At 65.0% G+C, this 49,600-nt stretch carries 43 protein-coding genes; 29 read left to right on the forward strand and 14 right to left on the reverse strand.

The features are described from left to right. Positions 1–464 precede the first annotated feature (464 nt). From PF66_RS23545 to bglX, 4 genes are all read right to left on the reverse strand, one after another. Complete coding sequence (locus PF66_RS23545; protein ID WP_054063969.1) at positions 465–1,787, reverse strand: MFS transporter; 1,323 nt, start codon at positions 1,785–1,787, stop codon at positions 465–467. A 289-nt stretch (positions 1,788–2,076) separates the two neighbouring features. Continuing rightward, positions 2,077–3,402, reverse strand: a complete 1,326-nt coding sequence (locus PF66_RS23550; RefSeq protein WP_054060842.1) for a sigma-54-dependent transcriptional regulator — start codon at positions 3,400–3,402, stop codon at positions 2,077–2,079. After that, the gene (locus tag PF66_RS23555) at positions 3,396–5,162 is read right to left on the reverse strand and encodes a sensor histidine kinase (RefSeq protein WP_054063970.1); all 1,767 of its coding nucleotides are present in this window, start codon (positions 5,160–5,162) and stop codon (positions 3,396–3,398) included. Before PF66_RS23555 ends, PF66_RS23550 begins: the two co-directional genes overlap by 7 nt. Before the next feature lie 152 nt (positions 5,163–5,314). Continuing rightward, on the reverse strand, positions 5,315–7,606 hold the full coding sequence (gene bglX / locus PF66_RS23560) for a beta-glucosidase BglX (RefSeq protein WP_054058282.1): 2,292 nt from the start codon (positions 7,604–7,606) through the stop codon (positions 5,315–5,317). A gap of 236 nt (positions 7,607–7,842) precedes the next feature. Here bglX and PF66_RS23565 point away from each other — a divergent pair, with 236 nt between their 5' ends. The 4 genes from PF66_RS23565 to PF66_RS23580 are packed head-to-tail and all read left to right on the forward strand — an operon-like array spanning position 7,843 to position 11,108. After that, the gene (locus tag PF66_RS23565) at positions 7,843–8,451 is read left to right on the forward strand and encodes a LemA family protein (RefSeq protein ID WP_054063971.1); all 609 of its coding nucleotides are present in this window, start codon (positions 7,843–7,845) and stop codon (positions 8,449–8,451) included. Positions 8,452–8,479: 28 nt separating this feature from the next. Then, on the forward strand, positions 8,480–9,190 hold the full coding sequence (locus tag PF66_RS23570) for a TPM domain-containing protein (RefSeq protein WP_054063972.1): 711 nt from the start codon (positions 8,480–8,482) through the stop codon (positions 9,188–9,190). A 28-nt stretch (positions 9,191–9,218) separates the two neighbouring features. Next, positions 9,219–9,836 (forward strand): TPM domain-containing protein, encoded by a 618-nt coding sequence (locus tag PF66_RS23575; protein ID WP_054058279.1) that lies wholly within the window; start codon positions 9,219–9,221, stop codon positions 9,834–9,836. A gap of 54 nt (positions 9,837–9,890) precedes the next feature. After that, complete coding sequence (locus PF66_RS23580) at positions 9,891–11,108, forward strand: class I SAM-dependent methyltransferase (protein ID WP_054063973.1); 1,218 nt, start codon at positions 9,891–9,893, stop codon at positions 11,106–11,108. Here PF66_RS23580 and PF66_RS23585 read toward each other — a convergent pair. Continuing rightward, the gene (locus PF66_RS23585; RefSeq protein ID WP_054058277.1) at positions 11,096–12,007 is read right to left on the reverse strand and encodes a DMT family transporter; all 912 of its coding nucleotides are present in this window, start codon (positions 12,005–12,007) and stop codon (positions 11,096–11,098) included. The genes PF66_RS23580 and PF66_RS23585 overlap by 13 nt on opposite strands. 204 nt (positions 12,008–12,211) lie before the next feature. Here PF66_RS23585 and PF66_RS23590 point away from each other — a divergent pair, with 204 nt between their 5' ends. Continuing rightward, positions 12,212–12,793: a DJ-1/PfpI family protein gene (locus PF66_RS23590; RefSeq protein ID WP_054058276.1), complete on the forward strand. Its 582-nt coding sequence runs from the start codon at positions 12,212–12,214 to the stop codon at positions 12,791–12,793. 14 nt (positions 12,794–12,807) lie between these two features. Next, a complete protein-coding gene (locus PF66_RS23595) occupies positions 12,808–13,113 on the forward strand; it encodes a ribbon-helix-helix domain-containing protein (protein WP_017905997.1) in 306 nt (101 codons plus the stop codon). Positions 13,114–13,262: 149 nt separating this feature from the next. Here the strand turns inward: PF66_RS23595 and PF66_RS23600 are convergent, their stop codons facing one another. The 5 genes from PF66_RS23600 to PF66_RS23620 all read right to left on the reverse strand — a co-directional run bounded on the left by PF66_RS23600 (position 13,263) and on the right by PF66_RS23620 (position 19,779). Continuing rightward, on the reverse strand, positions 13,263–15,827 hold the full coding sequence (locus PF66_RS23600) for a TonB-dependent receptor (RefSeq protein WP_054058275.1): 2,565 nt from the start codon (positions 15,825–15,827) through the stop codon (positions 13,263–13,265). Between the two features lie 117 nt (positions 15,828–15,944). Beyond that, positions 15,945–16,904, reverse strand: coding sequence for a FecR family protein (locus tag PF66_RS23605; protein ID WP_054063974.1), 960 nt, complete (start codon positions 16,902–16,904; stop codon positions 15,945–15,947). Next, positions 16,901–17,440 carry an RNA polymerase sigma factor gene (locus PF66_RS23610; protein ID WP_054058273.1) on the reverse strand — a complete coding sequence of 180 codons (540 nt, stop codon included), beginning with the start codon at positions 17,438–17,440 and terminating at the stop codon, positions 16,901–16,903. The genes PF66_RS23605 and PF66_RS23610 overlap by 4 nt, the downstream gene beginning before the upstream one ends. Positions 17,441–17,563: 123 nt before the next feature. Beyond that, the gene (locus PF66_RS23615) at positions 17,564–19,147 is read right to left on the reverse strand and encodes a rhodanese-related sulfurtransferase (RefSeq protein ID WP_054063975.1); all 1,584 of its coding nucleotides are present in this window, start codon (positions 19,145–19,147) and stop codon (positions 17,564–17,566) included. Then, positions 19,144–19,779, reverse strand: coding sequence for a cysteine dioxygenase (locus PF66_RS23620; protein WP_054061349.1), 636 nt, complete (start codon positions 19,777–19,779; stop codon positions 19,144–19,146). Before PF66_RS23620 ends, PF66_RS23615 begins: the two co-directional genes overlap by 4 nt. Positions 19,780–19,885: 106 nt before the next feature. On the opposite strand from PF66_RS23620, the gene PF66_RS23625 reads away from it, so the two are divergent. The 16 genes from PF66_RS23625 to PF66_RS23700 all read left to right on the forward strand — a co-directional run bounded on the left by PF66_RS23625 (position 19,886) and on the right by PF66_RS23700 (position 38,075). Then, positions 19,886–20,779 (forward strand): LysR family transcriptional regulator, encoded by an 894-nt coding sequence (locus PF66_RS23625; RefSeq protein ID WP_054061348.1) that lies wholly within the window; start codon positions 19,886–19,888, stop codon positions 20,777–20,779. 184 nt (positions 20,780–20,963) lie between these two features. After that, the gene (locus PF66_RS23630; RefSeq protein WP_054061347.1) at positions 20,964–21,785 is read left to right on the forward strand and encodes an ABC transporter permease; all 822 of its coding nucleotides are present in this window, start codon (positions 20,964–20,966) and stop codon (positions 21,783–21,785) included. Between the two features lie 2 nt (positions 21,786–21,787). Continuing rightward, entirely contained in the window at positions 21,788–22,564 is a 777-nt protein-coding gene (locus PF66_RS23635; RefSeq protein WP_054063976.1) for an ABC transporter ATP-binding protein, read from the forward strand. Next, complete coding sequence (locus PF66_RS23640; protein WP_054063977.1) at positions 22,561–23,766, forward strand: acyl-CoA dehydrogenase family protein; 1,206 nt, start codon at positions 22,561–22,563, stop codon at positions 23,764–23,766. Before PF66_RS23635 ends, PF66_RS23640 begins: the two co-directional genes overlap by 4 nt. Beyond that, entirely contained in the window at positions 23,763–24,701 is a 939-nt protein-coding gene (locus PF66_RS23645) for a D-isomer specific 2-hydroxyacid dehydrogenase family protein (protein WP_054063978.1), read from the forward strand. The genes PF66_RS23640 and PF66_RS23645 overlap by 4 nt, the downstream gene beginning before the upstream one ends. Next, complete coding sequence (locus PF66_RS23650) at positions 24,691–25,509, forward strand: class II aldolase/adducin family protein (protein WP_241494427.1); 819 nt, start codon at positions 24,691–24,693, stop codon at positions 25,507–25,509. The genes PF66_RS23645 and PF66_RS23650 overlap by 11 nt, the downstream gene beginning before the upstream one ends. Before the next feature lie 14 nt (positions 25,510–25,523). Continuing rightward, positions 25,524–26,486: an ABC transporter substrate-binding protein gene (locus PF66_RS23655; RefSeq protein ID WP_054061364.1), complete on the forward strand. Its 963-nt coding sequence runs from the start codon at positions 25,524–25,526 to the stop codon at positions 26,484–26,486. Positions 26,487–26,620: 134 nt separating this feature from the next. Then, positions 26,621–27,802, forward strand: coding sequence for a dipeptidase (locus PF66_RS23660; RefSeq protein ID WP_054061365.1), 1,182 nt, complete (start codon positions 26,621–26,623; stop codon positions 27,800–27,802). A gap of 198 nt (positions 27,803–28,000) precedes the next feature. Next, positions 28,001–29,578 carry a flavin monoamine oxidase family protein gene (locus PF66_RS23665; protein WP_054063979.1) on the forward strand — a complete coding sequence of 526 codons (1,578 nt, stop codon included), beginning with the start codon at positions 28,001–28,003 and terminating at the stop codon, positions 29,576–29,578. Positions 29,579–29,667: 89 nt separating this feature from the next. Continuing rightward, on the forward strand, positions 29,668–30,165 hold the full coding sequence (locus PF66_RS23670; protein WP_054063980.1) for a RidA family protein: 498 nt from the start codon (positions 29,668–29,670) through the stop codon (positions 30,163–30,165). A 28-nt stretch (positions 30,166–30,193) separates the two neighbouring features. Further along, the gene (locus tag PF66_RS23675) at positions 30,194–32,659 is read left to right on the forward strand and encodes a TonB-dependent receptor plug domain-containing protein (protein WP_054063981.1); all 2,466 of its coding nucleotides are present in this window, start codon (positions 30,194–30,196) and stop codon (positions 32,657–32,659) included. Next, complete coding sequence (locus PF66_RS23680; protein WP_239688158.1) at positions 32,659–33,627, forward strand: aliphatic sulfonate ABC transporter substrate-binding protein; 969 nt, start codon at positions 32,659–32,661, stop codon at positions 33,625–33,627. The genes PF66_RS23675 and PF66_RS23680 overlap by 1 nt, the downstream gene beginning before the upstream one ends. A gap of 10 nt (positions 33,628–33,637) precedes the next feature. Further along, positions 33,638–34,408, forward strand: coding sequence for a 2OG-Fe(II) oxygenase (locus PF66_RS23685; RefSeq protein WP_054061370.1), 771 nt, complete (start codon positions 33,638–33,640; stop codon positions 34,406–34,408). A 4-nt stretch (positions 34,409–34,412) separates the two neighbouring features. Then, positions 34,413–35,162 carry a tRNA-dependent cyclodipeptide synthase gene (locus PF66_RS23690; RefSeq protein ID WP_054061371.1) on the forward strand — a complete coding sequence of 250 codons (750 nt, stop codon included), beginning with the start codon at positions 34,413–34,415 and terminating at the stop codon, positions 35,160–35,162. Between the two features lie 164 nt (positions 35,163–35,326). After that, positions 35,327–36,748, forward strand: coding sequence for an MFS transporter (locus tag PF66_RS23695; RefSeq protein WP_054063982.1), 1,422 nt, complete (start codon positions 35,327–35,329; stop codon positions 36,746–36,748). Beyond that, the gene (locus PF66_RS23700; RefSeq protein WP_054063983.1) at positions 36,741–38,075 is read left to right on the forward strand and encodes an LLM class flavin-dependent oxidoreductase; all 1,335 of its coding nucleotides are present in this window, start codon (positions 36,741–36,743) and stop codon (positions 38,073–38,075) included. Before PF66_RS23695 ends, PF66_RS23700 begins: the two co-directional genes overlap by 8 nt. 42 nt (positions 38,076–38,117) lie before the next feature. Here the strand turns inward: PF66_RS23700 and PF66_RS23705 are convergent, their stop codons facing one another. After that, the gene (locus PF66_RS23705) at positions 38,118–39,122 is read right to left on the reverse strand and encodes a DUF4917 family protein (protein WP_054063984.1); all 1,005 of its coding nucleotides are present in this window, start codon (positions 39,120–39,122) and stop codon (positions 38,118–38,120) included. 154 nt (positions 39,123–39,276) lie between these two features. Here PF66_RS23705 and yiaY point away from each other — a divergent pair, with 154 nt between their 5' ends. Beyond that, positions 39,277–40,425, forward strand: a complete 1,149-nt coding sequence (gene yiaY / locus PF66_RS23710) for an L-threonine dehydrogenase (protein ID WP_054063985.1) — start codon at positions 39,277–39,279, stop codon at positions 40,423–40,425. An 85-nt stretch (positions 40,426–40,510) separates the two neighbouring features. On the opposite strand, the gene PF66_RS23715 is transcribed toward yiaY, so the two are convergent. Then, on the reverse strand, positions 40,511–41,005 hold the full coding sequence (locus PF66_RS23715) for a DMT family transporter (protein ID WP_054063986.1): 495 nt from the start codon (positions 41,003–41,005) through the stop codon (positions 40,511–40,513). 103 nt (positions 41,006–41,108) lie between these two features. Between PF66_RS23715 and PF66_RS23720 the strand changes: the two genes are divergently transcribed. Then, positions 41,109–42,023 (forward strand): LysR substrate-binding domain-containing protein, encoded by a 915-nt coding sequence (locus PF66_RS23720; RefSeq protein WP_054063987.1) that lies wholly within the window; start codon positions 41,109–41,111, stop codon positions 42,021–42,023. A gap of 78 nt (positions 42,024–42,101) precedes the next feature. Here PF66_RS23720 and PF66_RS23725 read toward each other — a convergent pair whose 3' ends face one another. After that, on the reverse strand, positions 42,102–43,625 hold the full coding sequence (locus PF66_RS23725) for a fumarate hydratase (RefSeq protein ID WP_054057263.1): 1,524 nt from the start codon (positions 43,623–43,625) through the stop codon (positions 42,102–42,104). A gap of 330 nt (positions 43,626–43,955) precedes the next feature. Between PF66_RS23725 and PF66_RS23730 the strand changes: the two genes are divergently transcribed. The 3 genes from PF66_RS23730 to PF66_RS23740 are packed head-to-tail and all read left to right on the forward strand — an operon-like array spanning position 43,956 to position 46,802. After that, complete coding sequence (locus PF66_RS23730) at positions 43,956–45,062, forward strand: GGDEF domain-containing protein (RefSeq protein WP_054063988.1); 1,107 nt, start codon at positions 43,956–43,958, stop codon at positions 45,060–45,062. Next, positions 45,055–45,993 (forward strand): iron-sulfur-binding ferredoxin reductase, encoded by a 939-nt coding sequence (locus PF66_RS23735; protein WP_054057265.1) that lies wholly within the window; start codon positions 45,055–45,057, stop codon positions 45,991–45,993. The genes PF66_RS23730 and PF66_RS23735 overlap by 8 nt, the downstream gene beginning before the upstream one ends. 59 nt (positions 45,994–46,052) lie before the next feature. Then, positions 46,053–46,802 carry an enoyl-CoA hydratase-related protein gene (locus tag PF66_RS23740; RefSeq protein WP_054057266.1) on the forward strand — a complete coding sequence of 250 codons (750 nt, stop codon included), beginning with the start codon at positions 46,053–46,055 and terminating at the stop codon, positions 46,800–46,802. Positions 46,803–46,973: 171 nt separating this feature from the next. Here PF66_RS23740 and pyk read toward each other — a convergent pair whose 3' ends face one another. Further along, positions 46,974–48,425 carry a pyruvate kinase gene (pyk, locus tag PF66_RS23745; protein ID WP_054057267.1) on the reverse strand — a complete coding sequence of 484 codons (1,452 nt, stop codon included), beginning with the start codon at positions 48,423–48,425 and terminating at the stop codon, positions 46,974–46,976. A gap of 172 nt (positions 48,426–48,597) precedes the next feature. On the opposite strand from pyk, the gene PF66_RS23750 reads away from it, so the two are divergent. After that, positions 48,598–48,972: a tetratricopeptide repeat protein gene (locus PF66_RS23750; RefSeq protein WP_054057268.1), complete on the forward strand. Its 375-nt coding sequence runs from the start codon at positions 48,598–48,600 to the stop codon at positions 48,970–48,972. A gap of 225 nt (positions 48,973–49,197) precedes the next feature. Continuing rightward, positions 49,198–49,557 carry a PilZ domain-containing protein gene (locus PF66_RS23755; protein ID WP_054057269.1) on the forward strand — a complete coding sequence of 120 codons (360 nt, stop codon included), beginning with the start codon at positions 49,198–49,200 and terminating at the stop codon, positions 49,555–49,557. Positions 49,558–49,600: the final 43 nt, after the last annotated feature.

Below are 49,600 nucleotides of genomic sequence, written 5' to 3' on the forward strand. Positions count from 1 at the left end.
CGTTGGCACCTGGGGTCTTGTCATAACCGTCGGCAGCCACGCGATAGGCGGCTGGGGTGTGGCTGTAGCCATCGGCGGCGTAGGTATTGGCGGCCAGTACGGAAAGGGTCAGGGCGAGGATCAGTTTGGTGTTCATGGTGGTTGCTCCAGTTGGGTTTTGGTTTTGCTCAGTGGGTGTGGAAGTGATATTACGCTTGTTAATTTGATTAAAAAGCGCAAATTAGTGCTTAAACAAATCGAATTATTCGATGTTGTGGGCGGCGCGATCAGACGGCGGTCACTGGATGCCTGGGGGCGGGTGCGCAAGTCGATTCGGCGTAGGATCAGGATGAGGGGCGGGAATTAACGGGCTATTAATTGCCAAGAGTCTTGAGCATTGCACGGGGGGGCTGGGAGCCGGCAAACCGGCTCCCAGCCAAGAGCAGTGTCGGCCCGTCATGGGAGGCCCACACGAGGAAAGGTTATCAGTCGGTCTCGATCCGCGAATGCCGACGGGTGTCCTTCATGGTGACATACACCAGCAGCGACACCGCGATGCAGGCGGTCACGTACCAGTAGTAGCCGGTCTCCATGCCGATGCTCTTGAACCACAGCGCGATGTATTCGGCGGTGCCGCCGAAGATCGATACGGTCAGTGCGTAGGGCAGGCCCACGCCCAGGGCGCGGATCTCGGTGGGGAACAGCTCGGCCTTCACCACCGCGTTGATCGAGGTATAGCCGCTGACGATGATCAGCGCCGCCATGATCAGGAAGAATGCGCCCCACCAGGTCTGGATGGTGTGCAGGGTGCTCAGGATCGGTACGGTGCAGAGTGTCCCGAGAATCCCGAAGGCGATCAGGATCGGCCGCCGGCCCACCTTGTCCGAGAGCGCACCGACCACTGGCTGCAGGCACATGAACAGGAACAGCGTTGCCGCCGAGATCGTGGTGGAGTCGGAGATGCTCATGCCGACGGTGTTCACCAGGTACTTCTGCATGTAGGTGGTGTAGGTGTAGAACGCCAGGGTGCCACCCATGGTCAGGCCGACCACGGTCAGCAGTTCCTTGGGATGACGCAGCAGCGTGCGCATCAGGCTCTCTTTCGGCTTTTCCTTCTTCTTCACGAACGACTCGGTTTCTTCCATGCCGCGACGCAGGTAGAGCGCGACCACCGCGCTCAGGGCGCCGATACCGAAGGGAATCCGCCAGCCCCAGTCCTGCAGTTGTTCGACACTGAGAACCTGCTGCAGCACGATCAGCACCGCCAGGGCGATGAGCTGGCCGGAGATCAGGGTCACGTACTGGAAGCTGGAATAGAAACCACGGCTCTGCCTGGTGGCCATCTCGCTGAGGTAGGTGGCGGAAGTGCCGTATTCGCCGCCGACCGACAGCCCCTGCATCAGGCGGGCAACCACCAGCAGGATCGGCGCGCCGATGCCGATGGTTTCATAACCGGGGGTGAGGGCGATGATGAGCGAGCCTGCGCACATCAGCAGGACCGAGGCCATCAGGGCCGCCTTGCGGCCCTTGCGGTCGGCGTACAGGCCCATCAGCCAGCCGCCGATCGGGCGCATCAGGAAGCCCACGGCGAAGATCGCGGCGGTGTTGAGCAGTTGGGCGGTGGTGTCGCCCTTGGGGAAGAAGACCTTGGCGAAGTACAGCGAGAAGGCGGCGTAGACGTACCAGTCGTACCACTCGACCATGTTGCCGACCGATCCGCTGAAAATCGATTTCAGGCGGCTGGCGGTGGTTCTTTCTTGTGCCGGCGCGACCGCCGACCCCAGGGGAAGGGTAGTGGAGTTATCCATCTAGGGAACCTTACGAGTCATTGTTGTTGTAGAGCGCGCGGGAGCGCAGCCTGACCGCTCCATAGCAGGAGCCATGCCAGGGCTGTAAGGCCCGTTCCAGAGCGGTTGGCAGGATTGGGTGAGCGGAAATCCGCTTATGCCGGAGTGGGGCGTGAGCGGAAAACCGCCGATACGAACGACGCTATCTGTAGGAGCGTGGCTTGCCCGCGAAGAACGATGACGGGGTATGGCTGAGCGACCGCGCCATCTTTTTCGCGGGCAAGCCCGGCTCCTACAGGTTGCGTCGTTGCTACAGGAACATCTCGCGGGTCAGTCCGTGGCGTTGCAGCTTCTCGTTGAAGGTGCGCCTTGGCAGTTGCAGTTCTTCGAGCACCGCCTTGACGTCACCCTTGTGCCGGGTCAAGGCCGAGCGCAGGCACTGCGCCTCGAAGGCCTCCTGCTGGGCCGCGAGGGACTGGCCCGGATCGATATTGACCGGTTCCGGCTCGCCCAGGCCGAGCACCGAGCGTTCGGCGGCGTTGGCCAGTTCGCGGACGTTGCCCGGCCAGTCATGGCTCAGCAGCCGGACCAGTTGCGACCCGCTCAATGGCGTCGCACGGCGCCCCAGGCGCTCGGCCGCGTCCTGGGCAAAGTGTTCGAACAGCAGCGGGATGTCTTCGCGCCGCTCGCGCAAGGGTGGCAGGCGCAGTTCGGCCACCGTCAGCCGATACGCCAGGTCCTCGCGGAAACGTCCGGCCCGGGACTCTTCCAGCAGGTCGGGCTTGGTCGCGGCAACGATGCGCAGGTCGACCGGGATGCTCTGGTTGGAACCCAGGCGTTCGAGCTTCTGTTCCTGCAGCACCCGTAGCAGTTTCACCTGCTGGGCCAGTGGCATGCTCTCGATCTCGTCGAGAAACAGGGTGCCGCCATGGGCATATTCGAGCTTGCCGATCCGCTTGCCCTGGGCGCCGGTGAAGGCGCCGCTCTCATGGCCGAACAACTCGGCTTCGAACAATGGCTCGGGAATCGCCGCGCAGTTGAGCGCGACGAACGGTTTGCTCGAACGCGCCCCGAAGTCATGCAGGCAGCGGGCGACCCGTTCCTTGCCGCTGCCGGTCTCGCCGCGGATCAGCACGTTGACCGGCAGGGGCGCCAGTTCCAGCACTTGCCGGCGCAGGGTCTGCAGGCTGCGGGACACGCCCAGCAGGCAGGCGTCGAGGCGTGAGCGGCTGTCGGCCTGTTCGTGCAGGCGGCGGTTCTCCAGCACCAGTCGGCGTTTCTCCAGGGCACGGCCGAGGCTGCCGAGCAGGGCTTCGGGGCTGAAGGGCTTTTCCAGGAAGTCGTAGGCACCGTCACGCATCGCCTCGACCGCCATCGGCACGTCGCCGTGGCCGGTCAGCAGGATCACCGGCAGGTCGGCGTCGAGTGCCCGCACCCGCGCCAGCAGTTCCAGGCCGCTGAGGCCGGGCATGCGCACGTCGCTGATGATCACCCCGGGAAAGTGCGCCGGCAGTTGCGCCAGGCACTCCTCGGCGCGGCTGAACAACCGGACCGAGAAGCCCGACAGGCTCAGCCACTGTTCCACGGCCGTGCGAATGCTGGCTTCGTCATCGACCACGATTACCGAGTTCAACATGGTTCACGGACCTCCACGGCGATTGGCAGGGCCAGGGTGAAGCAGGCGCCGTCGTGCCGGTTGACGACGCTCAGGCGGCCGCCCTGTTCATGGACGATCGCATAGGAAACCGCCAGCCCCAGGCCGAGGCCTTCGCCGACCGGCTTGGTGGTGAAGAACGGATCGAAGACCTTGGCCAGATGTTCCTCGGCAATTCCACCGCCGCTGTCGGCCACCGTCAACAGCCACAGTTGCTGGTCGGCCTCGATGCGGATTTCCAGGCGCTTGAGCGGCTTGTCACGCATGGCGTCGAGGGCGTTGCGCAGCAGGTTGATCAGCACCTGTTCGAGGCGGATCGCATCGCCGCGGACCCTGGCCGGCCGGGTCAGGTGCAGGGCGATGCTGACGTTGTCCTCCCGCAGGCGCGGGTCGAGCAGGTGCAGCGCCTGGTCGACCACGCCGGCCAGGTCCAGCGGCTCGCGCAGGCCGCTGGGGCTTTGCCGGGCGTAGGTCTTGAGATGGCCGGTGAGGGCGGCCATCCGGGTCAGCATTTGCTCCAGGGGGGCCAGTGCTTCCCGGGCGGCGTCGAGCCGACCGTGGTCGAGCAGCAGGCGCAGGGTCGCCAGTTGCATGCGCTGGGCGGTCAGCGGCTGGTTGATCTCGTGGGCCAGGGCGGCGGACATCTGTCCCAGCGCCGCCAGCTTGGCCGACTGCACCAGGCCATCCTGGGCCGTGCGCAGGTCGCGGGTGCGCTCCTCCACCAGTCGTTCCAGCTCCGCGCGGCTGCGCTGGCGCAGGCGGGCCAGGCGCCAGCGCTGGCTGAGGAACAGGACGAGAAACACCAGGGTCAGCCACAGGCCGGCACCGGCGAGCCCGGCATTGCGCCGTTCCTCGGCGGCCAGTTGCGGCTTGCGCAGCAGGTGCAGGGTCCAGTTCTCGGTGTCCAGCGGCAGCGATTCCCAGAGCAGATCGGCGCTGCCATCGGGCGTGGCCACCCGGCTCAGGTAACTGTGGCTGTCGAACACCCGCAGGGTCTGATGCTCGATGGTGCTCAGTGGCTGCTTGTCGTACTGGCGGGTGCGGCCGATTTCGCTGCGGTCGTTGTCCGACAGTGGGCGCAGCAGGCGATAGCGCCAGGCCGGCTGGTTGGAGATGAACACGATGTCGCGGGCGTCGCTGACCAGCAGGATGTCGCTGCCCTTGCCCCATTCGCGTTCGATCTCGGGGAACTCCAGCTTGACCACCATGGCACCGATGAACTCGCCGTTGTCGTTGAGCACCGCGCTGGAGAGGAAGTAGCCGGGAATCCCGCTGGTCACCCCGACCGCGTAGAAATGCCCGCTGCCTTCGCTGCGGGTCTGGTTGAAGTAGGGGCGAAAGCCGTAGTAATGGCCGACGTAGCTGCTGGGCAGGCGCCAGTTGCTGGCGGCCACCGACAGGCCGTTGCGATCGAGCAGTTGCAGGGTCGAGGAACGTGCGGCGCCGTTCATGCGTTCCAGCTTGCGGTTGAGCGCATCCTGCTGTTGCGCGGTGAGCGGTCCGTTGAGGGCCTGGCGCAGTTCCGGGTCCAGGGCGATCACGGCCGGCATGGCGCGGTATCGTTCGATCAGGGTGTGCAGGGAGTTGGCGTACAGCGCCAGCTGCCCCCGTCCGCGGACGGCATCGTCCAGCAGTGCCTGCTGCGTGGCACGGTGCATTGCCCAGCCGGCGGCCAGCACGGTGCCCGCGAGAATCAGCAGGGTATGGAGCAGCAGGCGCAGGGAACGAGGGATCGGCGGCATGCGGGCAATGACAGGCTGGAGAGAGGGCGGGAAAGATAACACGCCATGGAGCGGGGGATGCAGAAGGGGCGGGTGGTGCGGTGGGCGCCGCAGCCCGCTCCCACAGAGTCAGGCTCCCACGGTGGGGAGCCCTCAGGGCACGGGTAACCCTGTTACAGCAATTCGAAGCTCTGTTGCGTCACGTCCCGGGAATCCAGGCCAATCTGCACGTTGAACTTGCCCGGCTCGGCCACGTACTTGAGCTGGGTGTTGTAGAACTTCAGGTCGTTCTCGTCGATGGTGAAGTGGATGACCTTCTCTTCCCCGGCCTTGAGCATCACCTTCTGGAAGTTCTTCAGTTCCTTGACCGGACGGATCATCGAGCCGGCCACGTCCTGGATGTACAACTGCACCACGGTCTCGCCATCACGCTTGCCGGTGTTGCGCACGGTGATGCTGGCGTCGAGCTTGCCGCTCTTGTTCAGCGTGGTCGAGGACAGCGCCATGTTGCTCAGGCTGAAGTCGGTGTAGCTCAGGCCGTAGCCGAACGGATACAGCGGAGTGTTTTCCTCGTCGAAGTACTGCGAGGTGTAGTTGCCCGGCTTGCCCGGCGTGAACGGCCGGCCGATGGTCAGGTGGTTGTAGTACATCGGCACCTGGCCGACCGAGCGCGGGAAGGTGATCGGCAGCTTGCCCGACGGGTTGTAGTCGCCGAACAGCACGTCGGCGATGGCGTTGCCGCCTTCGGTCCCGCTGAACCAGGTTTCCAGCACGGCGTCGGCCTGGTCCTGTTCCTGGCCGATGGTCAGCGGACGGCCGTTCATCAGCACCAGCACCAGCGGCTTGCCGGTGGCCTTGAGGGCGGTGATCAGCTTGCGCTGGGTCTCGGGGATGTTCAGGTCGGTACGGCTCGACGATTCGTGGGACATGCCGCGCGATTCGCCCACCGCGGCCACCACCACGTCGGCCTGCTGTGCGGCCTTGACCGCTTCGTCGATCAACTGCTGCTCGGGACGCGGGTCATCGACCACTTCCGGCGCATCGAAGTTGAGGAAGTTGAGGTAATCGACGATCTTCTTGTCGGTGGTGATATTCGAGCCGCGGGCATAGACCAGTTGACCCTTGTCACCCAGGGCGCGGCTCATGCCGTCGAACAGGGTGACCGATTGCGCGGGTTGGCCAGCGGCGGCCCAACTGCCCATCATGTCGATCGGGGCCTTGGCCAGCGGACCGACCACGGCGATCTTCGCCGACTTCGCCAGCGGCAGGGTCTGTTTCTCGTTCTTGAGCAGCACCAGGCTGCGCTTGGCCACGTCGCGGGCTTCGGCGCGGTGCAGGCGGCTCTCGGCATTGGTGTCGGCCGGATCGTCTTCGGCCTTGCCGATACGCAGGTACGGGTCCTTGAACAGGCCCATGTCGTACTTGGCACCGAGCACTTCACGCACGGCGTTGTCCAGCTCGCGCTGCGGCACTTCGCCGGACTTGATCAGCCCCGGCAGTTCCTTGCCGTACAGGGAGTCGTTCATGCTCATGTCGATGCCGGCCTTGATCGCCAGCTTGGCCGCTTCGCGACCGTCCTTGGCGACGCCATGCTTGAGCAATTCGAAAATCGCCCCGTGGTCGCTGACCGCCAGGCCCTTGAAGCCCCAGTCCTTGCGCAGCAGGTCCTGCATCAGCCAGGTGTTGGAGGTGGCGGGCACGCCGTTGACCGAGTTCAGCGCGACCATCACCCCGCCTGCGCCGGCGTCGATGGCGGCGCGGTAGGGCGGCAGGTAGGTCTGGTACATCTTCACCGGGCTCATGTCGACCACGTTGTAGTCGCGGCCGCCTTCCACCGCGCCGTACAGGGCGAAGTGCTTGACGCTGGCCATGATGCTGTCGGGCGCGCTCGGGCTCTTGCCCTGGTAGGCCTGGACCATCACCTTGGCGATGCGCGAGACCAGGTAGGTGTCTTCGCCGAAGCCTTCGGAGGTACGGCCCCAGCGCGGGTCGCGGGAGATGTCGACCATCGGCGCGAAGGTGATGTCGAGGCTGTCGGCACTGGCTTCCTGGGCGGCGATACGCCCGGAGCGGCCGATGGCGTCCATGTCCCAGCTGGAGGCCAGGCCCAGGCTGATCGGGAAGATGGTGCGGTGGCCGTGGATCACGTCATAGGCGAAGAACATCGGGATCTTCAGCCGGCTGCGCATGGCCGCGTCCTGCATCGGACGGTTTTCCGGGCGGGAAATGGAGTTGAAGGTGCCGCCGATGTTGCCCGCGGCGATTTCCTTGCGGATCAGTTCGCGGGGCATTTCCGGACCGATGCTGATCAGACGCAACTGGCCGATCTTTTCCTCGAGGGTCATCTGCTTCATCAGGTTGGCGATGAAGGCGTCCTTGTTTTCGATGGGAGCGGACTTCGTGTCCGCCGCAACCGGGAGACTGGCCAGGCCGACAGCAAGGCCCAGCAAACACAGCTTCTTCATGAATGATTATCTCGGGAGTCCGATCCAGCGACTGCTCGTTGGGCGCCGGCCGGGCTGTTTCGTTATTGGGAGCGGCTATTGTTGTGCCAATAAATCCAGCACACTGCTGAACTGTTTTTCGCGCTGGGCATCTTTTAGCTGATTGGCTTCATACATTCCAGTGGCGGGGGCGGATTATGCCCTACGCAGGGCCCTGGCCATTGTCCCTTTTTATCGTTTCAAGGAGCGTTTCGAGCATGCATGCATTCCAAGGTTTGCGTTCGAGCTGGAGAATCGCCGCCCTGGCCCTGCTGGCCAGCATGCTGGCGGGCTGCGGCATCAACAACATTCCCACCTACGACGAGCAGGTGAAGGCCAACTGGGCCCAGGTACAGAACCAGTACCAGCGGCGCGCGGACCTGATTCCGAACCTGGTGGAAACGGTCAAGGGCTACGCGAAGCAGGAGCAGGACACCCTGACTGCGGTGATCGAGGCCCGCTCGCGGGCGACCTCGGTGCAGGTCGATGCCAGTACCCTGGACAACCCGGAGAAGCTCAAGCAGTACCAGGATGCCCAGGGCCAACTGACCGGCGCGCTGAGCCGGCTGATGGTGGTGTCGGAGCGTTATCCGGACCTCAAGTCGAACCAGAACTTCCTCGCCCTGCAGTCCCAGCTCGAAGGCACCGAGAACCGCATCAGCGTGGCCCGGCGCGACTTCATCCTCAGCGTGGAGAAGTACAACACCGAGATCCGCACTTTTCCCGGCCGTCTCTGGCACAGCCTGATGTACAGCGACCTGCCGCTGCGGCCGAACTTCGAGGCGACCGCCCAGGATGCCGACAAGGCACCGCAAGTGAAGTTCTGACCGCTGTGTCATCACGGATGAGGTAGGCATGCGTATTTTCAAGAGCGCCCTGTGGCTGTTGCTCTGCACGCTGGCAATGGTGGCCAGGGCCGACTTGCAGTTTCCCGAACTGACCGGACGGGTGGTGGACAATGCCGGGATGATCGACGCCGCGGTGGCCGAGGACCTGAGCCGGGAGTTGCAGGCCCACGAAAAGGCCACCGGCGAGCAGATCGTGGTGGTCACCCTGCCGAACCTGCAGGGCGCCACCATCGAGGAATTCGGCTACCAGTTGGGCCGGCACTGGGGCATCGGCCAGAAGGATCGCAACAACGGTGCGCTGCTGATCGTCGCCCGTGACGAGCGCAAGGTGCGTATCGAGGTCGGTTACGGCCTTGAGGAACGCCTGACCGATGCCCGCGCTTCGCTGATCATCAACCAGTTGATCGTGCCGCAGTTCAAGCGTGGTCATGTTTCCAGCGGTATCCGCTCCGGGGTCGAGGCGATGCTTGATACCCTGGGCGGCAAGGTACAGGACGAACCCGAGCCGGAGGGAGACTTCGGTTCGCGACACCCGTTCCTGGTCGGCTTGCTCTGCGTGCTGTTCGTGCTGTTCTGCGCGATCATGCAACTGATGGGCTATGGGCCCAGGGGTGGCGGGTCCGGTGGCCTGGGCGGCGGCGGTGGCAGTCGTTCCGGCGGTGGCTTCAGCGGTGGCGGTGGCAGTTTTGGCGGCGGCGGATCGTCGGGCAGTTGGTAACCCATAATAATGAGAGAGCAGCACAACCATGGCCTTACTCAGTGAATACGAACAGCGCCAGGTCGCCGAGGCGATCGCGCGGGTGGAGCGCCAGACCGATGCGGAACTGGTGACGGTGCTGGCCAGCCGTGCCGACGACTACGCCTATATCCCGTTGCTCTGGGCCAGCCTGTTGGCGCTGCTGGTACCGGGCGTCATCAACTTCGTCTTCGGCTGGCTGAACGGACACGCCTTGCTGGCGGTGCAGTGGAGCAGCTTCATCGTGCTGTGCCTGCTGTTTCGCATCCCGTCGGTCACCAGCCGGCTGATTCCGCGCTCGGTGCGGCACTGGCGCGCCTCGGGGCTGGCGCGGCGGCAGTTTCTCGAACAGAACCTGCACCACACGGTTGGCGGCACCGGGGTGCTGATCTTCGTCAGCGAGGCCGAGCGCTATGTGGAGATCCTGGTGGACGAGGGCATTGCCCGACGCCTGGACAACAGCGTCTGGGAACCCATCGTCAAGGCGTTCACCGAGCAGGTCAGGCAGGGGCAGACGCTGCAGGGCTTTCTCTCCTGCATCGAGGACTGCGGCAAGCTGCTGATCACCCATGTACCCCTGACCCAGACGCGCAACGAGTTGCCGAACCGCCTGGTGGTGCTGGGCTGATACAATGCCCGGCATTCCCAGATCAGATTCCGCACGCCCGAGGCGTTTCCCTACATGTCAGTCACTGCAAAACCCGCCCAGTCCGTGCCGGACCATCACGCCCAGTTCATCGAACTGCTCGAAACCAGCCTGGCGCAGAATGCCTTCATCAAGCTGGTGCTGGCCAGGCATGTCGGCGCCGAGGCAGACCTGCAGCGGTTGATCATCAAGCAGTTGACGGTCAGGGACCAGCCCTGCCTGTCCTTCGTCTACCGCTACAAGACCCGCGACATCACCAAGAATTTCCCCCTGGCCGAAGGCGTGGCGAACGTCGCGGCGCTGCTGCCGGCGTCGTTCAGGAACGCCCACCTGCTGTCGCTGACCGACGAGATCCAGCTCGAATACGGCAAGAAGGGCAAGAGCACGCTGTTCAAGGGCAAGGCCCGGCAGGAGCGCGAGGTGCCCTCGGCCGAGCACAATCGCGAGAAGAACCGCTACCTGGAACTGAGCCGGCCGTTCCTGGCTGACCTGGGCGTGACCAACCGCCAGCATGAGCTGATCCCGGCGATGTCGCGCAAGTGGAAGCAGATCAACAAGTTCATCGAGGTGTTTTCACACGCCCTGGGCAGTTCACCGATCCCGCTCGACCGGCCGGTACGGGTGGCGGACTTCGGTTCGGGCAAGGGCTACCTGACCTTCGCCATCCACGATTACCTGTGCAACACCCGACAGGCGGTGGCCGAGGTGACCGGCGTCGAACTGCGCGAGGACATGGTCACCCTGTGCAACGCGGCCGCGGCCCGCCTGGAGCATCCCGGCCTGGTGTTCAAGTGCGGCGATGTGCGCAGCGTGGCGCCGAGCGAACTGGAGGTGATGATCGCCCTGCATGCGTGCGATATCGCCACCGACTACGCGATCCACACCGGTATCCGCTCCGGGGCTTCGATCATCATGTGCTCGCCATGCTGCCACAAGCAGATCCGCCAGCAGATCCAGAGCCCGGCGCTGCTCAAGCCGATGCTGCAATACGGCCTGCACCTGGGCCAGCAGGCCGAGATGGTCACCGACAGCCTGCGGGCGCTGTTCCTCGAGGCCTGTGGCTACGAGACCAAGGTCTTCGAGTTCATCTCCCTGGAACACACCAACAAGAACAAAATGATCCTCGCGGTCAAGCGGGCCGAGCCCCAGGACCCGGCCCGGCTGCTGGCGAAGATCGAGGAACTCAAGGCGTTCTATGCCATCCAGGAGCATTGCCTGGAAACCCTGCTGCGCGCCGATGGCTACTTGAGCTGAACCCCGGACGGCAGCTGGCCCGGTTGCGCCGGGCGTACCCCGGCCTTGCGCCCCAGCATCACCGTGACGATCACGCCGGCGGCGAACAGCCAGGTCACCGGCTCGACATGCTCACCGAAGAACAGCGCCGAGAAGGCGATGGTGAAGAAGATCTGCAGCAGTTGGATCTGGCTGACCCGGGCGATGCCGCCCAGCGCCAGCCCGGCGTACCAGGCGAAGAACCCGAGAAACTGCGAGAACATCGCCACGTAGCCGAAGGCCCACCAGGTCCTGGCGGAAACCGCGCCCTGGTGTTGCACCGCCAGGTACAGCACTGGCCCGATCAATACCGGCACCGACAGCACCAGTGCCCAGCAGATCACTTGCCAGCCGCCCATTTCCCGGGCCAGGCGCCCACCTTCGGCATAGCCGAGGCCGCCGACCGCGATGGCGCCGAGCATCAGCAGATCACCGGCCTGGATGCTGCCGGCGCCGCTGAGCAGGGCATAGCCGAGCACCAGCGCACTGCCCAGGGCCGCGCAGGCCCAGAAGGCTTTCGATGGCCGCTCATGGGACAGCCAGGCTGCATACAACGCCACGCACAAAGGTTGCAGGCCGTTGACCAGCGCACCGTGGGAGGCCGGCAGGCTCTGCATGGCCCACGCCGAAAGCACCGGGAAACCGAGGATCACCCCGGCGATCACCAGCCACAGGCCCTTGAACTGGCTCCAGGTCGGCCATTTCTCCCGTCGCCACAACAACAGTGCCGCCGCCGGAATCGCCGCCACCAGGGCTCGGCCGAGGCCATTGAGCAGCGGGTTGATTTCCTGCACCACGATGCGGGTGAAGGGCAGGGTCAGGCTGAAGATCACGACGCCCAGCAGGCCGAGCAGCATGCCGGTGTTTTCACGGGAAGACATAGGGAGAGAACCGAAAGTAGGCTGGAGAACGGGTGTTCATTCAGCCATAAACCCTGCGGCGGGGGCTGCTACAGCTGGGCACAGAGTTGTCCGTACAGTTCGGGGGCGGACAACCGTAGTAGCCGGCGATTACCCGCCCGGGTGCTCAGGGGCTACCTTGGCTACTCTTGTCTGCCCAAGCGTTCACCCAGAGGAGTTCACCCCATGGCCGCGAAAAAGATCCTGATGCTGGTTGGCGATTACGTCGAAGACTACGAAGTGATGGTGCCGTTCCAGGCGCTGCAGATGGTCGGTCACCAGGTGCATGCCGTGTGTCCGGACAAGACCGCCGGCCAGACCGTACGCACCGCGATTCATGATTTCGAGGGCGACCAGACCTACAGCGAGAAGCCCGGGCACCTGTTTGCGCTGAACTTCGACTTCGCCCAGGTCGATGCCGCCGATTACGACGGCCTGCTGATTCCCGGTGGTCGTGCCCCGGAATACCTGCGCCTGAACGACAGGGTGCTGCAACTGGTACAGGCCTTCGACCAGGCCGGCAAGCCGATCGCCGCAGTGTGCCACGGCGCGCAATTGCTGGCGGCGGCGGGTATCCTTGAAGGTCGCGAGTGCAGTGCCTACCCGGCCTGTGCCCCGGAAGTGCGCCTGGCCGGTGGCCGCTACATCGATATCGCGGTCAGCCAGGCCCATGTCCAGGGCAACCTCGCCACCGCCCCGGCCTGGCCGGCGCATCCGAGCTGGCTGGCGGCGTTCCTTGGCCTGCTGGGCACCCAAATCACCCTGTAAGCGAGGCAGCGCCGATGTGCGAACTCTACGTCAAGGCCGATCCGATCCTCTACGAGTCGCGTTCCCGCTCACTGCGCATCGGTGGCGTGGTGACCACCCTGCGCCTGGAAAATCAGTTCTGGGACATCCTCAGCGAGATGGCCGAGGGGGAGGGCGTGACCACCAACCAGATGATCACCCGCTTGTATGAGGAGGTGATGGACTATCGCGGCGAGGTGGTGAATTTCGCTTCGTTCCTGCGGGTCGGCTGTACCCGTTACCTGAGCCAGAAACGGGCCCAGGTCCGGGAGTTGAGCGTGGTGCGGGCGAACGCCGGTTGATGGGGCCATGGCCGGCCCCATTGGCTTTATGTGGGAGCGGGCTTGCCCGCGAAGCTTTTGGCGCCCTCAAGGGCCTATTCGCGGGCAAGCCCGCTCCCACAGGAAAGCAGTCCCCACAGGAAAGCTGCCTTCACCAGGTCAGGTGAGGGTCAGAAGTAGCGTGTCAGGCTGACCTTGAGGTTGCGCCCCACGCTGTAGGCCCGGTCGCCGCTCAATTCCGGGCGGTAGCTGCGGTTCATCAGGTTATCCACCGTCAGGTTCACTTCCGTGCCCTTCAGGTAGCGCTGCTGCGGTTTCCACTGGGCGAACACGCTCTGCACCACGTAACTGTCGTTTTCGTACTGGTCGTAGAAGGCATCGCCGACACTGGTGCCCGGGCCGCGGCTGTACTTGTCGCTGGGTACCCGGTCGGTCTTGCGCACGTAGACGCCCTGCCAGCCGACGCGGGCATCCAGGCTCGGGATCTTGGTACCGAGCAGTACCACCCATTTGGCCGGCGGAATGTCCCGTGCCCAGACCGATGGCCCCCAGGGGTTGGTGTACGGGTTGTCGCGCTTGCCGGTCAGGTAGCTATAGGACAATTGACCGAACAGGTAGCTGGAGTCGTAGAAACTTTCGACCTCGAAGCCCTTGATGGTCGTGCCGCCGACGTTGCGGTAGTTGGACATCGGGCCCGGCGGGCAGGCGGTGCTGATGGTACCGCCATTGATCGCCTGGTTGGCGCAGCCCACGCCGGTGGCCTTGAAGATCTCGTCCTCGATGCGGTTGTGCAGGAAGGTGGTGCGGATCATCAGGTCGTCGTTGTCGGTCAGCAGCTTGGAGAAGTTGCTGATGCTGCCGAAACGCAGCGCGGTGATGCGCTCGGGGTCGAGGTCGACACTGGTGGCGGTGCGGCTGCCCAGCCCCTGGACTTCGTATTGCTCGTCGATCACCGGGGCCCGCCAGGTCTTGCTGTAGTTGGCGTACAGGCCCTGGGTCGGCGTCACCCGCCAGAAGGCCGCCAGGCGTGGCGACCAGCCGGTGTAGGTGCGGTCGCTGTAGTCGTGGCCGATGGCCGGATCGGGGTTGGAATAGTACGGTGCGTCGTTGGCCTCGCCACGGTTGCGCACGTGGTCGTAGCGCAGCGACGGGGTCAGGGTGAAGTCGCCCAGGGTCACGGCGTCCTCGATGAAGAAGGCATTGGCGTCGACCTTGCCGTGGGGCATGAAACCCGGCTGGAAGTGGCCGTAGTTGTAGCGGGCGGTGTTGTAGGTGCTGCCCGGCATCCACATCTCGGTTTCGCGGGCGTGCTTGCGGATCTGCGTGCCGACCGTCAGCGCGTGCTGCAGGGAACCGGTGTCGAACAGGCTGGTGTTCTTGATCTCCAGTTCGCGGTCCCGGTATTCGGTGTCCATCTTGCGTCCGCCGGTGGCCAGGCTGAAGAAGGCGCTGGCGTTGCGCTCGTCGGTCTGGTCGGTGTTGGACTGCGAGTACTTGATCTGCAAGTCCACCAGCGGGTTGTCCAGTGGCTTGTATTCGTACTTGCCCGACCAGGTGGTGTCGATGGTTTCACGATTGGCCAGCATCCGTTTCAACGCGCCCTCGTAGCCGTACTGGCGGATGTTGGAAGCGGTCGGTGGTGTCGGGTAGCTCTGGGCCGAGAAGGGTGTCCAGCGCTCGCTGTTGGAGCGCGAGTAGGAGAGCTTGAGGCTCTGCTCGTCGGTGAGATTCAGGTTGAGCTTGAGCAGCACCGCATCCAGGTCCTGGGCGCTGTTGGGAAGGCGCTTGGGATTGATCGGATACTGGTTGTTGGGATTGGGTGGCGTTTCGGCCAGTTTCAGGTCACCGCCGTCACGCTTGGTCAGGAATACCAGGCCGTCGGCCTTGCCATCGTCGGTACGGCCGTAGGTCGCGCCGCTGTAGGTCTGCTCATGGTTGTTGCTGGCGTAGCCGTACTTGACCATGGCGCCACTGTTGCGGCCCTTTTCCAGCAGGTCGGGAGCATCCTTGGTTTCCATGTGCACCGTGCCGCCGAAGCCGCCGTTGCCGGTTTCGGGCGAGTGCGGGCCCTTTTCCACCTCGATGCTCTTGATCAGTTCCGGCTCGATGAAAATGGTGCCCTGCTGGTAGCGCTCGAAACTGCTCTTGGTGGCGCCGTCGACGGTCAGCGGCACGTCCTCGGCGTCGCCCAGGCCCCAGATATTGATGGTCTGCCCGCCGGGCTTCATCGAGCCGCCCATGCTGATGCCGGGCAGGGTCGAGAGCAGCGAGGGGATGTTGCCCGGCTGGCTGCGCTCGATATCGTCCTTGGTCAGGGTCGAGCGGCCGACGCTGCTGGAGTCCACTTCCTTGCCGTCGCCGAGGATGCTCACCGCGCCCAGCTGGATGGCGCCCTTGTCGGGGGTTGGCTCAGCGTCGGCCTTGCGGATCACGAAGGTGTTGCCGACCATGAGCAGTTTGAAGTTGCCGCCCTTGAGCAGCAGGCCGATGGCTTCCTGGGCGGTGAACTGACCTTCCAGCGCGCGGGCCTGGATGTTGTGCAACTGTTCCTCGTCGAACAGCAACTGGATGTGGGTCTTCTGTGCCACCTGGCTGAGGGAGGTCGCCAGCGACTGCGCCGGCAGGCTCATGGCGACCTTGTCGGCGGCCTGGACCGGCAGGCTGGCCATCAGGCAGGCGGCGATCAGGGTTGGGCGGGAACAGTGATGGAACAACTCGTGAGCGGCGCGAAACATTGAATCCCCCGGTGTGGCCAAAGGCCAAAAAGGCGTTCGTTCAGAACGCAATCGGGGAGGAAGACGCGGCAGTGAAAGAAAACCTCACCTGCGAATGAAAAATATTCTCATGTATGCTCATTTGCGGCTTTCGATCCGCACCTGGCCGTCGTCCAGGGCCACGGTTCGCACCGGGATCAGCACCGGCAGGGCGTTGAGCAGGGCATCCGGATCCTGGGCATCGAGGCTGCCGGACACCTTGAAATGCGCCAGCGGCCCATCGGCCAGTTGCACCGGCTTGCTGCGGTACAGGTTCAATTCGTCGATCAGGCTGAGCAGTTCGCGATTGCGAAAGGTCAGGTGACCGCTGCGCCAGTCGGCGACCTCCTCGGCACTGACCGGCTGTTGCTGCACGGTGTCCCTGGCGTAGTCGTAGATTCCGCGTTGGCGGGCTTCGAGCAGAGTCGCCTTGCCCGGATCGCCTTCGGGTTCGAAGGCCACCTGGCCGTGGGCGACGCTGACCACCAGTTGCTTCTGGCCGCGACGCACATCGAAGGCGGTGCCGACCACGCGCACCCGCGCGTTGCCGGCGTGCACCCAGAGTGGGCGTTCCTTGTCGGCGGCGACCTCCAGGTAGAGCTGGCCCTGGTCCAGGTAGATGTCCCGTTGCAGGCTGCGGAAGTTGATGCGCAGGCGCGTGTTGGCGTTCACGTACAGGGTGCTGCCGTCCGGCAGTTTCAGGGTGCGGGTGCCTTCGGCATGGGCGGCGACCTGGTGGTGGTAGGCGCTGTTGGGCGCACCGACATGGCTTGCCAACAGCGCACAGACCAGGGCGGCCGCGCTGGCCAGGACCGAGCGCCAGGGATTCTTGCGGCGTGCGGGCAGGGGCACCGGCCGGTTCAGTTGCTGGAGCTCGACGAGGTCGGCCCACAGGGCCTCGAACTCGGCATAGGCCTTGGCGTGGGCCGGGTCGGCCCGCCATTGTTCGAAGTCCTTGTCGGTGCCTGGGGCCTGCTCGGCGCGATTGCGGGCAAACCAGCTGGCAGCCTGGGCGTCGATGCTGTTTTCATCGAATTCGATATCGTTGGCGCGGGTCATTCCGGCTGCTCCTTGCCCTGCTCCTGTTCCAGGCGCTGCTTGCAGTGCAGCAAGGCAAAGGCGATATGTTTTTCCACCATGCTGACGGAAATCCCCATGCGTTCAGCGATCCGGGCCTGGCTCAAGCCCTCGAAACGGGCAAGCATAAGGGCTTCTCGACGCCGAGGCGAGAGTTCGGCGAGTACCTCTTTCAATTGCTCCAGTCGTTGCAGGCGCTGCGCGGCGGCCAACGGGTCGTTGCGCTCGTCGGCCACCGGTTCCAGCCCCGGGTCGGCCTGTTCGCTGTGCACCGCCTGCCTGACCTTCTGCTTGCGCCAGTGATCACGCAGCAGATTGCGTGCCATCTGGAACAGGAAGGCCCGTGGCTGTTCGACCTTGGCCTGCTGGTCGTAGTCCAGCCACTGGGTGAAGACGTCCTGGGTCATGTCCGCCGCATCGCTGGCGTTGTCTGTGCGTTTGCGCAGGAAATGCAGGATGTCCGCATAGAACCCGCGAAAGGTTTCAGCCGACAGCGGGTCGGGCTTGGGACGAGACATGGCGGAACCTTCACGACTTCGGGTGGCAGGGCTGTAAAGTCGTGAATGATATCGAGAATTATTGCTATTTGTCTCGCCTGAAATGCACCGCCTCTTCGGCCTTGCCCGCCACGGATGCAGGTATCAGATCACGAAGAACCCGTGGGTGCCGTCCCGGCCCAGTTGGGCCACCAGACCGTATTCCCAGTCGAGATAGCCCTGCATGGCTTCCCGTGGGTTGTCGGTGCCTTCGTAGGGACGGCGGTAGCGGTCGATACGCGGCGCGGCCAGGCGCTGTTCACCGCTTTCCACCGGTAGTCCGGCGGCGATCCAGGCCGCTGTCCCGCCGTTCAGCAGCCACACCGGTTTACCGGTCAGGGCCTGGACCTCGGGGATGGCGAAGTTGGCCAGCAGGCTGCTGCCACAGGTCAGTACATAACGCTCCGCCGGGGGAATCCGTGCCAGCGCCTGGGCGAGCTGGCTGCGCAATGCCCACCAGGCACCGGGGATATGCCGTTGTACATGGTTGGCGCTGGCGGTGAAGTCCAGCACCTGGGTGCCCGGCTCGCGCAACCAGGTGGCCAGGGTCGCGGCGTCCACGAAGCGGGCTCCGGGGCGCGCGGGCAGTGGTGGCTGCCAGGGACCCTGCTCGCTGAAATCGCTCGCCGCGAGGTCGTCGAGTACCTTCACCTGCCAGCCCATCTGCGCCAGCCAAGAGGCGCTCATGTTCGCCCGCACGCCGTCGTCGTCCACCAGTACCAGCCGGGCGCCGCGCACGCTGGCGAAGTGATCGGTCTCCTGCACCAACTGGCCGCCGGGCGTGGAGCGGGCGCCGGGCAGGTGGCCGGCCTCGAATTCCTCCGGGGTGCGCACGTCGAACAGGTAGGTGGTACGGCCGCGTTCGGCCTGCCATTGGCGCAGCTCGGCCAGGCTGGCGCGGCCCACATCGGCCCGGTCGGCCACCGCCCGGGCGGCCTTTTGCGCGGCGTGGCGATTGTCCTCGCCGACGTCGGCAAAGCGCCGTGCCTGCCCATGCTCCAGCGCCTGCCCGGCCAGGGTCCAGCCGATGGTGCCGTTGCGCAGCGCGGCGACCGGATTGGGAATGCCCGCGTTGACCAGCGATTGGGTGCCGATGATGCTGCGGGTGCGTCCGGCGCAATTGACGATGACCCGGGTTTGCGGGTCGGGCGCCAGCTCGGCGACCCGCAGCACCAGTTCGGCACCGGGTACGCTGATGCCGCCGGGGATGCTCATGGTCTGGTATTCGTCGAAACGACGGGCATCGAGTATCACCAGGTCGGCCTCGGCATCCAGCAGCGCCTGGACTTCCTCGGCGGCCAGCGATGGCGTGTGGCGCTCGGACTCCACCAGTTCGCCGAAGGCTTTGCTGGGCACGTTGACGTCCTTGAACAGCTCGCCACCGGCTTGCTGCCAACCGGCCAGGCCGCCCTCGAGCAGGGCCACGTCGCTGTAGCCCAGCTCATGCAGCACGGCAGCGGCCCGTTGTGCCAGGCCCTCGCCATTGTCGTAGAGGGTCACCGGCGTGTCCCCGCGGGGAATCCGGGCATAGGCCTCCAGTTCCAGTTTCGACAGCGGGATGTTGGCGGCGAACAATGGGTGGGACTCGGCGAAGGGGGCTTCTTCGCGGACATCGAGCAGGACCAGTTCCTGGCGGGCCAGCAGGGCCTGACGAATGTCCTGGTAATGGCGGGTGCGGATCTCGGTCATTGCGGGGGCTCCTTCGACAGGTCCCAGAGGTTAGGTAGCAGGCTGTTGGAGTAGCCGGAGATGAACGGTTTTTCACTGCCGTCCGGGTGGTACACCGCACGCTTCACCGCGCCGATGTTGCCGCCATAGACGTGGATGCTGATCGACACCCGGTCGTCGAATGCATTCGATACCTGGTGGATATCGCCAATGCGCGGCGAGACCGCCTCGACCTGACCGGGATCCAGGCGAATTGCCTGGCCGGCTTGCTGCAGGCTGCCGTCGGCGCGGCGTTCGAAACCCTGGGAATATTCGGCGCCGCGCAGCATGCCGATGAGCCCCCAGACCCGATGATCATGAATCGGCGTGCTCTGGCCCGGGCCCCAGACGAAACTGACGATGGAGAACAGCTGGCGCGAATCGGCATGCAGCAGGAACTGCTGGTAGCGCTGCGGATCGGGCTGGGCGAACGCCGCGGGCAGCCAGTCGTCATGGGCGACCAGTTGTTGCAGCAGCCGGCTGCCATCCGCGAGTACCTGTTCTTCGCCAGGTCGGGTAGCGAGCAGGGCGGCCAATTGGTCGATGAAGTGGCGTAATCGACCGAGGTTCGGGGCCGCTGGCGTGGCAACGGGGCGATGGGATTGTCGAGGCATTGAGGTCCCTCCGTGGACAGTCGGATACGACGTGAACTACACGAGTGGGCTAAAAGGTATTATTCTTTCCTGGCATTTTTCCACTTATTTATTATGCGAATAAAGAATGAAGATAGATGATATCAATGCATTCGTGGCGGTGATCCGTTGCCAGACCATCAGCCAGGCCGCCGATTCGCTGCAACTGACCCAGCCGGCCATCACCCGGCGTGTGCAGAATTTCGAGGAGGCGCTGGGGGTGGAGTTGCTCGACCGCAACACCAAGCCGCTCAAGCCCACCAGCATGGGCCTGCGGGTCTATGGGCAGTGCCTGGAAGTGCTGCGCGCGCTCGATGGCCTCAGCGAACTGGTGGCCAATGACGGCGCGCCCAGCGGGGCGTTGCGTATCGGCGTGCCGCAGACCATCGGTGACGTGGTGCTGCTCGATGCCCTGAGCCAGTTGAAGAATCTCTACCCGCAGTTGCAGACCTCGGTCGCCACCGGCTGGGGCAGCCACCTGCTGGGCAAGGTCGAGAACGGTGAGCTGGACGTGGTGGCGGCACTGTTCCCGGCGGGCAAGGTGTTCCCCGACGGGGTGGTCGGGCGCTCGCTGGGCAGCATGAACCTGGTGGTGGTGGCGGCGAAGGGTGAGGTGACCCGCCGTTCATGCAAGCTGGCCGACCTGTACCAGCGCGGCTGGGTGCTCAACCCCGATGGCTGCGGTTTTCGCGCCGGCTTGCAGCGGGCCCTGAGTGCCCAGGGCCTGTCGTTGCAGATCAACCTGGAAACCTTCGGCACCGAACTGCAACTGGGACTGATCGCCAATGGCCTGGGTTACGGGCTGGTGCCGGCCCCCTTGCTGGAAAACAGCGGTCATCGCAACAAGCTGGAGATCGTGCCGGTGACGGACTTCAAGCCGGTGATCGACCTGTGGCTGATCCACCCGCGTTTCCTCGGCAACCTGCAGGAGCCGGTGAGCGCGTTCGGCGAGATGGTCGCGCAGCGGGTCGGCAAGTCCTGAAGCCGGGACTGCCCCCTGGCCTTCCTCGGACGGGCACTGCGCAGGCCTGTTAATCTATTGTTTGCATAATTGTTATTTTTATAAATGCAATTTTTGTATATTAGATTAGAACCAAAGCGAATTTCACGGACGTTTTTTATGTAGTTAGCATGGTCATCCACGCGCTACAGAACAGGACGTCAGCATGCCCGCGCAAGACCTTGTCTCCCCTCGATCCGGCCTGCGTGCGCTGGCCCGCTGGACCGGCTGGCGCGAACCGGCGCTGCGCCTGATCAGTCCGCTGGTGTTGCTGCTGCTCTGGGAACTGGCATCGCGCAGCGGGTTACTGCCGAGCCGAATCATCGCCGCACCCAGCACCATCGGTGGCACTTTGTGGCAGATGCTCGGCAGCGGCGAGCTGGGTCGTCACCTGTGGGTTTCCCTGCAACGGGCCTTGGGCGGGTTGGCCATCGGTGTCAGCATCGGCACCGTGCTGGCCCTGCTCTCGGGACTGTCACGGCGAGGGGAACTGCTGATCGACTCGCCGGTGCAGATGCTGCGCACCCTGCCATTTCTCGCCATCGTGCCGCTGTTCATCCTCTGGTTCGGCGTGGGTGAGACGCCGAAGATCGCCCTGATCGCCCTGGGCACCACGTTTCCCGTTTACCTCACACTGTTTGCCGGCATCCGTGGCCTCGATCCCAAATTGCTGGAGGCGGCGACCCTGCTGGGGCTGTCCCGGCGCGAGCGGATCTGGCACGTGATCCTGCCCGGTGCCCTGCCATCCTTCTTCGTTGGCCTGCGCTACGCCTTCGGCCTGAGCTGGCTGGGCCTGGTGGTGGTCGAGCAGATCAACGCCAGCGCCGGTATCGGCTACCTGGTCAATGATGCCCGGGACTTCATGCGCACCGATGTGATCGTGATCTGCCTGCTGATCTACAGCGTGCTCGGGCTGGGTATCGATGGCCTGGTGCGTCTGCTCGAGCGCCTGTCCCTGGCCTGGCGGCCATCCTTCATCAGGAACTGATCATGAGCCTCTCTCTTTCGCGTTCCCAGCGTCCGGCCGTCGAATGCCAGCAGGTCAGCCGCCGTTTCGGCGGGCAGGCGGTGCTCGATGCCCTCGACCTTGAGATCGCTCCCGGCGAATTCGTCGCCCTGCTGGGCAGCAGCGGTTCGGGCAAGACCACCTTGCTCCGCGCCCTGGCCGGCCTGGATCGTATCGACGAAGGCAGGCTGGCCGTGCCCGAGCCGCTGGCGGCGGTGTTCCAGGAACCCCGGCTGATGCCGTGGAAACGCGCCTGGCGCAATGTCGCCCTCGGCCTGCGGGGGACCGAGCCGAAAGCCCGGGCGTTGGCGGCGCTGGCGGAGGTCGGGCTGGCGCACCGGGTCGGGGCCTGGCCGCACACCCTGTCCGGCGGCGAGGCCCAGCGGGTGGCGCTGGCCCGGGCGCTGGTCCGCGAGCCGAAGCTGTTGCTGCTCGATGAACCCTTCGCCGCCCTCGACGCGCTGACGCGGATTCGCATGCACCAATTGATCGTCGACCTGTGGCGCGCCCATGAGCCGGCGGTGCTGCTGGTGACCCACGATGTCGACGAGGCGGTACTGCTGGCCGACCGGGTGGTGGTCCTGGCCAACGGCCGGATCGCCGAACAGATTCCCATCCGCCTGCCGCGTCCGCGCCAGGTGGCCAGCCCGACCTTCCAGACGCTGCGTGCGCGCCTGCTGGAGCTGCTCGGCGTCGAACAACCCGTGGCCGCCGTCGATGACGGTCGCCTTCACTTTCTCAGCAGGATCGCCCATCGATGAGCCCAACCACCGTGCAATCGCCCAGGACCCATGCCGGAGCGAGCCTCGACCTCGATTCCCCGGCCTTCACCGACCTGCTGGAGCAGCTCAGCCAGGAGTTCGCCGGCACCGCCGCCTATTACGACCGGCACAGCGAGTTCCCCCATGCCAATCTGCATCGGCTGCATGAGCACGGCCTGCTGGCGCTGACCGTGCCGCGCCAGCTGGGTGGCGGCGAGGCGACCCTGGCCCAGGCACGGCGGGTCATCGGTGCGGTGGCCCGGGGCGAGCCATCGACGGCGCTGGTGCTGGTGATGCAGTACCTGCAGCACACCCGCCTGCAGGGCAACCAGGCCTGGCCGCTGCACCTGCGCCAGCGGGTCGCCCGCGAGGCGGTGGAACAGGGCGCGTTGATCAATGCGCTGCGGGTCGAACCGGACCTCGGCACCCCGGCCCGTGGCGGCCTGCCCGGCACCCTCGCCCGGCGGGTCGAGGGCGGCTGGCGGCTGGATGGCCGCAAGATCTACTCCACCGGCATTCCCGGGCTGACCTGGCTGTCGGTGTGGGCGCGCAGCGACGAGCCCGAGCCCAGGGTCGGTACCTGGCTGGTGCACCGTGACACCCCGGGCATTCGCATCGAGCAGACCTGGGATCACCTCGGGATGCGCGCCACCGGCAGCCATGACGTGGTGTTCGAGGATGTGTTCGTCGCCAGCGAGTTCGCCGTGGATATCCAGCCGGCCAGCACCCCGCGCCCGTCCGAGCTGGACAGCAGTGGCGTGCTCTGGCTGGCGGTGCTGCTGTCGTCGATCTACGACGGCGTGGCCCGGGCGGCCCGTGACTGGCTGGTGGTCTGGCTGGGCGAGCGGACCCCGGCCAACCTCGGGGCGCCGCTGTCGAGCCTGCCGCGTTTCCATGAGCTGATCGGCAGGATCGATGCGCTGCTGCTGGCCAACCGGGTCCTGCTCGATGCCGCCGCCGAGGGACGGATCGCCGCGAGCGAGGCGACCCAGATCAAGTACCTGGTGACCGGCAATGCCATCAGCGCGGTGGAACTGGGAATCGAGGCCATCGGCAATCCCGGTCTGGCCCGTGGCAATCCGCTCGAGCGGCACTACCGCGATGTGCTGTGCAGCCGGATTCATACACCGCAGAACGATGCGATTCTCGCGGCAGTCGGCCGTGCCGCCTTCGCCCTGCCTGCTCGTGGGGGCCAGGCGTGAGCGGGGCACGCATCGCCAGCCAACTGGACGCCTCGTTCAACGTGCGCTTGCGCAACCTGGGACTGGAGGTGCTGGAACTGCCCCGGGGCCTGCCGCGCGAGCTGCCGGCGGATGTGCGGGTGCTGTTGGCGGCGCCCCACGCCGAGTTCCGCGATGCGCCCCAGGCGCCCGCGGGCTGGCCGTTCGGGTTGCGCTTCGTGCAACTGGCGAGCTCCGGGCTGGACTACTTTCCCCGCTGGCTGTTCGACAGCCTGCCGGTGGCCAGCGCCCGTGGCGTCACCGCCGAGAGCATTGCCGAGTTCGCCCTGGCGGCCATCTTCGCGGCGGCCAAGCAGGTGCCGCAGATCTGGATCGACGACGCGGCGCACTGGCGGCAACGGCCGTTGGCGCAGGTCGCGGGCAGCACCCTGGGGCTGTTCGGCTTCGGCAGCATTGCCCGAGCCCTGGCGCCCAAGGCCCTGGCCCTGGGCATGGAGGTGCTGGCACTGAGGCGTTCGCCGGCGCCTTTCGAGGTGCCCGGCGTGCAGAGAGTCGCCGATCTGCATGAGTTGTTCGCCCGCTGCGATCACCTGCTGCTGGCGGTGCCGGCGACCGAACTGACCCGTCGTGTCATTGACCGTGATGTACTCGGTTCGGCCCGTCCCGGCCTGCACCTGATCAACATCGCCCGTGGCAGCCTGATCGACCAGGAGGCCCTGCTGGAGGCGCTGGACAGTGGGCAACTGAGCCTGGCCAGCCTGGATGTCAGCGACCCGGAGCCGCTGCCGGTCGGGCATGGCTTCTATCGGCACCCGCGTATCCATCTGTCGCCGCATACCAGCGCCAACTCACCCCAGGTCTATCTGAACCTCGCCCGCCTGGTGCTGGACAACATCACCCGCGAGGCCAATGGCCTGCCCCTGGAAAACCGCGTGGAGGCCGAACGTGGCTATTGAATCACCGAGACATCAACCGAGTGCCTACGGGCTGCCCCGTGACGGGCACACCGTGTTCCGCTGGGAACACCCGCCGCAGCAGGCGACCGTCGAACTGGAAAGGCTGCGCCGCAAGCAGAGCCTGGCGGCGGCCTTTCGAGTGTTCGCCTGGCTCGGTTTCGACATGGGCGGCGCCGGGCATATCACCGTGCGTGATCCACAGCGCCCCGATCATTTCTGGGTCAACCCGGTGGGCGTGTACTTCGGCCATATCCGCGTCTGCGACCTGCTGCTGGTCAATCCCCATGGCGAGATCGTCGAAGGCGAGGGCGCGTTGAACCTGGCGGCCTTCGCCATCCATGCCGCCTTGCACGAGGCGCGCCCGGACGTGGTGGCGGCGGCCCATGCCCATTCGCTGCACGGCAAGGCCTGGTCGAGCCTGGGGCGCCTGCTCGATCCGCTGACCCAGGACGCCTGCGCCTTCTACGAGAAGCACGCGCTGTTCGACAATTTCTCCGGGGTGGTGCTGGAGAGCAGCGAAGGCTCGCGGATTGCCCGCACGCTTGGCCAGCACAAGGCGCTGATCCTGCAGAACCATGGTCTGCTGACGGTGGGCGAGACGGTCGAGGCCGCTGTCTGGCGCTTCATCGCCATGGACAACGCCGCCCATACTCAACTGCTGGCCGAAGCCGCCGGCACGCCGCGACCGATTCCGCCCGAGGTGGCGCGTCACACCGCGCGTCAGGTCGGCACCGAGTTCGGCGGCTGGTTCAGTTTTCAACCTTACTGGGATCGGGTTCTGCGCAACGAGCCGGATGCCTTTCTGTGACAGGAGTCAGCCTGATGGACCGTCGTCGTTTTCTGCAGTTTTCGGCCCTGGCCGGGCTCGGCGCCGCGTTGCCGAGCCTCGGCCGGGCCCAGGACCTCAGCGGGGTGACCCTGAATGTCGCGACCTACAAGGGCGCGGCGCCATCGTTTTTCCCCGAGGCCGGCATCGGCCCGGCGCCGTACAAGGTCAGGTATGCCGAGTTCAACGGCGGCAACCTGAGTTTCGAGGCGCTGGTCAGCGGCACCCTGGACATTTCGCCGATGAGCGAGATCCCGCCGATCTTCGGTATCAGGAATCATGCGCCGGTGAAGCTGATCGCGGTGCTCACCGGCGACGTCAACAACCAGGCGTTCATCGTGCCCAAGGGCTCGACGGTGCAGTCGGTGGCCGAGCTCAAGGGCAAGCGCATCGCCTATATCCGCTCCACCAGTTCCCACTACTTTCTGCTCAAGGCGCTGAAGGAGCAGGGGCTGGGCTTCGACGACATCGTGCCGATGGCGCTGACGCCCCAGGATGGCTTCGCCGCGTTCCAGAACGGCGCGGTGGATGCCTGGGTCAGCTTCGGCTACTTCATCCAGCTCGCCGAGTTGCGCGCCGGGGCGCGGGTGCTGAAGACCGGGCAGGGCTACCTGTCGGGCAATTACGTGATTGCGGCCAACCAGAACAGCATCGCCGACCCGCTCAAGCATGCGGCGATCACCGACTACATCCTGCGCGAGTACCGCTCCTGGCAATGGATTGCCGCGCATCCCGAGGAATGGGCGACCAAGAGTTCGAAGATCCTCGGGATGCCGAGGGAGGTGTTTCTGGCACAGTACAAGGCCCAGAGCGGACCGCGGATCCTGCAGCCGGTTGACGATGCGGCGGTGCGTTCGCAGCAGGATGTCGCCGACCTGTTCTTCGAGGCCGGGGTGCTGCCGCAGAAGCTGGACGTGAGCGGGTTGTGGGATCGCAGTTTTCGCTGGGGGCCGGCCTGAGACACTGCTCCCTTCTGCTCTTTATGTCGTTTTGGTTTTGCGCAAGGCTTGAGGACCTCTTCGCGGGCAAGCCACGCTCCTGCAGAGTGCGCCGTGCGCAGCAGGCCGGCTCCAGGTAGTCATGGATGATCCCGATGTTGAAGAAAACCCTCGCCCTTGCGTTGCTGCTGGTCTCGCAAGTTCAGGCCGCCGACACCCTGCACCAGCGCCTCACCGTTCTCGACAGCCACCTCGACACGCCGATGCAACTGGCGCGTCCCGGCTGGGACATCACCGAGCGCCACCGCTACGCCGACGATCTGTCCCAGGTCGACCTGCCGCGCATGGAGGAGGGTGGACTGGACGGGGGCTTCTGGGCCATCTTCACGCCCCAGGGGCCGCTGACTGCCGAAGGTCGTACCCTGGCCAGCGAACACGGCCTGGCGGTGCTCACGCGGATTCGCGACATGGTCGCCGCCCACCCGCAGCAGTTCGCCCTGGCCCTGAAGGCCGAGGATGTCCCGGCCATCGTCGCCCGGCGCCAGCGGGTGGTGTTCATCAGCATGGAGAATGCCGAACCGCTGGCGGCCGACCCCGGGCGGCTGCTGACCTATCGACGCCTGGGCCTGAGCATGCTCGGGCTGGTGCATTCGGCGAACAACGACTTCGCCGATTCGGCCACCGCGTTGCCGCAATGGCATGGCCTGAGTCCCCAGGGCCGGGCGCTGGTGGCCGAGGCCAACCGGCTGGGGATCCTGCTGGATGTTTCCCATGCCTCGGACCAGGTGTTCGACCAGGTACTGGCGCTGTCCACGGCACCGATCATCGCCTCGCACTCCTCCAGCCGGGCGATCACCGCGCACCCGCGCAACCTGGATGACCGGCGCCTGAAGGCGTTGGCGGCCAAGGGCGGGGTGATCCAGGTGAACAGCTTTCCCAGCGACCTGATCGACCAGCGGCCCGATCCGGAGCGTGCCAAGGCATTGGGGCCGCTGTACCGGGAATTCCGTCTGGCGGCGAGCATGACGCCAGCGCAGGTGGCGGACCTGGCGGCGCGGATCCGCGCCGTGGAGGCACGCTTTCCCGAGCCGCGGGCGACGCTTGATGACTACATGAAGCACCTGCTGCATATCCTCGCGGTGGTCGGGCCGGAGCATGTCGGCATCGGGGCCGACTGGGATGGTGGTGGCGGGGTCGAGGGGCTGGAGGATGTCGCGCAATTGCCGAAGATCACCGAGCGCCTGCTGGCGGCGGGTTATGGGGAGCGGGATTTGGCGAACATCTGGGGTGGCAACCTGCTGCGGGTGTTGGCTGAGGCCCAGGCTCGCGGGGAGTAGCAGTCGCCCTTCCTCTATGCATTTCGTGCAATATCCGCGTCATAAAATATGAAACAAAGTAATATTTGCATATGCCTAAAATGTATTTCTCTTATTAAGTTGCGCTCTCTAGGATGGCCTCCATAGACCGAAGTAACTGAATGTTTCGGCGGGCTATAACGGAATGAACTATCCACCACACAGGCAGGGAGCGCTTGCATGCCGTTGACCAGAAGACAACTGATCGCCCGCGTCGCCGCCGTTGGCGGCCTGCAGGCGGCAACGGCGGTGATGGGCCTGCTCGGAGTGGACCGCCAGGCTGCGGCCGGTGAAGAAAACTACGCCGCCTTGCCGACCGCCGCCGTCGGCCGCGGTGCCAGCGTGATCGTGATCGGTGCCGGCATCGGCGGCCTGGTCAGTGCCTATGAGCTGAACAAGGCCGGTTTCAAGGTGACCTTGCTCGAAGCCCGCGACCGCGTCGGCGGTCGCAACTGGACCGTGCGCCAGGGCGATCGCGTCGAGTACACCGATGGCAGCGTGCAGGTCGTCGACTTCGACCAGGGGTTCTACCTCAATGCCGGCCCCGGTCGCTTGCCCAGCCACCATCAACTGATGCTCGGCTACTGCCGCGAACTTGGCGTCGAGCTGGAGGTGCTGGTCAACACCAGCCGCAATGCCCTGGTGCGCCCCGATCTCAACGCGCCGGCCATCCAGATCCGCCAGGCGGTCAACGACAGCCGCGGACATTTTTCCGAGCTGCTGGCCAAGGCGGTCAATCGCCAGGCGCTGGACCAGGAACTGAGCCCCGCCGACCGTGAGCACCTGCTGAGCTTCCTGAGAACCTGGGGCGACCTTTCGGACAAGCTCGAATACCTCGGTTCGGCCCGCTCCGGCTACAAGGTCTGGCCGGGAGCGGGCGACCAACTGGCGCAGAAACGCGACCCGCTGCCGCTGCAGACCCTGCTCAACCCGGCGCTGACCACCGCGCTGATGATCGACGAATACCCGGAGTTCTCCCCGACCATGTTCCAGCCGGTCGGTGGCATGGACCGCATCGCCAAAGCCTTCGAACGGCACCTGAAGGCGCAACTGCGGCTGGGCGCCGAAGTGCTGTCGATCGACAACCGGACGGACGTCGTCGAGGTCGGCTACCTCGACCGTCATACAGGGCGCAAGCAGGCGCTGAAGGCCGACTACGTGATCAGCAGCCTGCCGCTGCCGCTTTTGGCCAAGGTCAGGAACAACCTGGCCCGGCCGGTACAGCAGGCGATCGCCGCGGTCCAGTTCGGCTACGCCAACAAGGTCGCCTGGCAGTCCCGGCGCTTCTGGGAGCGCGACTACCAGATCTACGGCGGGCTTTCCTTCATCAACCAGGAGTCCTCCGGCCTGTGGTACCCCAGCGGCGGTTTCAACCAGGCTGAAGGGGTGCTGGTGGCGGCCTACAACAATGGCGAGACCGCCCGCCGGTTCGGCGAGAGGCCCCTGGCCGAACAGATCGAACTGTCACGCCAGGCGGTGGAACTGCTGCATCCCGGCCACGCCCGGGAGCTGCGCAAACCGCTGGCGATCGCCTGGGCCAAGATCCCCTACAACCTCGGCCCGTGGATCAATCACGAAGTGGCCGACCCGGACTACAGCCTGCTCAACCAGGCCCAGGGCCGGGTCTACCTGACCAGCGACGGCCTGGCCCACAGCGGTGTCGGGATCTGGCAGGAAGCCGCCGCCGGCGCGGCGCGGCGGGTGGTCCGTCATCTATTCGAGCGGGCACAGGGCTCGCCCATCAAGCAAACGGCCTGAAAAAGCCGCGCTCTCACTCAAACAGCCACACCGATTTGCCGGGTAGCGGACCTCCGAGGCCGGCATAAAACATACCTTGGAGTGTCCTTATGTCGTTCAAGAAAGCCTTGCTGGGGTTGGGGATCCTATTCGCCGCGAGCGGCTCGCAAGCCGCCTCGATCCAACGGATGCCATCCACCTATCCGAATTCGCCGATCCTGCAATCGGTGACCCTGCCGGGCAACGCCGAAGTCACCTATCTCTCCGGGCTGCTGCCCGACCCGGTCGATCCCAAGGCCGCCAAGGAGCAGATCCGGGCCGCTGGCAACACCGAGAGCCAGGCCCGCGCGGTGCTGCGCAAGGTCGAGACGATCCTCGCCAGCCAGGGCCTGGGGCTGGGCAATGTGGTGCAGTTGCGCATCTACCTGGTGGGCGACCCGGCATTGGGCGGCAAGCTGGATTTCGACGGCCTGCAAACCGCCTTCCGCGAATTCTTCGGGACCGACAAACAGCCGCTGAAGCCGGCCCGCACCACGGTGCAGGTGGCCGGGCTGGTGCTGCCCGGTGCGCTGATCGAAGTCGAGACCGTTGCCGCCAAGGCGCGCTGAGCCGATCCACAGGAAGGATATTCGAGTCATGGTTTCCAGTTCTTTTGGCAACACCCGCCTTGCCGCGCCGTTCGGCGCCGCGCTGCTCAGCCTGGCGACGTCCCAGGCGCTGTTCGCCGCTGATCCGACCCTCGACACCGTGGTCGTCACCGGGGTGCGCGGCAGCCAGCAGCGTACGGTCACCGACAGCCCGGCACCGATCGACGTGATCAGCGGCGAGCAACTGCGCACCATCGGCCAGAACGGCCTGAAGGAGATGCTCGGGCGCCTGCTGCCCTCGTTCAACGTCCCGACCATCAATGGCGGCGGCACCGCCTTCCTGGTCCGCGGCGTGAGCATGCGCGGCCTGGGCGGCGACCAGGTGCTGATCCTGGTCAACGGCAAGCGCCGGCACAACTCGGCGCTGATCAACAACGGCGCGCGGGTCGGCAACGCCTCGGTGCCGGTCGACCTCGACCTGATTCCCACCGCCTCCATCGAACGCATCGAAGTGCTGCGCGACGGTGCGGCAGCGCAGTATGGTTCGGATGCGATCGCCGGGGTGATCAACATCATTCTCAAGCGCAACGCCGACGGCCTCACTTCCGACACCACCGTGGGCCAGTACTACGACGGTGACGGTGCCACCGGCCACGAAGCGGTCAACTGGGGGACGACCCTCGGCGAGAACGGCGGCTTTTTCAATCTGTCGTTCGACGGCAAGCTCCAGGAACCCTACGAGCGCGCCGCCGCCGCCAGCGGCCAGTTGTACTTCAATCAGGCTGACGGCTCGCCCGATCCGCGGGAAAGCAACCGGCACGGCTGGGGCGGCGAGTACGGCCTGGGTCGTGACCGCACCAGCAGCCTGGCCTACAACCTGGAGCTGCCGCTGGAGAACGACCTCAAGCTGTACTCGTTTTCCACCCTCAGCTACCGCAACAGCAACAAGGACCTCGGCCACCGCCGGCCGACCGACATTACCAGCCTGGCCGGCATTCCCGGCGCACCGTACCCCGACGGCGGCCAGGCCCGGCGCGAGATCCACGAGGTCGACTTCCAGATCGCCGGTGGTGCCAAGGGCCTGGTCGGTGACTGGGACTGGGACCTGAGCAGCACCTACGGCAAGGATCGCGCGGTACTGGATACGGCCAACAACCTGAACATCTCCAACGGCCCCTACAGCCAGCATGACTTCCACCTGGGCAACCTGATCTTCGACCAGTGGACCACCAACCTGGACTTCAGTCGCGCGCTGGACATCGGCTGGAGCAGCCCGCTGGAAACCTCCTTCGGCATCGAGCACCGCTGGGAGAAGTATGCCCTGGAGGAAGGCGAACCGAACGCCTACAACTTTGGCAGCTACGTGCCGACCACCGGACCGTTTGCCGGCCGGGTGCCGGACCCGGGGCTGTTCTCGGTCAACGGCACGACCCCGGAAGACGCCTATTCGTTGCAGCGTCACAGCGATGCGGCCTATATCGACCTGGGCCTGAACATCACGTCCAAGTGGTATGTGGGCGCAGCCGCCCGTTACGAGAAGTACAACCTCGGGGTGGGTGAAACCGCCAGCGGCAAGCTCACCACCCGCTACGAGTTCCTGCCGGGTTATGCCGTGCGGGCGGCGGTCAGTAATGGCTTCCGGGCTCCGTCCCTGGCCCAGAGCGTGTTCTCCACCACCAGTACCGTGACCCAGTTCACCAGCGGCAGCACCACCAACGTGCGCACCAAGCAGATGCGTCCGGACTCGCCCGAAGGCCGTGCGCTGGGGGCCAAGGACCTGGAGCCGGAAACCTCGCGCAACTACAGCATCGGCCTGACCGCCGAGCCGGCGGAGCGCCTGCGCTTGACGGCGGACTTCTACCTGATCGACATCGACAAGCGGATCCTGCAGACCGGCATCCTCAGCGGCCCGGCGGTCTCGCAGATCCTGGTCAACAACGGCCTGTCGCCGAACCTGGCCGGGCAGTACTACGCCAACGCCGCCGACACCCGGACCAAGGGGCTCGATGTGGTGGCGGACTACAGCCAATCCTTCGGCGAGTACGGTGCGGCGAAGTGGAGCGTGGCCTACAACCGCAACAAGACCACCATCCGCAGCCTTGCCGACACCCCGGCGGCGCTGGCCAGCCTGGGCTCGCAGTACGTGCTGTTCGACCGCCAGCAACAGATCGACCTGACCAAGGCGACGCCCAAGGACAAATGGATCCTGTCCGGCAACTACAAGCTCGGCAACTGGACCACCAACCTGCAACTGACCCGTTTCGGCGAGTACACCGAGGGCGCGAACAAACCCTCGGACGACCGCACCTACAGCGCCAAGTGGATCACCGACCTGGACGTGGCCTATGACGTGAATCAGAACCTGACGGTGGCGGTGGGGGCGAACAACCTGTTCGACGTGTACCCGGACAAGATCGGCCTCAAGGCCTGGGCCGGCACCTACGAGTACGGCATGTTTTCGCCGTACGGGCTGGGTGGCGGGTACTACTACAGCCGTATCAGCCTGGCGTTCTGATGATGAATCTGCGCGCCGATACACGGTTGGCCGGCTTGCTGGCGGTGCTGCTGCTCTGCGGCGCGACCCAGGCCGCCGAACCGCTGCGGGTCTCCAGCCAGAAGCAGTCGCTGAAGATCCTGCTGCAGGCGGCCGGCGAACTGGACAACCTGCCGTACCCGATCGAGTTCGCCTCGTTCGCCGCTGCCGCGCCTACCGCCGAAGCCCTGGCGGCCGGCGCGGTGGACCTCGGTAGCCTGGGGGATGCGCCGTTCGTGTTCGCCACCGCGGCCGGCGCGCCGCTGAAAACCGTCGGGGTGATCAAGGTCAACGTCACCCCGACTGCCGTGGCCATCGTGGTCAGGGACGACTCGCCGCTCAAGGACGCCGCCGATCTCAAGGGCCGGCGCATCACCACCACCCGCGGTTCCATCGGTCATTTCCTGGCCCTGGCGGCGCTGCGTTCGGCGGGGCTGCACGCGGGCGATGCGCAGTTCATCTTCCTCGCCCCGGGCGAGTCGCGGACCTTGCTCGCCAACGGCCAGGCCGATGCCTGGTCGACCTGGGACCCCTATACCAGCATGGTCCGGCTCGAAGGCGGCACGCGGGTGCTGGTCAGTGGTGCCGGGCTGTTCGCCGGGCACATGCTGCTGGTGGCCAATGACGCGGCGATTCGCGACAAGCCGGCGCAGATCGACGACTTCCTGCGTCGCCTGGCCCGTGCCTACGACTGGGCCAATGCCCACCAGCAAGGCTTTTCCGCGATCCAGGCCGGCTATAGCGGCCTGCCGCTGGAAATCCACGAACGTTCCAATCGCTTCGCCCAGGCCCATCGCATCGATGTCGGGCCGACGGTGATCGACGACGTGCAACACACCGCCGACCTGTATCGGGAGGAGGGCGTCATTCAGGCCGCATTCAAGGCCGACCAGCATTTCGATCAACGCTTCAACACGTCTGTATCCAGTCCATCACTTTCAGGGAATTGAAGGGGGTTTCATGTTTACCGTGACCACTGCCGAACAGCTCGAGGCCCGACATATCGTCGATGTCGTGGAGAAACGCTCCTATGGTGTCCAGCTCAAGGGCTTCTGCCCGCCGGACACCCTGCAACTGGCCAGGGACAAGCTCGCCGGTCTCAAGAGTGCCTTCAGTGGGCAGAACGAGTTCGTCCGGGTCGGCAAGGCCTATATCGAGATCGACGACGAGCAGAGCAGGGCCGAGTACCACGCGCTGGCGCTGCCCAACATCCGTAGGATCCGCAACCTGTTCCGGCCGTTGGCCTCGCCCATCGACGAACTGCGCCTGCTGCTGGATGAGGTCTGGCCCAGCGGTGCGCACCTGCTGCAGGTCGAGGGGCAGAAATGCTTCGTCGGCATTGCCCGTTTCCAGGGCTCGGGGGTCGACCTCACGCCGCATACCGACGACCTGGAACGCAACACGCCGCCGGGGCATGGCCGGCAATTGCTGAGCCAACTGTCCACCAACATCTACCTGCAGATCCCCGAGGACGGTGGCGAGCTGGAGATCTGGGGCATCGAGCCCGACGAGGAGGAGTACAGGCGCCTGCGTGGCGAACGTGCCTACGGCATCGAGCGCCACCTGCTGCCACCGCCGGATTTCGTGGTCAAGCCGGAACCCGGCGACCTGATCCTGCTCAACCCGCGGCTGATCCATGCGGTGCGCCCGTCGGCCACCAGTACACGGATCACCCTCGGCGTCTTTATCGGTTACTACGGCGAAAACCAGCCTTTGGCCTACTGGAGCTAAACCCATGAGCACTGTGCAAGAGATCAACCTCAAGGCGTATTTCAACAAGGGCGGCGAAGAGCATGAGTTCGACGGCAAGCGCGTGGTGCTGGCGGTCAGCGTCGGCCAGGAGTACCACGAGGACCAGAAACTGCGTTCCACCATCCACCTGATCAACCAGTCCGGCTTCAGCCATGTGAAGGTGGTGGTGGCCGACACCCTGCAGCGCCACAACAAGCACGGCAAGTCGCCGGGCGAGGCGCTGTCGGCATCGATCCGCGATGGCGATGCCTGGCTGGCCCGCAACCAGGGCATTCTCGACGGCTTGCGGGTGCCGTATCACGTCACCCGCTGGAACCAGGAACTGGCCAGTGACCGCTATGCCGAACTGCGCCAGCAACTGGACGAGGTCTACCGGACCCGCGAGGAACTGCGCGCGGCCATCGACGAGACCATCGGCGTGTTCACCGAGCGATTGCGCCTGCGTGACGAACACGCCGACCTTGAAAAGGCCGCGGCCCAGTGCCGCGAATACATTCTCGAAGAGATCCCGATCATCCTGCCGCTGTGGGCGGATGAGGGTTATCACTATGTGCTGTACCCGCAGCAGATGACGGCGGCGATGGCGACCAGCCGCGACCTGCTGATCGCCCCCCACAGCCCGGACCGGGTGCGCTGGTTGCCGCTGAAGTTCAAGAAACGCGGGATTCCGATTCCGTTCACCTTGCCGGGGATCGTGCATCCGAACTGGTCCAGTAGCGCGATTGCCATTTGAGTCCTGGTGTGGGGACCGTGCGGGCCTCTTCGCGGGCAAGCCCGGCTCCTACAGGTTGGCGTCGTACATGAGGCTTGCGTACGCACTGGCCTGCAGGAGCCGGGCTTGTCCGCGAAGGCATCGACAAGGTCTCCCGATATTCAACTGAAAAAAGGAGTTTCCCCATGGGCGTTTTTGCGCAACAGCAACGCAAATGGTGGGCATTGCTCGGCGTGAGCATTGCCAGTTTTCTCGGCTGCGTCGATTTCACCATCGTCAACACCGCGCTGCCGGCCCTGCAGGCCGATCTCCAGGCATCGGTGGACAGCCTGCAATGGGTGATCAACGGATTCATCCTGGCGCTGTCGAGTTTCATGGTGCTGGTGGGCCGGCTGGCCGACCTGCACGGGCGCAAGCGGGTGCTGTTCATCGGCTTGAGCGTATTCGGGCTGGCCTCCCTGGGGGCCGGGCTGGCCAGTGACATCGATCTGCTGATCGCCGCGCGGATCCTCCAGGGCGCCGCCTGTGCGGTGCTCTACACCGCCTCGGGGGCGATCGTCGCCAATACTTTCGACAGTACCGAGCAGGGCAAGGCCTTCGGCATTCTGTTCGGGGTCAACGGGGTGGGACTGGCGGTGGGACCGGTGCTCGGCGGGCTGATCACCAGCGCCTTCGGTTGGCAGTGGATCTTCCTGATCAACGTGCCCTTCGTCCTGCTGAGCCTGGGCATCAGCGGTTTCAGCGTCAGCGAATCGCGTTCGCAGGAGGAGGGCGCCCGGCTCGACTGGTTCGGCGCGGCACTGCTGCTGATCGGCCTGCCGAGTCTGGTCCTGGTGATCGTCCAGGGCGCGGCCTGGGGCTGGAGTTCGCCCCTGACCCTGGGGCTGATCGCCCTGGCGGTGCTGGCGCTGGCGGCCTTCGTCGCGGTGGAGAAACGCGTGGCGGCACCGATCATCGACCTGCAGTTGTTCGCCAACCGGCGCTTCGTCGCCGGGGTGGTCGCCAGTTTCAGCCTGGCGGTGTTCTACTGCGTGGCCTTTTTCGTCATGCCGCTGTACCTGGCGCTGGTCCGTGGTGAAAGCGTGCAGGCCAGCGGTCTGTTGCTGTTGCCGACGACGCTGGGCGTGGCGGTGCTGTCGCCAGTGGTGGGGCGGCTGGTGGACAGGAAAGGCCCGGCGTTGCTGATCAAGGCCGGGCTGTCGCTGTTCCTGCTCTCGGCGCTGCTGCAGGCCGGGTTCGACCGGCAGACGTCGCTGGCCTACCTGTTGGCCGCATTCGTGGTCATGGGCCTGGGGTGGGCCAGCATTCTCGGCCCGTCGACGGTTTTGGGCATTTCCTCGGTGCCGCAGAACGTCTCGTCGGTGGCCATGGGTTCGCTGATGACCCTGCACAATATCGGCGGCGGCCTCGGGCTGGCGCTCGGGGTAGGCATCTACCACGCTTTTTCCGGGCAGCCGCTGGATGACGTGCAAGGCGCCTTTATCCAGGGTTATCGTGCGGTGATGCTGTTCCTCGCACTGGTGGTACTGGCCGGTTGGGTGCTGGTCAGCGGCCTGTTGCGGGTGCCGGCGGCGCGGGCGCTGGCCGAGGGTTCCAGCCGTGGCTAGACGAGCCGGGCAGATTCGCCTTGGCGGGTTTCTGTCGGGCTCCGGTGCCCATGGCGCCAGTTGGCGGCATCCCGAGGCGGATGCCGATGCCTCGCTGAACGTGCAGCGCTATGTCGACTATGCCCAGGCCCTGGAGCGTGGGCGCTTCGATGCGCTGTTCCTCAACGACAACGTGGCGGTCGGCAGCCTCGATCCGCAGGTCCTGGCCCGCAGCTCCCACAGCCTGCGCTGGGACCCGCTGACCCTGTTGCCGGCGCTGGCGATGACCACCCGGCATATCGGCCTGGTCGCCACGGCCAACACCAGCTACAACGCGCCCTACAACCTCGCGCGGACCTTCGCCTCGCTGGATCACCTGTCTGGCGGCCGGGCCGGCTGGAACCTGGTGACGGCGCTGATCGGCGGCGAGAACTTCAATCGTGACGAACACCTGGAGCACGCCGAGCGTTACCAGCGGGCACAGGAGTTCTTCGATGTGGTCAGCGGGCTGTGGGACAGTTGGGCCGACGATGCCTTCGTGCGGGACAAGGCTTCGGGGATCTGGCTCGATGTAACGAAAATGCGGGTGCTGGAGCATCAGGGCCGGCACTTCCAGGTGTACGGGCCGCTGAATGCACCACGGCCGTTGCAAGGCTGGCCGGTGATTGCCCAGGCCGGCTCATCCGAGGCCGGCCGCGAGCTGGCGGCGCGGACGGCGGAGCTGGTGTTCACTGCCCAGCAGACGCTGGAGCAAGGGCAGGCGTTCTGCACCGATCTGAGGAATCGTCTGGCGCGTTACGGACGTGATGAGGCGGCGTTGAAGATTTTCCCCGGCATTGCGCCGACGATCGGGCGTACCCTCAGTGAGGCCGAGGAGAAGTACCAGGCCCTGCAGGAACTGCTCGATCCGCAGGCGCAGCTCAAGGGTCTGTCCTATCTGCTCGATCTGGGCCTCGATCTTTCGGCATTGCCGTTGGATGCCCCGGTGCCGTTGCCGGAGCAGTTGCCGTCGACCGAGCGGCACAAGAGCCGCCAGCAGTTGGTCATCGAGTTGATCCGCCGCGAGCGGCCGACCGTGGCGCAACTGCTGCGCAGCCTGTCGGCCAGTGGGCACAAGGTGCTGGTGGGAACGCCGGCGCAGATCGTCGACGAACTGGCCGCCTGGTACGAGGCCGAGGCCGCCGATGGCTTCAATGTGCTGTTCACCCATCTGCCGGGGGCCATCGACGATTTTGTCGAGCTAGTGGTGCCGCAGTTGCAGCGGGTGGGATTGTTCCGCCGTGAATACGAGGGCCGCAGCCTGAGGGAAAACCTTGGATTGCGGCGGGTGGCGAACCGGTACTTCTGAGGTTCACTGCAGTTTCTGGTGGGGCCGGCACAAGCCCTGACTTCAAGCCTCGGGCGTGACCAGCAACTCCGGGCAGCCCAGCGGATGGCTCTTGGCGTCGAAGAAACGCAAGACCACGTTGTGACCGACGAACAGCTTCGCGTAGTGGCGTTTCTGGTGCTGGATGAACGCCTTGCTGCGCGGGTAGATCGAGATCGCCAGGGTCTGGATGCCGGCGTCTTGCACGGCCTGGACGATGTGCCGGTCCTGTTCGCCCAGGCTGTGGCCGAAGATGCACAGGGCGCCCTGGTGCTGGCATAGCTGGCCGTAGCAATATGACAGGTAGTCGGAGTTGCGGATCGCCTTGAGCTTGTCCTCGGCATTGCCTTCGCTGACGAACAGCGGCACGTCGCCCAGGGCGTTGACCGCGAAGCTGCCCAGCAGGGTGCTCTCCGAGGACAGCAGCTTGCGTGTGCTGCCATCGATGTTCTTCACCAGGTGCAGGCCGCCGTGCAGGTAGAGGATGCGCGTGCCCTGGGTGTCGGTGTTGCCCAGGTCGAACGTCGCCTCGTCGTTCTGGAACAGGTCCTTGAACGGCTGCGGTGCCTGCATGATCGCCCAGTAGTTGAGCAGGTCGTAGTTGGTGGAGTAGAGCGTGCGGTAGTTGCCCAGTTCGGCGTTGATCCGCGCCAGGTTCTCGGGGCGCACCAGCTTCCAGGGAATGTGCACGCCGCGCACGGCATGGATCAGCGCTTCCTTGATCGCGAAGTAGCGATTGCGCGGCGAGGACGAGCTGATGGACAGGGCGGCGTTGACCTTGATGGTGCTCTTCAGCGCGCTGAGCACCAGCTCGAAACTGCTGGTCTCCAGGGTCTTGAACACCGCCAGTTCGCTCAGCCCCAGCGGGCGGTTCCTGGTGCGCTGGGCGTTCTCGAACAGCGAGTCATAGGAAAAGCCCGGCCACACCGCCAGGCTCGCGCCGTTGCCGATCAACAGCCCGGTGAAGGGCAGGTCGGCACGCACGGCGTTCCAGTCTTCAAGTTCGGCATCAAATTCCTGGAGTTCCATAATCGCTATTCGTCGTCTCAAGGGCAGAAGGTGGACAGGCGGCGACTTTATCACGACCTGACATTGAGCCAGATCAACAACCCTGACGGGCAAGCGGTCGATGCTGTGCTCATCGCGGGGCAGGCAGCCCCGGTCAACGCCAAGAGGATTTGCCATGAGCAGCACATTTTTCATTCCGGCCGTGAATATCATGGGCATCGATTGCCTGGACGAGGCGATGGATGCCATCCGCAACCATGGCTTTCGCAAGGCGTTGATCGTGACCGATGCCGGGCTGGCGAAGGCCGGTGTGGCGGCGCGGATCGCCGAGGCGCTGGCGCTGCGCGATATCGACTCGCTGGTCTTCGACGGGGCCAAGCCCAACCCGAGCATCGCCAACGTGGAGCAGGGCCTGGCCGCGCTCAAGGACGGCAAGTGCGATTTCGTGGTGTCGCTGGGCGGCGGTTCGCCCCATGACTGCGCCAAGGGTATTGCCCTGTGCGCCACCAATGGCGGGCATATCCGTGACTATGAGGGGGTCGATCGCTCGGCCAAGCCGCAGTTGCCGCTGGTGGCGATCAATACCACGGCCGGTACGGCCAGTGAGATGACCCGTTTCTGCATCATTACCGACGAGTCGCGGCATGTGAAGATGGCGATTGTCGATCGCAATGTCACCCCACTGCTGTCGGTCAACGATCCGGCGTTGATGGTCGCCATGCCCAAGGGGCTGACGGCGGCGACCGGGATGGATGCGCTGACCCATGCGGTCGAGGCCTACGTGTCGACGGCGGCGACGCCGATCACCGATGCCTGCGCGATCAAGGCCATCGAGCTGATCAGCGCCAACCTGCGCCTGGCGGTGCGTGACGGTGCCGACCTGAAGGCCCGGGAAAACATGGCCTACGCGCAATTCCTCGCGGGCATGGCGTTCAACAACGCGTCCCTGGGGTATGTGCATGCCATGGCGCACCAGTTGGGCGGTTTCTATGACTTGCCCCATGGCGTGTGCAACGCGGTGCTGTTGCCCCATGTGCAGGCCTTCAATGCCTCGGTCTGTCCGCAGCGGCTGAGCGACGTGGCGAGGGCGCTGGGTGCCGACGTCGCCGGCCTGAGTCCCGAGGAGGGCGCCCAGGCGGCCATTACGGCGATCCGTTCGCTGGCCGGGGACGTGGAAATCCCGGCCGGCCTGCGCGAGCTGGGGGCCAAGCTGCCGGATATTCCGGTGCTGGCGGCCAATGCGCTCAAGGATGCCTGTGGCCTGACCAATCCGCGTTCGGCGGACCAGCGGCAGATCGAGGAGATCTTCCGTAATGCGTTCTAGCCGATAGCACCTCTTCGCGGGCAGCCCGCGCTCACAAGGGAACCGTGCGTTCCATTGTGGGAGCGGGTTCGCCCGCGAAAGCGTTTCAAAGCCGTGCACTGGCCGCCGTGCCAGCGACGATGCCTGGGCCGATCTGAACCGTCAGCACACCGGCGATCAGCAGCAGGGCGCCGACCAGGCGTACGCCGTCGACAGGACGCGCCGCCAGTCCGAACAGGCCGAAATGGTCCAGGATCAGCGAGGCGATGACCTGCCCGGCCAGCGCCAGGGCCACGAAGCCGCCGGCTCCCAGCCGCGGCACCAGCAGCACCGCCAGGGCCACGAAGCCTACGCCGAACACACCGCCGAGCCAGACCCAGGCCGGTGCCTTGCCGGCGAAGGTCAGGTTTGGCAAGGGCAGGCGCAGGGCGAGCATCACCGGCAGCAGCACCGCCAGGCTGACCAGCAGCGAGGCCAGGGTCGCCCACAACGGATGGCCGAGGCCGCGCCCCAGATTGGCGTTGATCGCACTCTGAAAGGGCACGACCGCGCCGGCGATCGCGGCCAGGGCCAGCAGTCCCATTCCACTCAAGGTATTCATGTTCGTTCTCCAACAGGCATCGCCCGGATTGGGCGGTTATTGTCGAGAGAGCATGCTAGGGTATTCGTTGTAAAAATTTAAATTCAAAGAAAGTATCCTGAACATGCACGAGATGAATGATCTTCGTCGTATCGATCTCAACCTGCTGGTGATTCTCGATGCGCTGCTCACCGAGCAGCATGTCACCCGGGCTGCCCAGCGCCTGCACTTGAGCCAGCCGGCGGTCAGCCATGCCCTGGCTCGCCTGCGCGACCTGCTCGGCGACCCGCTGCTGGTGCGGGTCGGTGGCACGCTGGTGCCGACGGCACGGGCCTTGGCGTTGGCCCAGCCGCTGCGCGATACCCTGGAACGGGTGCAGGACCTGCTGGCGCCGCCGGGATTCGATCCGGCCTCGGCCCGCCGTACCTTTCGCCTGGCCATGTCGGATTACGGTGCGGCGATGCTCTTGCCGGGGCTGGTGCCGGTGCTGCGTAGCCAGGCGCCGGGCATCGACCTGCAGATCACCCAGGCCAGTCGCGAAGGCATGCTGGAGTTGCTGCTCAATGGCGATATCGATGCGGCGGCGGGAGTCTTTCCCGACCTGTCGCCGCAACTGCGCAGCGTCCATCTGTTTCGCGAGCGCTATGCCTGCCTGGTGGACCGGGAGAGTGTGGCGGGGGAGGAGGGGCTGGGGCTTCAGGCGTATCTGGCACGGCCCCATGTGTTGCTGGAAATGCGTGGCAGCGGCACCGCGGAAATCGAACGTGCGCTGAGCGCGATCCACCAGCGGCGTCGGGTGGCGATCAGCCTGCCGCACTGGAGCGTGGCGCCGGGACTGATCGCCGGGACGGACCTGATCCTGACCGTGGCCTCGCGCAACCTGCGGGCGATCGATCAGCAGCGGCTGGTAGTTTTGCCGCCGCCGTTCGAGATTCCGGCGTTCGATTTCATCTTTGTCTGGCATCAGCGTCGGGAAGGGGACCCGGCGCTGAAGTGGCTGCGGGAGCAGATGCAGGCGGTTGTGCAGGTGTCCGGCTGAGGTTCTTGCGGGCAAAAAAAACGGCCCGGATCAACCGGGCCGTTTTCGCATCTGCCACTGCACCTGTAGCGAAAGCGCTTACTGCACTTCCACCGCCAGGCTGTCGCTGATCTTCTTCTGCCAGATCGCCGGGCCGGTGATGTGCACCGACTCGCCCTTGGCATCGACGGCGACGGTCACCGGCATATCCTTGACCTCGAACTCGTAGATCGCTTCCATGCCCAGTTCGGCAAAGGCGACGACCTTGGACTTCTTGATCGCCTGGGCCACCAGGTAGGCGGCGCCACCCACGGCCATCAGGTAGACGGCCTTGTGCTCCTTGATCGCCTCGATGGCGGTCGGGCCACGCTCGGACTTGCCGATCATGCCCAGCAGGCCGGTCTGCTCGAGGATCTGCCGGGTGAACTTGTCCATGCGGGTGGCGGTGGTCGGACCGGCTGGGCCGACGACTTCCTCGCGCACCGGATCAACCGGGCCGACGTAGTAGATGAAGCGGCCCTTGAGGTCCACCGGCAGGGTTTCGCCCTTGTTGAGCATTTCGACCATGCGCTTGTGCGCGGCGTCGCGACCGGTGAGCATCTTGCCGTTGAGCAGCACGGTTTCGCCCGGTTTCCAGCTTTGCACTTCTTCCGGCGTCAGGGTGTCGAGGTTGACGCGACGAGCCGACGGGCCGGCTTCCCAGACGATTTCCGGGTAGGCGTCCAGCGGAGGCGCTTCCAGGGCGGCCGGGCCGGAACCGTCGAGCACGAAGTGCGCGTGACGGGTGGCGGCACAGTTGGGGATCATGCACACCGGCAGAGAGGCGGCGTGGGTCGGGTAGTCCATGATCTTCACGTCGAGCACGGTGGTCAGGCCGCCCAGGCCCTGGGCGCCGATGCCCAGCTGGTTGACCTTCTCGAACAGTTCCAGGCGCAGTTCCTCGATGCGGTTCTGCGGGCCGCGGGCCTTGAGTTCGTGGATGTCGATGGATTCCATCAACACTTCCTTGGCCATCACCGCGGCCTTCTCGGCGGTACCGCCGATGCCGATGCCGAGCATGCCCGGTGGGCACCAGCCGGCGCCCATGGTCGGAACGGTCTTGAGCACCCAGTCGACGATCGAGTCGGACGGGTTGAGCATGGCCATCTTCGACTTGTTCTCGGAGCCGCCGCCCTTGGCCGCCACGTCCACTTCCACGGTGTTGCCCGGGACGATGGAGTAGTGGATGACCGCGGGGGTGTTGTCCTTGGTGTTCTTGCGGCTGCCGGCCGGGTCGGCCAGGATCGAGGCGCGCAGGACGTTTTCCGGCAGGTTGTAAGCGCGACGCACGCCTTCGTTGATCATGTCGTCCAGGCTCATGGTGGCGCCATCCCAGCGCACGTCCATGCCGACGCGGACGAACACGGTGACAATACCGGTGTCCTGGCAGATCGGCCGGTGGCCGGTGGCGCACATGCGCGAGTTGATCAGGATCTGCGCCATGGAGTCACGGGCGGCTGGCGACTCTTCCCGCAGGTAGGCCTCATGCATGGCCTGGATGAAATCCACGGGATGGTAGTAGGAAATGAACTGAAGGGCGTCAGCAACGCTCTGTATCAGGTCGTCTTGCTTGATCACGGTCATGGGTCGCGCTCCTCTATGAAGACGGGAACATTTAAGTAAGGTGTTTGCGACCTTTTTGCATCTGGTCTGTCGAAAACATCTTTTGAGGCGGGCCGGGCACGCGGGGCCGGCACAAAAACGGCGCGGCAGTATAACCCGGCCAGCAGCCGGACACATCCGTCAGTGGTCAAACCATGGTCGGGTAGGGGATCGGCACGTGCGTCCAGGTACAGCAAGAACTGTACAAGTTATGAAAATTGAATGGTTATTTTTGATCCGGATCACTAGAGTGGCAAGTGGCCTGTACGGGAAGGATGTCCCATGAGCCCTCAGCGCACGGTGAGTCATAGATTGACCCATAAAGCCATACAGAGTCTTCTACGCAAACGTTTCGCCCTGGCTGCCGCTACCTACGGGCTGGCATTGCTATTGGTCTGGGCGGCGATTTTTGCCGGTTACTACCTGGCCAGCGTGACCCAGGGCCTGGTCACCACCGGCCTCGTGGTCGCCAGCCAGGGTGTGCTCGGCTGGCTGTTCTTCAGCGGCCGCAACCTGCGTTTTCGCGATCCCAGCCTGACCGAGTTCCAGGTATTGCTGGGGCTGGCCTGGCAAACCTGGATGATGGCCAACCTCGAGCAGGCCCGGGGCACTTTCCTAGTGTTCTACCCGCTGATCCTGCTGTTCGGGCTGTTTCATCTGCCGCGTCGCAAATTCGTGCGTTGTGCGGTGCTGGTGTTTTTCAGCTTTGCCGCGCTCAACCTCTGGGAGGGCTACCAGTTCCGCCTGCCCGACCCTGGGCTGGCGGCCTTGCAGGTCGGTGTGCTGTTCGTGGTGCTGGCCTGGTTGTGCCTGTATGCGAGCTACGTGCAGGCCTCGCGCCTGCGCATGCGCCAGCGGCGGTTCGCCCTGCAGGCTCACCAGGACACCTTGCGCGGCATGATGCGCCAGCTGGAAGACCTGGTGGCCACCGACGAACTGACCGGCCTGTACAACCGACGGCATTTCCTGCGCCTGGCGTCCCGTGAGCTGGAGTTGATGGAGCCGGGCACGGTGCATGGCCTGGCGCTGATCGATCTCGATCATTTCAAGCGCATCAATGATGTGCACGGGCATGCGGCCGGCGACCAGGTGTTGCAGGCCTTTGCCGGGGTGGCCGGGGCCTGCGTGCGCGAGGGTGATGTGCTGGCGCGCTACGGTGGAGAAGAATTCGTGCTGCTGCTGCCCAATGCCGATCCCGACCGTCTGACGGCCTGTTGCGAGCGCCTGCGCCTGGCCTTCACCCAGGTCGAACTGGTCGGACTGGCGGTCGGCAACCTGAGCCTGTCGGTGGGCATGACCCTGGTCAGTGAGGACGACGATCTCGACGATGCCCTGCAGAGCGCCGACCAGGCGCTCTATCGCGCCAAGCGGGATGGGCGCAATCGTTGTTGTGCCGCCTGGGAGTTCAGCGATGCCTGAGTTGCGGGTCGGTGAGCGGGCCTGGTCGGTGGCGGCGGGCAGCAATCTGCTCGATGCCCTGAACCAGGCCGGCGTCAGGGTTCCCTACAGCTGCCGTGCCGGGAGTTGCCATGCCTGCCTGGTGCACTGCCTGCAGGGCGAGCCGCAGGACCGTCAGCCCGATGCCCTGGGGGCCGAGCAGCGTGAACGTGGCTGGCGCCTGGCCTGTCAGTGCCAGGTGCATGAGGACTTGTGCCTGGAAGTGTTCGACCCGCTGCGCGACGGTGCCCTGGCCCATATTGCCGGGCTCGACTGGGTGAGCCCGACGGTATTGCGTCTGCGCGTCCTGCCGGAGCGGCCTTTGCGTTATCGCGCCGGCCAGCATCTGGTGTTGTGGACGGCGCAGGGGGTGGCACGTCCCTACTCGCTGGCGAGCCTGCCGCAGGAGGATCGCTGCCTGGAGTTCCACCTCGATTGCCGTCAGCCCGGCGAGTTCTGCGATGCGGCCCGGGGGTTCAGCCAGGGAGAGGCGATTCGTCTGGGCGAGTTGCGTGGTGGTGCCCTGCACTACGATCCCGACTGGCACGCCAGGCCGCTCTGGCTGCTGGCGGCCGGTACCGGCCTGGGGCCATTGTGGGGCGTACTGCGCGAGGCGTTGCGCCAGGGGCATGAGGGACCGATTCGTCTGGTGCACCTGGCCCATGACAGCACTGAGCACTACCTGGCTGCCGAACTGACCGCGCTGGCGGCAAGCCACGCCCCTCTCACGGTCGAATGCCTGAGTGCTGCCGAACTGCCGGAGTTTCTGGCCAAACTGCGGCTTGTCTCCCGACAGACCCTGGCTCTACTCTGTGGTGCCCCCAGCAGTGTCGAGGCCTTTGCCCGGCGTCTGTACCTGGCCGGATTGCCGCGCAACCAGCTGTTGGCGGATGTGTTCCTGCCACGTGGTTGAGTCCCTGTCGGGCGGAACCTGCTTTGCGCGAACGTGGAGCCCATGACAAGAGAGCCGAGATGACTGACGCGATTGTGATAGAGCGCGAAGGTGGCCTGCTGACCCTGCGCCTGAACCGTGCCGACAAGAAGAATGCCCTGACCCGAGCCATGTACGGTCAATTGGGCCAGGCCCTGCAACTGGCCGACGAGGACCCGGCGGTCAGGGCGGTGCTGATTCGTGGTAGCGACGAGTGCTTCACCAGTGGCAACGATATCGCCGACTTCCTCGAGGAGCCGCCTAGCGATCTCGACAGCCCGGTCTTCCATTTCATGCGCAACCTGCTCGATTGCCGCAAGCCGGTGGTCGCTGCCGTGGCAGGGCCCGCAGTGGGGATCGGCACGACCCTGCTGCTGCATTGCGATCTGGTCTATGTCAGCGCCGATGCCCGCTTGCGCATGCCCTTCGTCAATCTCGGGCTGTGCCCCGAGTTCGGTTCCAGCCTGCTGTTGCCACGCCTGGTCGGGCATGCCAAGGCTGCCGAGTTGCTGCTGCTGGGCGAAGGTTTCAGCGGGGAACAGGCGGCGGCCTGGGGGCTGGCGACGGCGGCCTTGCCGAGCGGGGCCGAGGCCTTGCTCAAGGCCAGGGAAGCCGCCTTGCGTTTCGAGCAGTTGGCGCCGTCGGCGGTGCAGGTCAGCAAGGCGTTGATGAAGTCACCGGATCGCGAGCAGTTGCGCCAGGTGGTGGAGGCCGAGGGCAAGCTGTTCGTCCAGCGCCTGCGTTCGCCTGAAGCGATTGCAGCGCTTTCGGGATTCCTGGCCAGGCGCTGAAGCCGGGTGCCGGCCTTGCCTGGTCAGTTCTGCCTGACGCCTGGGCTGCATGAGGCCCGATCAGGATCGGCAGCACAGGAGAAATAGCAAAAGCCTGCAGTGCGTCATTTTCCAGGCATTAAAAAGCCTCGCGGCAGAATGCGGCGAGGCTTTGGTGCAGCGAGAGGTCAATCAGACCAGCGGGTCGCCGACGTGCAGGATCTTCATGCCGTTGGTGCCACCGATGGTGTGGTAGCTGTCGCCCTTGGTCAGGATCACCCAGTCGCCCTGTTCGACCACGCCGCGCTTGAGCAGCTCGTCGACCGCCGCCTGGCTGACCTGCTCGGGCGGCAGCGATGCCGGATCGAACGGTACGGTGTAGACACCCCGGAACAACGCCGCGCGCGCCTGGGTTTCACGGTGCGGGGAGAACGCGTAGATCGGTACGGAGGAACGGATCCGCGACATGATCAACGGCGTGTAGCCGCTTTCGGTCAGGGCGATGATCGCCTTGACGCCCGGGAAGTGGTTGGCCGTGTACATGGCAGCCAGGGCGATGCTCTGGTCGCAGCGTTCGAAGACCTTGCCGATACGGTGGCTGGAAGTCTTGCTGGTCGGGTGCTTTTCCGCACCGGCACAGATACGCGCCATGGCCTGTACCGCTTCGAGCGGATAGGCACCGGCGGCACTCTCGGCCGACAGCATGACGGCGTCGGTGTAGTCCAGCACGGCGTTGGCAACGTCGGACACTTCGGCGCGGGTCGGCATCGGGTTCTGGATCATCGACTCCATCATCTGGGTCGCGACGATCACCGCCTTGTTGTGGCGGCGTGCGTGCAGGATGATCTTCTTCTGGATGCCCACCAGCTCGGCGTCGCCGATTTCCACGCCGAGGTCGCCACGAGCAACCATGACCGCGTCGCTGGCCTGGATCAGACCGTCGAGGGTCTCGTCGTCGGCCACGGCTTCGGCACGCTCGATCTTCGCCACCAGCCAGGCGGTACCGCCGGCTTCGTCGCGCAGCTTGCGGGCGTATTCCATGTCGGCGGCGTCACGGGGGAAGGACACCGCGAGGTAATCCACTTCCATTTCGGCAGCCAGCTTGATGTCGGCCTTGTCCTTGTCGGTCAGGGCCGGAGCGGTCAGGCCACCGCCACGACGGTTGATACCCTTGTGGTCCGACAGCGGGCCACCGACGGTGACGATGCAACGCAGTTCGGTGTCGGTGGCGGTATCGACGCGCATGACCACGCGACCGTCGTCGAGCAGCAGTTCGTCACCTACACCGCAGTCCTTGACCAGGTCCGGGTAGTCGATGCCGACGACCTGCTGGTTGCCTTCGGTCAGCGGATGGCTGGTGGAGAAGGTGAATTGATCACCGATCTTGAGCTCGATACGCTTGTTGGCGAATTTGGCGATACGGATCTTGGGACCCTGCAGGTCACCCAGGAGCGCGACGAAGCGCCCGTGCTTGGCGGCGAGATCGCGGACCAGCTTGGCGCGAGCCTTGTGCTCGTCGGGGGTGCCGTGGGAAAAGTTCAGGCGGGCGACGTCCAGGCCAGCCAGGATCAGCTGTTCCAGAACTTCCGGCGAGTTGCTGGCCGGGCCCAGTGTGGCGACGATTTTTGTACGACGAACGGACATGCAGAGACTCCTGAGTTCAAGCGCAACAAGAGGCTACTATGGTCCCGTGCTGTAGTCATTGTTCATTTGCACTACTTTTCAGCGAAGAAGTTTTTTTCGGATATGTTGTTTGGCGAACATGCTGAAGATTTTCGCCAACGGGTCGATACACTGCCAAGAACAGGAGATACCCATGCGCATTTTGCTCGTTTTAGTCTTGGCAGCCAGTGTCGTCGGTTGCACCCGCTGGTCGATGAACAGCCACCTGAACAATGCCTATCGGTCCTACGATCGTGGCAACTGTGAAGACGTGATGCTGCAGTTGTCCCAGGTGGATCGCGAAAGCCGTACCCGGCCTTATGTGCAGCCGGAAGTCTCGATGTTGCGCGGCCAGTGCCTGGAACGCCAGAAACTGTTCGTCGATGCGGTGCAGACCTATCGTTTCATCATTACCCAGTACCCGTACAGCGAGTATGCCTACCGCGCCCAGGCCCGCCTGGAGACGTTGCGCCAGCTGGGGCATACTGACGCGGCCGTGCCCGCCCAGCCGCGGCCGGCACCGTTGTGATGACAAATGAAATATGAACTGGCTCTCTGCCAGCTTTCAGCTAAAGTTCGGGTGTATGGTTTCAGTTTTATCAATTCGTTTGAGTTGAAAACCATGGCTCGGTAGAGGTTTGTGACGCAGCACAGGGCTGTCGTCGCGCCGAGGCCAAGGGAGAGCGGGGCGGCCAGTCCTGCTCCGAAGCACTAGCGCGGCCATGCTGAATGGTCTTGTATAGCGATTATCAACATGCCTACCGAGCGTCGAATCGAGCGGCACCAATTGCCGTACTTCCTCAGGGTGTTCAACCGTTTCACCGACAGGCCCATTGGCTATCTGGGCAATGTTTCCGACAAGGGGCTGATGTTGATCAGCCAGTTGCCATTGCTGGTGAATGCGGACTTCGAACTGCAATTGAAACTTCCCGGTCCCGACGACACTGTTCAGCTCATTGACCTGAACGCCCGATGCCTGTGGTCGCATGAAGAGGCGACGCCGTGTTATTACGACTCCGGTTTCGTTCTGCACGAGCCGCCCGAGGCGTATTACAAGCTGGTAGAGGCGTTGCAGCACTACTTCAGCTTCTATCCGTTGGAGGCCTCGGCCTAGTGGCCTCGATGCCCAGGCCCGGCCTTAGGCTGTGTACGAAATT

This window comes from Pseudomonas asplenii, from assembly GCF_001293465.1.
Classification (GTDB): domain Bacteria; phylum Pseudomonadota; class Gammaproteobacteria; order Pseudomonadales; family Pseudomonadaceae; genus Aquipseudomonas; species Aquipseudomonas fuscovaginae_B.

Excerpts from the sequence above, each read along its gene's own strand:
- PF66_RS23545 (WP_054063969.1), bottom strand. The coding sequence starts at position 1,787 with ATGGATAACTCCACTACCCTTCCCCTGGGGTCGGCGGTCGCGCCGGCA.
- PF66_RS23550 (WP_054060842.1), bottom strand. The coding sequence starts at position 3,402 with ATGTTGAACTCGGTAATCGTGGTCGATGACGAAGCCAGCATTCGCACG.
- PF66_RS23555 (WP_054063970.1), bottom strand. The coding sequence starts at position 5,162 with ATGCCGCCGATCCCTCGTTCCCTGCGCCTGCTGCTCCATACCCTGCTG.
- bglX (WP_054058282.1), bottom strand. The coding sequence starts at position 7,606 with ATGAAGAAGCTGTGTTTGCTGGGCCTTGCTGTCGGCCTGGCCAGTCTC.
- PF66_RS23565 (WP_054063971.1), top strand. The coding sequence starts at position 7,843 with ATGCATGCATTCCAAGGTTTGCGTTCGAGCTGGAGAATCGCCGCCCTG.
- PF66_RS23570 (WP_054063972.1), top strand. The coding sequence starts at position 8,480 with ATGCGTATTTTCAAGAGCGCCCTGTGGCTGTTGCTCTGCACGCTGGCA.
- PF66_RS23575 (WP_054058279.1), top strand. The coding sequence starts at position 9,219 with ATGGCCTTACTCAGTGAATACGAACAGCGCCAGGTCGCCGAGGCGATC.
- PF66_RS23580 (WP_054063973.1), top strand. The coding sequence starts at position 9,891 with ATGTCAGTCACTGCAAAACCCGCCCAGTCCGTGCCGGACCATCACGCC.
- PF66_RS23585 (WP_054058277.1), bottom strand. The coding sequence starts at position 12,007 with ATGTCTTCCCGTGAAAACACCGGCATGCTGCTCGGCCTGCTGGGCGTC.
- PF66_RS23590 (WP_054058276.1), top strand. The coding sequence starts at position 12,212 with ATGGCCGCGAAAAAGATCCTGATGCTGGTTGGCGATTACGTCGAAGAC.
- PF66_RS23595 (WP_017905997.1), top strand. The coding sequence starts at position 12,808 with ATGTGCGAACTCTACGTCAAGGCCGATCCGATCCTCTACGAGTCGCGT.
- PF66_RS23600 (WP_054058275.1), bottom strand. The coding sequence starts at position 15,827 with ATGTTTCGCGCCGCTCACGAGTTGTTCCATCACTGTTCCCGCCCAACC.
- PF66_RS23605 (WP_054063974.1), bottom strand. The coding sequence starts at position 16,904 with ATGACCCGCGCCAACGATATCGAATTCGATGAAAACAGCATCGACGCC.
- PF66_RS23610 (WP_054058273.1), bottom strand. The coding sequence starts at position 17,440 with ATGTCTCGTCCCAAGCCCGACCCGCTGTCGGCTGAAACCTTTCGCGGG.
- PF66_RS23615 (WP_054063975.1), bottom strand. The coding sequence starts at position 19,147 with ATGACCGAGATCCGCACCCGCCATTACCAGGACATTCGTCAGGCCCTG.
- PF66_RS23620 (WP_054061349.1), bottom strand. The coding sequence starts at position 19,779 with ATGCCTCGACAATCCCATCGCCCCGTTGCCACGCCAGCGGCCCCGAAC.
- PF66_RS23625 (WP_054061348.1), top strand. The coding sequence starts at position 19,886 with ATGAAGATAGATGATATCAATGCATTCGTGGCGGTGATCCGTTGCCAG.
- PF66_RS23630 (WP_054061347.1), top strand. The coding sequence starts at position 20,964 with ATGCCCGCGCAAGACCTTGTCTCCCCTCGATCCGGCCTGCGTGCGCTG.
- PF66_RS23635 (WP_054063976.1), top strand. The coding sequence starts at position 21,788 with ATGAGCCTCTCTCTTTCGCGTTCCCAGCGTCCGGCCGTCGAATGCCAG.
- PF66_RS23640 (WP_054063977.1), top strand. The coding sequence starts at position 22,561 with ATGAGCCCAACCACCGTGCAATCGCCCAGGACCCATGCCGGAGCGAGC.
- PF66_RS23655 (WP_054061364.1), top strand. The coding sequence starts at position 25,524 with ATGGACCGTCGTCGTTTTCTGCAGTTTTCGGCCCTGGCCGGGCTCGGC.
- PF66_RS23660 (WP_054061365.1), top strand. The coding sequence starts at position 26,621 with ATGTTGAAGAAAACCCTCGCCCTTGCGTTGCTGCTGGTCTCGCAAGTT.
- PF66_RS23665 (WP_054063979.1), top strand. The coding sequence starts at position 28,001 with ATGCCGTTGACCAGAAGACAACTGATCGCCCGCGTCGCCGCCGTTGGC.
- PF66_RS23670 (WP_054063980.1), top strand. The coding sequence starts at position 29,668 with ATGTCGTTCAAGAAAGCCTTGCTGGGGTTGGGGATCCTATTCGCCGCG.
- PF66_RS23675 (WP_054063981.1), top strand. The coding sequence starts at position 30,194 with ATGGTTTCCAGTTCTTTTGGCAACACCCGCCTTGCCGCGCCGTTCGGC.
- PF66_RS23680 (WP_239688158.1), top strand. The coding sequence starts at position 32,659 with ATGATGAATCTGCGCGCCGATACACGGTTGGCCGGCTTGCTGGCGGTG.
- PF66_RS23685 (WP_054061370.1), top strand. The coding sequence starts at position 33,638 with ATGTTTACCGTGACCACTGCCGAACAGCTCGAGGCCCGACATATCGTC.
- PF66_RS23690 (WP_054061371.1), top strand. The coding sequence starts at position 34,413 with ATGAGCACTGTGCAAGAGATCAACCTCAAGGCGTATTTCAACAAGGGC.
- PF66_RS23695 (WP_054063982.1), top strand. The coding sequence starts at position 35,327 with ATGGGCGTTTTTGCGCAACAGCAACGCAAATGGTGGGCATTGCTCGGC.
- PF66_RS23705 (WP_054063984.1), bottom strand. The coding sequence starts at position 39,122 with ATGGAACTCCAGGAATTTGATGCCGAACTTGAAGACTGGAACGCCGTG.
- yiaY (WP_054063985.1), top strand. The coding sequence starts at position 39,277 with ATGAGCAGCACATTTTTCATTCCGGCCGTGAATATCATGGGCATCGAT.
- PF66_RS23715 (WP_054063986.1), bottom strand. The coding sequence starts at position 41,005 with ATGAATACCTTGAGTGGAATGGGACTGCTGGCCCTGGCCGCGATCGCC.
- PF66_RS23720 (WP_054063987.1), top strand. The coding sequence starts at position 41,109 with ATGCACGAGATGAATGATCTTCGTCGTATCGATCTCAACCTGCTGGTG.
- PF66_RS23725 (WP_054057263.1), bottom strand. The coding sequence starts at position 43,625 with ATGACCGTGATCAAGCAAGACGACCTGATACAGAGCGTTGCTGACGCC.
- PF66_RS23735 (WP_054057265.1), top strand. The coding sequence starts at position 45,055 with ATGCCTGAGTTGCGGGTCGGTGAGCGGGCCTGGTCGGTGGCGGCGGGC.
- PF66_RS23740 (WP_054057266.1), top strand. The coding sequence starts at position 46,053 with ATGACTGACGCGATTGTGATAGAGCGCGAAGGTGGCCTGCTGACCCTG.
- pyk (WP_054057267.1), bottom strand. The coding sequence starts at position 48,425 with ATGTCCGTTCGTCGTACAAAAATCGTCGCCACACTGGGCCCGGCCAGC.
- PF66_RS23750 (WP_054057268.1), top strand. The coding sequence starts at position 48,598 with ATGCGCATTTTGCTCGTTTTAGTCTTGGCAGCCAGTGTCGTCGGTTGC.
- PF66_RS23755 (WP_054057269.1), top strand. The coding sequence starts at position 49,198 with ATGCCTACCGAGCGTCGAATCGAGCGGCACCAATTGCCGTACTTCCTC.